This window comes from Salinifilum ghardaiensis, from assembly GCF_054491345.1.
Genome location: NZ_CM137101.1, coordinates 461,374 through 518,547, shown reverse-complemented (window position 1 = coordinate 518,547; position 57,174 = coordinate 461,374). Strand labels below are relative to the sequence as shown.

Below are 57,174 nucleotides of genomic sequence, written 5' to 3'. Positions count from 1 at the left end.
GTGAGGACCAACCGGTACCTCCGCCGGAACCCGCCGATCACCTGCATCGGGCTGAACACGACGTCGGCGCCGAGCCGGTGCAGCGTGCGGGACAGCCACAGCTCCCGCGGCGACAGCGGGCTGTGCACCCGCACGTGGGGAACGTGCTGCGGCAGCAGCCGCAGCTGGCGCTCGTCGCAGACGAGCATGGTCACCGGGTGCAGCCGGTGCAGCGCGGCGATGAGGTTGGCGCCGTAGCGGCTGATCCCGTCGGGCGTGTCGGTCCGGGTCCACCGGGCGTCGACGACGATGCGCGTCCCGCTCATGACGCCTCGCGGGGACGTTCGGTCGCGAGGAACCGCGCCGTGGCCCGGGCCGCGCGGTCGGGTGCCTCGTAGTGCACGAGGTGGCCGACGTTGCTGAGCACCACCAGCCGCGCGTCCTCGATGCGCGCCGCCGCGCCGCGCTGCCCGTCGAGCGGAGCGATGTCGTCGTCCTCCCCGGCCACGAGCAGCACGGGCACCCGCAGCGCCCCGGTGTGGTCGAGGACGGTGCTGCTGATCGAGGCCTGGTAGGTCTCACCGAGCACCGTCGGGCTGTGGAACCGGCTGAAGTACCGCAGGTGGTTGTCGTCGATGAACCGCCGCAGCTCGGGGTCCTTGCTCCGCGTCATCGCGCGGCTGGCGACGAGCACGGCGTAGCGGTTGCCCAGCCACGCCTTGCCCAGCCGCGCGGGCAGCACGCGCCCCAGCGCGTAGTAGCCGGAGGTCAGCGCCGACAGCACGCCCCGCGGTCCGCGCAGCGGCGGCGAGGTGATCGCGTTGACGAGCACGAGGCGGTGCACCCGTTCGGGGTGCCGGCCGGCCACGCACGCGGCGATGACCGAGCCGAAGGAGTGCCCGACCAGCACCGCGGAACGGCCGCCGAGGTGGTCGATCAGCGCGCGCACCATCTCGGCGTAGCCGGGAACGTCGTGCCGCGACTGCGGGAACGGCGTGGATTCGCCGTAACCGGGTAAGTCCGGGATGACCACGCGGCGCGGCCGGTCGTCGGCGGCGAGCAGTTCCGCGGCGAGCAGTTCGAGCCCCTCGTGGGTGCCGCGCAGCCCGTGCACCATCACCACGGTCTCCGCGTCGGGCCGGTGCGTCGCTCCGTAGCTGAAGTAGTGCACCCGCGAGCCGGCGAGGGTCACCCCGTGCCGTTGCGGTGCTCCCATCGATCAACTCGCCAATTCGCTGCGTGCTTCACCCGTCTCCGAACTGCCGGCGGGGTGCGCGGCCCACCGGTAGATCGACTCGAACCGGCCGAGCACGGTGTTGATGTCGTGCTGGCTCACGATCCGCTCGCTGGCCTCGCCCATCCGGTCGATGGTCGCGCGGTCGCCGAGCACCGACTCGATGGCGCGGGCGAGCGCGTGCACGTCCCGCGGCGGGTACAACCACCCGTTCACCCCGGGGTCGACCAGGTGCGGCAGCGCCATCGCGTTGGCCAGCACCACGGGTGTGCGCGCGGACATGGCCTCCATCGTGGCCAGGCTCTGCAGCTCGGCGATGCTCGGCATGCAGAACAGGTCGGCCCGCGCGTAGGCGTCGAGCAGTTCCTCGTCGTCGACGTAGCCGGCGAAGCGCACCCGGTCGGCGATGCCGAGCTCGGCGGCCAGGCGTTCGAGCACGGGCCGGTGCGCCCCGTCCCCGATGATCTCCAGGCGGGTGCGGTGCGACAGGCGCAGCACGGACATGGCGCGCAGCAGCTCGTCGATGTGCTTCTCGTCGTCGATGCGGCCGACGAACAGCACGGTGCGCGGGTCCGGGTCGGGCTCGCGGTGCCGGTGCTCCACGGCCCGCGAGCTGTAGCGCTGGACATCGATGCCGCAGGACAGCGGCATGCTCTCGGACTCGTAGCCGTTGTCGTGCAGCAGCTGCACGGCCCGCGGCGTCGGCGCGGTGACCAGCTGCGTCTTGCTGTAGTGCTTGACGAGCTGCCGCCACAGCAGCCGCCCGGCCACGCCGTGCAGCACCCGCGGCATGCGCAGGTAGCCGAAGATGTTCTCCGGCATGAAGTGGTTCGTCGCGACCAGGCCGATCCCGGCGCGGCGGGCCGCGTTGATCAGGCCGCGGCCGATGAAGAAGTGCGACTGCACGTGGACGACGTCCGGCCGGATCTCCTCCAGCAGCCGCGCCGCGTGCCGGGTGGCCCGCCAGGGCAGGCAGAACCGCACGGTGGGGTGGAACGGCGAGCCGTACGAGGGCACCCGGTGCACGGTCACGCCGTCCTCGACGCGCGTGTGCGCCTGCCGGTCGCCCGAGTGGCAGATCACGTGCACCTCGTGACCCCGGGCGAGGAGGCCCCGCGCGAGGCGGTAGCCGAAGTTGGCGGCGCCGCTGACGTCGGGCGGGTACATCACCGCACCCACCACGATCCGCAGGGGGCCGTCGGTCGTTTGCGCAGTCAAGGGATATTCCTCCGAGAACGGTCTGCCGATCCGGGTGGTACCGCGGCGCCGGCGGCCGCCACCGCTTCCCGAGCGGGCGCGCGGCGCTGGTTGTCGGGGTGGTACCGGGCGAGCGCGAAGACCCCGACGCAGGCCACGGCCGCGCAGGCCACCTGCCCGACCGTGGTGGGGAACGCGATCCGGTCGGCCTCGCCGAGCAGGCCGAGGCCCATGCCGACCGCGACGATCGGGTCGATCACGGTCAGGCAGGCCACGACGAGGTCCGGCGACCCGCTGGCGTACCCGTGCTGGACCAGCCATCCCCCCACGAGCATGGCAGCGGCGACGCCGAACAGCGGGACGACGGGGATGTTCGCCGGGTCGAGCGCACCGAGCTGCTGGGTGATGCCGCGCATGAGCAGCGAGACGTAGCCGTAGGCCGCGGCGCCGGCTGCGGCGAACAGCACGCACCGCGTCCGCGAGCGGCTCAGCACGGCCGCCATGGCCAACGCGAGGATGGTGACCGCGGCGATCTGGGTGGCGGCCAGCTGGTGGTGCGGGGCCACCGGGGTGGGCGCCGCGGTGCGCGCGGCGAGGACGACGAACAGCCCCACACCCACCATCGCGGCGGCCACGGAGAGCAGCACGCTCAGGTTGAGCTCGCGCGTGCGGGTCCCCTGCTCCCGCAGGGTGAGCAGCACGGTGATCGGCAGCGCGATCACCCCCAGCGGCTGCACGACGCTGAGCGGGGCGAACCCGAGCGCGGTCACGTGCAGCCCGGCGCCGAGCCCGAGCACGAGCAGGCCCCCCAGCCAGCGCGGTTCGCCGAACAGGCGCGCCTGGTCGCGCAGCGAGAACCGGGCCCCGCCGGTCATCGCGTGCACGGCGCGGTGCTGCATGCGCGCGCCCAGGGCGTAGCCGCAGGCGCCGAGCGCGCCGAGCAGGATCGCCACCGCCGTCATCGGCGATCACGTCCCCTCGGGCACCGCGGCAGGCCCGCCCTCGCCGGGCGGGGCCGGCGCCCGCGGGAGGCGGGGACGCCTCCTCCCCGCGGTTGCGCACCGCGATCGGATGTGCGCTCTGCGCAGCGGTCCGGAACGGGCCGGGGCCGCCGGTGCGGCGGACGGGGATGCGCGGGCGCGTGCACGTGCTCGACTGTAGAGGAGTCGACCTTCCCGCCGGCGGCCCGCACGACGAGTGCGGGCCCACGCAGCGCCGATGTTCACCCGAACGCGCTCATATACCCAGCGCAGCGGCGCCCCGGCAAGGCCAGTGGAACGAGTCACCCGCGCGGCGGGTGGGCCCGGCGCGCACGTGCGTGCGCCCTCGTGCGCACTTTCGGCGCCGTCCCCGCGCGACGGGGCGGGAGGCCGGGGGCGCGGGGATCCCGGCCCCGGGCCGCTCACGACGTCGCCGGGCCCGCCGCGCACGGCCCCGTCACGGGATGCGCAGCGTCTGCCCCACGTAGATCAGGTCCGGGTCGGAGATCCCGTTGAGCTGGGCGATCTCCCGCCAGTCCACGCCGAACTGCTCCCCGATCCCGGACAACGTGTCACCCGGCTGCACCACGTACGTGCGGTGCTGGGGCGGTTCCGGCGGCGGGGGCGGCGGAGCGGCGCCGGTCAGCGAGGCCAGGTCGACCATGCTCACGTTCAGGTCCGTGTTGCCCCCGATGCCGGGAACCTGCCCCTCGGAGGAGTGCTGGTGCAGCACCACCCGGTCGGTGTTGTACGCCGGTTCGCCCGGGGTGCGCCCGTAGTGCGCCACCCACAGGAACACCCCGCCGTCGACCCACGCGTCGGGGCCGAGCTTGTCGCTGAACCAGGACGAGGAGGCGTAGACGGTGATTTCGTGCCGCCCGACGCGGGAGCGCAAGGAGTCGATGAAGCCCTTGATCCAGGCCGCGAGGTCCCCGCCCTCGGTTTCCACGTCCAGGCACGGGGGGAGGTTGCCCTGCCCCGCCGAGTCCAGCCGCCCCAGTTGTTCGGCGAAGGTCGCCGCGTCGGCGTCCGGGCCGTTCGTGTCCGGCCGGGCGAAGTGGTACAGCCCGGTGACCATCCCCGCGCGCCGCGCACCGGCCAGTTGCGCGTCGAGGGTCGGGCTCACGTAGCCGACCCCTTCGGTGGCCTTGATGTAGGTGAACGCGTACCCGGCGCCGCGGACCGCGTTCCAGTCCGGTTCGCCCTGGTACCGCGCGACGTCGATCCCCGGAATGCGCTCGGCCATCGCTCGTACCCCCTCAGATGTGACGTGCCGTGATCACCGAACCTACCGGTGATCCCCGCCCCGGCACGTCGACCATCCGAGGCACAAGACGGCCCCGACGGGATGATCTCCGCGCGTCGCGCCCCACCGGGCACTCCCACCCCATCCGCGCACAGATGTGTCGCGCGCTCGCGCCGCTCCGCAGCAGGGGGCACAGTGGCTCCCCCACCGATCCGATCGCGGTGGGAGGCCCTCCGCGGACAACGCGGACCTTCGGATCACGGCGGACAAATGTGGTCCAACCGGGTGAGGGGCGCGATTTTCTCGCCGCGCTCGGCAACCCGGACGCGAGTCGCACGTCCCCCGGTGAGAGAACGGATGCGCACCCCGCCACATGGGGGAGTTTGAGAGGTGGTTCCGGTGAAACCGCGACTCAGGAAAGCGAGCGTGCGCCTGCTGCCCGCCACGGGTGCGGTCCTCGCGCTGGCGCTGAGCGGCTGCGGCACGGCCGCGGATTCGGACGGCGCGGCGGCCCCCGCACCGGCGCCCGAGGGCGCGCCCGTCACCGACGGCGCCGAGGGAGCACCCGGCAACACGGCACCCGACGACGCAGCACCCGGGGACGGTGGCGCGGACGGCTCCTCGACGACCGAGGGCCCCGGGGCGGGAACCGGCACAGCAACGCCCTCCTCGCCCGGAACGACGACCTCCGGCCCGACGAGCAGCGACGAGCAGGGGGTCGGGCGCTGCCACACCTCGATGCTGTCGGGAGAGCTGCGGCCGAGCGGGGCCGGCGCGGGCCAGCGCTACGCGGAGCTGACGCTGACCAACACCAGCGGGGAGACCTGCAACCTGTACGGCTACGGCGGGCTCGAGCTCGTCGGCGAGCACGGGCAGGCGCTGCCCACCCGGGTGGAGCGCACGGGCGACCCGGAGCCGCGGCTGATCACGCTGGCCCCGGACGAATCGGCGAGTTCCACGCTGCACTGGACCGTCGTGCCGACCGGGGACGAGCCGGTGCACGGCCCGTGCGCCCCGGACCCGACGCACGCGAACGTGATCCCGCCGGACGAGACGGACTCGCTGGTGGTGTCGTGGCCGGCCGGGCCCGTCTGCGGCCACGGGGAGATCGACGCGGGTGCCTACCGCTGAGCGGAGGAGTTCCTGCTGGCGGACGAGCCGCGGAGCGGCTTACCCGATGGGGTGAGGCGTGTCCCTTGCGCGGTTGCGGTCTTGCGCTCTCCCAGTGAGCGTGAAGTCCCAGCCACCAGGAGGGACTGCCGATGAAGGACGTCCAGCGCGCCCAGGACCTGATCGGCGTGGCCGTCTTCGACCGCGCGGGCAACCGCCTCGGCCGGGTCGCCAACGTCTACGTCGACGACGAGACGCTCCGGCCCGAGTGGATCACCGTGCGCAGCGGCGTGCTCGGCCTGCGCGAGACGTTCGTGCCGCTCGACGGCGCCACCACCGCGGAGGACCGCCTCGACGTGCCGTTCACGCGCGGGGACGTGCGCAACGCGCCGCGCGTGACCGCCGCGAGCGGCCACCTGTCCGATGCCGACGGCCGCGACCTGTTCGCGCACTACGGGCTGCTGCCGGAGTCGGCCGAGGAGGCCTGACGAGCCCGGCCGGTCACGCGGTGCGCGGGTGCGAGAATGCACGCACCATGGTTGATGCGGGAGTTCCCGGCTCCGGAGCGTCCGGGGCCGAATCGCCCGGCTCCGGGTCGCCCAGTTCCGAATCGCCCGGCTCCGGGCCGCACTGCGAGATCACGGCCGTCGTCGGCGCGGAGAGCGCGTCGGCGGCGGTGGACGCCTGCTCCGCGCTGGCGGAGCTGCTCTCCGGCGAGGTCGCCGGGGCGGTGGACTGCTCCGCGGAGGAGCCGGGCTGCTGGGCGGTGACGATCCGCCGCGCGGGCGCCGCGTCGTCCGGTGCGCAGCCGGCGGAGGTCACGCTCTCCGGCGCGGTGCGGCGCATGCTGCGCGCGCTCGGCGCGCCCCTCGCGCGCGGGCAGGTGCACTGCGCCCCGCCGACGGCCTGGGCCGTGCTGGAGCACCCGGAGCTGCTCGCCGAGCTCGTCCCGGGCGGTGAGCGCCTCCTGCTCGAAGCCCATTCGGATCCACTGTAGACGGGCCGGCGCCGGCGCGAGAACCGCCACCACGGCGGCCTTCCGCGCCGCAGCGGAGGCCGCCGCCACCGACGGGGAGGCCGACCGCCGTGCCGCACCGCCGAGATGCCCGGGCTGCTGAGACCGCCGGGGCGCCGAGACGCTAGGGTGCGATCACGAAGTTGATCGCACCCCGCCGCCGGTGCACGCGCGGCGCGGTCGCTGCGGTCGCGAATCCGAAGAATTTCGCGTTTTCGCGCGTCCCGGGAGGGCCGAAGAGCACATGGCAGGCGTGGAAGAGGTTCGCGCGGGCATCGCCCTGGCCAACCAGAAGGCCGCGGAAGCGGTCGCGGCCGTGCAGCAGGCCTCGCAGACCCTGGAAGAGGCGCAGCAAGCCCTCGCCGTGGCCACCCAGGGCACCGCGCAGGAGGACGTCCAGCACGCCTACGGCATGCTCGCCGAGGCGCAGCAGAACCTCACCGGTGCCACCGGCACGATCAACGCCGGCATCACCACCGCGGAGAGCTACGCGGGACGGCTGTGAACGGCGTCGGCGAGCTCGTCCGCGCGCTCATCTCGGTGGAGGAGCAACTGGCCCGGGTCGGGGCCGAGCTGGGCAGGGGGCGCACCGCGCTCGACGAGGCCGTCGCCGCCCTGGCGCGCATCGACCCGGACCACCCGGAGACCGCGGTGCCACCGGGACTGCACCGCGCGGACGACCAGATCGAACGCACCAGCCAGGCGGTCGAGCGGGTCCGCGAAACGATCGCCGCCTTCCGCTCCTCGCTGTAGTGCGGAACTCCGCAGCGCGGAACCCCCGCGCGCCCCTGCGGGGCGTCCGCCGCAGGGGGCGGGCGCTGCGGGAACGTGCCGGTCGCGCGAGAAGGCACGTTCCACGATCGTGGTAATTTGATCACTGCCCGTAACCCAGTGTCGAGGTGCTCCGTGCGCAAACGCGACGAGCGGCGCCGCCGCATCGAGCAGGCCTTCACGCGGCTGCGCGCGAGCGTGGCCACCGCGCTGGGCGCCGCCGAGCAGGAGCACGCGCGCCGCAGGCAGGACGTGGCCCGCGAGGAGTCGGCCCTGCGCATCGCCCAGCACGGCGTGGCAGCCGCCTACCGCGACCCGGGTGCCGCCAGCACCGGGCGCGGACCGGCCTTCGACGCGGCGCTGCGGGCCGCGCTGGAGGAGCGCGCCGAGATCTACCGCGACTGGCAGGCCGCGCCGCAGCAGCTGTCCGAGCTGGTGGCCTCCGCCGCCCCGGGCGCGGCCGGTGCGCCGTGGTCGGACTGGCTGGGCACGCCCGGCACGGCGGGGGCCACCGAACCACCCGAGCTGTGGCGCATCGGCACTGCCTCGGTGCCGGACTCGCCCGCGCCGGAGCCGTTCCCGGCCGCCGTGCCGCTGCTGGACGAGTCGCACCTGCGCGTCACGAGCACCGCGCAGACGCGGGAGACCGCGGAAGCGCTGGTGCAGAACCTCCTGCTGCGCGTGGTCGGCCACTTCCAACCGGGGCTGGTGCGCGTGCACGTCTGGGACATCGGCCAGTTCACCGGCACCCTGCCCGGCCTGTACCCGCTCACGCGGGCCGAGCTGCTCACCGCGCACGACCCGACGCGGCTGGACGAGATGCTCCAGGCGCTGTCCGACCAGATCCGCCGCATCCACACCTCCGCCCTGCTCGGCGGGCACACCTCGCTGCGCTCGCTGGCCGCCGAGACGGGTCACCGGCAGGAGCCGTGGCGGATCGCGGTGCTGTTCGGCACCGGCGAGCCGCTGCAGGAGGAGCAGCAGCGGCAACTGCAGCGCATCGCCCGCAACGGCCTGGCCTGCGGCATCCAGCTGATCACCGTGGACCTGCCGCTGACGGTGCACAGCCCGCTGGAGTCGGTCACCCTGCTGGAGTCGGACCGGGCGCGCAGCAGCACGACCGGTTCGGAAGCCGTGGTGCGCCCGGACGAGTCCCCGCCGCACGCGGAGGTGCTGCGCGCCTGCGACGCGATCGCCGAGGCGCACCTGGCCCGGCGCGCCCGGGTGCGCACGTTCGCCGACCTGGCACCGGAGCGGACGTGGGCGCAGGACTCGACGGCGGGCCTGTCCGCACCCGTGGGCTTCGACGCGGGCGAGCCGGTGCGCATCACCCTCGGCGACGCCAGCCCGCACATGCTCGTGGGCGGGCCGAGCGGTTCGGGCAAGACGAACTTCCTGTTCGGCATGCTCGGCAGCCTCGCCGCCCGCTACTCGCCCGACGAGCTGGAGCTGTACCTGCTGGACTTCAAGGAGGGCGTGTCGTTCGCCCAGTGCACGCCCGGGCGGCGCGAGCCCAGCTGGCTCCCGCACGCCCGCCTGGTCGGGGTGAACGTCAACACCGACCGCGAGTTCGGCCTGGCGCTGCTGCGGTTCCTCGCCGACGAGATGCGCCGCCGCGCGGACGCGGCCAAGGAGCACGAGGTCACCAAGCTGGAGGAGCTGCGCGCGGCCGATCCGCAGGGCCGGTGGCCGCGCATCGTCGCGGTCATCGACGAGTTCCAGTACCTCTTCGCCGGGCGCGACCACGTCTCGGCGCAGGCCACGAGCCTGCTGGAGGACGTGGCGCGGCGCGGCCGCTCGCAGGGCATCCACCTGGTGCTGGCCAGCCAGGACGTCTCCGGCATCGAGGCGTTCTGGGGCAAGCCGGCGATCTTCGAGCAGTTCATCCTGCGGGTGGCGCTGCCGAAGGCCCGGCGGGTGCTGGCCGAGCAGAACCACGCGGCGATGGAGCTGCCCCGCTGGCACGCGGTGGTCAACCACGAGTCGGGCGTGCGCTACGGCGACGAGCCCGCCCGCGTCCCGGACGCCACGGCCCGGGGCACGTTCGACCGGCTGCAGCGCGAGCTGTGGGAGCAGCGGCCTCCGGGCAGCACACCGCCGCGGCTGTTCGACGGGTCCGTGCTGCCGCGCCTGTCCGACGCGCTGCCGCAAGCTCCCGCCCAGGCGGGCGCAGAGGGCGCGCCGCGGGCGCTGCTGGGGCAGGTCATCGACGTCGCGGGCACGCCCGTGTCGGTCCCGCTGGACCGCTCGCCGGGCCGGCACGTCGCCGTGATCGGCTCCGCCCGGGTGGACGCGGTGAACGCGCTGGGCACCGCGGTCCTGTCGCTGGTGCGTGCGCACCGGCCGGGGCGGGCGCGGTTCACCTTCGGGTGCTTCCTCGACGACGCCGCCCCGCGGGTGCGCGCGCTGGCGGCGGCCGCGGCCGCGGCGGGCCACGAGGTGCGCACCGCGCACCTCGACGAGGCCGCGTCGACGGTCACCGAGCTGGCGCAGCAGCTGGACGAGCAGCCCAGCACCCAGCGGAGCAGCGCCGAGCAGCCCAGCACCCAGCGGAGCAGCGCCGACACCCACCCCGCCGACGCCCGCAGCGCCGACGCCCACTACGTGGTGCTGTTCGGGGTGGACGCGGCGCACACCGCGCTGGAGCGCAAGGACCAGACGATGACCAGCGGGATGGACCGGCTGCGCGCTCTCCTGCGGCACGGCCCGGAGGCCCGGGTGCACGTGCTCGGCTGGTGGCGCAGCGCCCAGCGCGTCAAGCACACCCTGGGCATGACCGGATCGGCGGACGACCTGGGCGCGTGGGTGGCGTTCGACGCCCACGGGCAGGAGCTGACCCAGTTCGCCGCGGGGCAGGTGGTCAACTGGGCGCCGCGGGCGCGGCGCGGTTTGTTCTTCGACCGCTCGGCGCACGCCCGGCCGGAGGTGGTGCTGCCGTTCGAGCTGGACGACCTGCTCGAGGAGGCGGCCGAACCGGGCGGCGCGTCCGGCAGCGCGGACGGGTCCGGCTCCCCGGAGGCGGACGACCCCGCAGGTGCAGCCGGCTCCCCGAAAGCGGACGGCGCCGCAGGGGCAGCCGGCTCCCCGGAAGCGGACGGCGCCTCGCCGGGGGCCGGCGCGGCCGGACCGGGCGACGCGGGTGCTGTGCTGGCGGACCGCGGCGCGGATGCCGACGGGCTCGCAGGAGGTGCGCGATGAACGGCGAGGTCCCCGCCGCGATCCGGTACAAGGAGCTGACCGCGCTGGCCGCGACGGCGGCGGAGCGGCTGCGGCGGCACGAGAACGCCCGCGCCGCGGAGCTGGAGGAGGCCGCGGCCGACGCGTCCCGCCGCATCGAGGAGGCCGATGCGCAGCTGGAGCAGGTGCGCGCGGACGCGCGCAAGCGCTGGAACGCCGCCCTGGAGGCGCTGTGGCACGAACGCTGGTTCCAGGTGGACGGCGGGATGCCCGAGCCGGACCCGCACGCCCCGCCGCAGTCCGCCGAGGAGTCGCGGCGGGCGGTGCAGGAGGCGCTGCTGGAGCTGCACGAGGCGACGGCGAAGCAGAAGCGGCGGTGGAAACGCGGCAAGACGTGAGCCGCGCTACACCGTTGCCGGGCCCGCTCGGTGCATGATCGGAGCATGTACCAGTTGTCCAGCTTCGAGGCGGTGCGCGCGGCCACCGACGAGCCCCTGCTGCGGTGGGCCGCCCAGGCGCTGACCCCGGACTACCCGCACGCGGCGGGGTCCGCGTGGCAGCACGGCGGCGCGGTCGCCGTGCACGCCCCGGACCTCAGCCGCAACGACCGGTTGGCCTGCACCGGGCCGCCCGACGACGTGGCGGAGCTGCTGTCGTCGGTCGTGCCCGACCTGCCGGGCGAGCGGCTGCGGCCGCTCGCGGCCACTCCCCTGGCGCACCAGGTCGCCACCCGGCTGGAGCTCGAGGTGCGCGCGACGTTCGGCTGGATGGATCTGGTCGCCGACGCGCCGGCGCAGGACGCGGGCGCAGCGCGGTGGTTGACCGCGGACGAGGAGGACGAGGTCACCGCCCTGCTGCAGACCGCGAACCCCCGTTCGTACCTGTTCCCGGGCGATCCGGGCGCGCGCCGGTGGGCCGGGATCCGCGACGAGGACGGCGTGCTGGTCGCCGCGGGCGCGGACTCGTGGCCCGCCCCGGACGTGCGCTTCCTCTCCGGTGTGGCGACGCACCCGGAGCGGCGCGGCCGCGGCCTGTCCACCGCGCTGTGCGCGTTCCTCACGCGGGAGCTCGCCCGCGAGGGGCGGGTGGCGCTGATGGTGGACGCGGACAACCCGGCGGCGCTGAAGGTCTACCGGCGGCTCGGCTTCGACTACCGCGCCGTGACGGCGCTGGCCGCGCCGGTGCGGTCGCGGCACCCCCAAGAGGTCGGGTGAGCTCGGAGGTGTGAGCCACGGTGGGGTGGTTTCCCGTGCGGCCGCCCCGCGGTGCGGGCGGCGATTCGGGTTGCGTCGCGCGGCCCGAGTGAACACCGTGCTGGCGTGATGCCCGCCACCCCGCTGCCCGCCGGTTCGCTGCGCGCCACGTCGTTGAACGCGGCGCGCCGGCGCCGGGAGGTCGTCGAGGCGGCCGAGGGCACGGCCGACGTGCTCGTCGTCGGCGGCGGCACGACCGGGGCCGCGTGCGCGTTGGACGCGGCCGCGCGCGGCCTGCGCGTCACCCTGGTGGAGCAGGGCGATCTGGCGTCCGGGGCCTCGGGGCTGCTCGGCGACACCGCCGACCCGTCCGAGGTGCTCTCGGCCGAGCCCGGACGGGGGTGGGCTCCGATCGGCGAGCCGCACCCGTGGCGGCTGCCGGCGGCCGCGGCGGTGCGGGCGGCCGCGCGCCGCTCCGCGGTGCACCCGCTGCGCGATCCGCTCGCGCACCCGCTGCGCGCGGTGGGGCGCGTGCTGCCGCTGACCGGGGAGGTCCCGCGGCACCGCGAGGCGTCGTGGGCGGCGCAGTTGCACGCCCGCGACGCGGTGCTGCGCGGCACCGGGCGCGCGGCGCTGCCCCGGTCGCGGCGGCTGTCGCGGGCGGGCGCGCTCGCGCTCGTGCCGGGGCTGCGCGCGGACGCGCGCGGGGGGCTGCTGTGGTTCGCCGCCCGCCCGGTCGACGAGACCCGCCTGGTGGTGGCGCTGGCCCGCACCGCCGCGGGTTTCGGCGCGCGCGTGCTCACCCGGGTGCGCGCCGAGCGGGTGCACCCCGGTGGCGCCGCGGCGGTGGACGTCTCCGCGGGTGGGGCGCTGCAGCTGCGGGCCCGCGCCGTGGTCAACGCTTCCGGCGGCTGGGTGTCCGAAGTGGACTCCACTGCGGCGGTTCCGCTGTTCCGGCGGCACGGCCTGCTCGTCGACGCGGAAGCGCTCGGCATCGCCGAAACAGGGCTGCTCGCACCGGTTTCCGGCGACGGCAGGTTCGTCTCCGCGGTGCCGTCGGCGGACGGCGGCGCGTGGCTGGAGCCGTGCGATTTCCCGCTCGCGGAGGAGCCGGCGCTGCCGGGGACGATCGACGCGGCGGTGGCGGCCCTGGCGGGGGTGCTGGCGCACCCGCCAGGGCGGGGCGCGGTGCTCGGCGCGGCCACCGCCCCGGTCGCCGGGTCTCCGGCCGGGCGCGCGGAGAGCGGGGCGTGGTGCGCCGAGTCCGGGGTGATCGCGGCGCCCGGCGGTGCGGCACCGGTGCGGGAGCGCGCCTCGGCGGCGATCGACCTGGCGGTGCGGCACGGCGAGCTGCACGCGGGTCCGTCGCGGACCGCCGCCGTGCCGCTGGTGGGCTCTGCCCCGCCGGCGTACCTCGCCGAGTCGGGCGCTTCGCCGCGCCTGCTCGCCAAGTACGGGGCCGAGGCGGCGCGGCTGGCCGCGCTGGCGGAGCTCGACCCGGACCTGGCCGATCCCGTCGCGCCGGGAGTGCCGGTGACGGCCGCCGAGGTCGTGTGGGCCGTGCGGCACGAGGGCGCACTGCGCAGCGACGACGTGCTGCGCCGCAGGGCGGGGTCCGGGCTGGGGCCCGACCAGCGCGAGCGCGCGCACCCGGCGGTCGAGGACCTGGTGCGGCGCGCGCGCGAGGGCGTCGACGGGTAGTAGTTGTGCACGTGCAGCGCCCCGGCAACGAGGTTGCAGATATGACCGCGAAGCAGCGTTGGTCCCGCGCGGTGGCCGGTGTGGTCCTCGCGGACTTCGCCGTCGTCCTCCTGGTGGTGGCGGGCCCGGTGGACAGCGCGGTCCGCCACCTCGTGGCCGATGCGACCAGCCTCGTGGGGGCCGCTGCCGCCGTCGCCGCTTTCGCCTGGACCGGGTGGCGCGCAGCGGGCGAGGAGCGGCGGTGGCGGTGGCTGATGGCCCTGGCGCTCTTCCTGTGGCTCCCGGCCCACGCCTCGTGGACGTGGTACCGCAGCGTGGACCCGAACCTGTTCCCGAACGCCGCGAACGCGCTCTACTTCGGGATGCCCCTCTTCGCCTTCTTCGCCCTGCTCCGCATGGTGAAGGGGGACCGCGCTGCGGCCCGGGAGCACGGGGTGGTGCCGTCGCGCGCGGTCGGCGTGCTCGACGGGCTCATCATCGTGGGCAGCCTGCTGGCCCTGAGCTGGGGGATCGCGCTCGAGGTCATCAGCAACCCCGGCAACGTCCGCGTGGATAGGCTGCTCGTGGTGGCTTCGTACACCGCGGCGGACCTGGTGCTGATCGCCGTGGCGATCCTGTTCGCGATGACCTTGCACAGCGTGCTGCGTCCCCCGTTGGCGTGGCTGGTGGCGGGCCTGCTCGCCATCGGGTTCTCCCACGTGTTCTACCTCTACGCGATCAGCAGCGCGATGCTGGCCCCGCCGCTGGCCGACGTGGGGTACGCGAGCGGGCCGGTGCTGTTCCTGGTGGCCGCGCTCGCCCCCGACCGCCGGTCCCTGCGGCGGACCCCGCGCGTACCGCTGCTGCTGCTGCCGTACGTCCCGCTGGCCGCGGTGTGCGCGTTCACGCTGTTCAACACCGTCTCGACGGGGAATCCGCCGGCCAGCGCGGTGTACTTCCTCGTCGGCATCGTGGCGCTGGTCGTGTTACGGGAGCTCGTGAGCCTGCGCCAGCTGTACATCGCCCAGCAGCAGCTGGCCTACCAGGCCACGCACGACCCGCTCACCGGCGTCTCCAACCGGGCCCTCCTGCTGTCCCAGCTGAACAGGGAACTGCCGCAGGAGCAGCCGCGGTCGCACGACCTCGCTCTGCTCTACGTCGACCTCGACCACTTCAAGGAGATCAACGACACCCTGGGGCACGGGGCCGGGGACGCCGTGCTGCGCACGGTCGCGGAGCGGCTCACCACCTGCGTCCGGAGCACGGACACGCTCGCGCGCATCGGCGGTGACGAGTTCGTCGTCCTCCTCAACCCGGCGCCCGCGAACCCGCAGGACTTCGCCCGGCGCATCCGGGACGCCTTCCGCGAGTCCGGCGACGTCGTCGACGACTCCTCGCGGGCGGTGGGAGTCAGCCTCGGGTACGTGCTGCTGAACGCCGAGGACACGCCGGACCAGGCGCTCACCCGGGCGGACGCGGCCATGTACCGGGCGAAGCACAGCGAGAGTGGCATCAGCATCGAGCAGCAGCGCCCCTGACGCCGCAGCGGCCGGGCCTGGTGCTCGCCCCCGCCGGTCCTCCGGCGGTCCACGTCGGCATCCCGCGTGCTGCGTTGCGGGCAGAAGTCGGCTCGCCACCCGATGGGCAGCGCCCGGGTGCGGCAGGTGGTGTCCCCGGTCTGGTGCAGTTCCTCGGCTGTGCGCTGTTCTGCGGCCCTGAGATGCAGCAAGCCGGGATCACCGCGGAGCAGACGCGGAACTCCGTCCGGGGGCCGACCGAGCCGGCCGATCCGCTGAGCCCGCCGCCGGCGGCGCAGAACCACACCACCGGTGCGGCCGTCCCGCCCGGCAGCGCTCCGGGTGCGAGGGCCGGGCCCGGCACGGCCGCCACGGGGTCTTCGACGGCCGCGCCGGGTACCGCAGCGTACCCGGGAACCTCCGCGTCGAGCACGGCGAACCCGGCGAGCGCACCCGGTGTGCCGCGCGCACCGCCGGGCAACCGGGGCCGCGTGGTGGTGCCGCTGTCCGAGGTCGCACAGGCCGGATCCGGCGAGTACGGCGGTGGTTCCGCTTCGGAGCACGATGGCCGAGTGGGATTCAGAAGCTACTGATTCGCACTGCTGTCGACTCGGCGGGTTCTCCCCTTCCCAGGTACTTCCCGAGAACGATGCCAGATCGAGGGACTGCCGATGAGTTCGTTGCCGCCGTTCGCATCCGGCGGGAAGGCCGGGACTTTCTCCGAGTAGCCGCCAGCACCACCCTTGCTGGACCCTCCCGATGACCGGAATTGCGAGGCACCGAGGAAACTCAGCGGTCCAGGGCACCGGACTTGAGCGAACGCAGGAAACCCGCCCACTGCGCGGAGCCCACCGCGATGTGGCCGGCCTCTCGGTTCTTCGTGTCCCGCACCGCAGCGCCACCGGGGACACGACCGACCTCGATGCAGGCGGTTTGTTGCGAGGAGTACCGGGACTTGCGCCAGTCGCGTGGCTGTGCGTGGTTCATGAGCTCTCCTCCATCTCGGCTGTCAACTTGTCCAGCAGTTCCGCGGATTCATCGGTCGGCAGCGCCGTTTCCCGCAGCCACCGCGCTGCTTCGCGGTGAACGTGCACGTCTCCGGGACTGCTGAGGAACGCGTCGGAGCTGAGCGTCTCGACGTGCACGACCGGGTCCGCCTTGTCGAACTCGAACAGCAGGAACTGCCCGACGTGCGCAGGTGTCCACGCACCACGCGCGCTGAGCAGGACGCGCAGGTCGACGTTCGGCCGCTCAGCGATGTCGGCGAGTTGTCGCAGCTGCTCGGCCATGACGCCGGGAAGGCCGATGGGTTCGCGGAGCGCCCACTCGCCGATGATCGCGGTCACGTGGGGTGCGTCCCGGCGGGTCAGCACCTCCCGTCGGCCGATGCGCATGGCGACGTGCGCTTCCACGTCGTCAGCGGCCACCCAGCCCGACATGACCGCGCGGGCGTAGTCCGCGGTCTGCATCGGCCCGGGGACCAGCATTGGCGCCACGTCGACGATGCTCGTCGCGGTGCGCTCCAGTTCGAGCAACGTCTTCAGGTCCGCGTCGACGTTGCTGCGACGCGGTTTTACCGAGTTCGCCGTCTCCGTGGCTTCCCTCGCCGATGTGGCCAGCCGTTCGCGCTCACCCTCCGGCAGGCCGTACGCGGTGAGCAGGGCGGTGATCGTTTCCGGAGCCGGGGTCTGGTCGCCGGTCTCGTACCGCGCGTACTTGGAGTGGTGACCGCCGAGTCGTTCAGCGACCTCGCGCACGGTGAGCCCCGCGTTCTCCCGGTGCTCGCGGAGCTCCGCTCCGAGGGCTCGGATGCGCGGGGATACCTTCCTGCTGCGGGCCATGCGCCAAGTCTAGGGACACGAGCAATTGTCGCGCCCCAAGATCACCTGCCGGTGTGATTGCCCCTGTCGTGCACGACAAATACTCTGTGCGGAACAGGCATGATCAACGCGACAGGCAGCGGACGCCGGAGAGGCAAGGTGATGTGTTCACGGGGTCGTTCCGACTCACCGCCGCGAACCGCTCGGAGGCGAACGCACGGGCACCACACGCACCCACGAGGTTCAGCGGTCGAACACGCCGGACTTGAGCGAACGTAAGAAGTTCGCCCACTGCGCCGACGCCACCGCGATGTGTCCAGCACCGCGGTTCTTCGTGTCCCGCACCGCAGAGCCGCCTGCGACACGGCCGACCTCGACGCAGTTCGTCTGGTACCCGCTGTAACTGGACTTGCGCCAGTTCCCGGGAGTCGTCACGACACGCCCTCCTTCTCCGTTGTCATACCGGCGATGAACTCCGCGGACTCCACCTCGGACAAGGAGACGGCGCGCAGTCGGTCCACGCCGTCCTGATACGCCCGCACATCGGAGGAATCCGTGACCGTCGCGCTGGCCCGGTAGTGCTCCAGGTGCACCACGGGTTGCGCCGCGTCCGACTCCAACAGCACGAACCGGCCTTCCGTCGCCGCGGTGTAGCCCGTGCCGAACGGGACCACCTGCACCACGACGTTCTCCTGCTCGTTCCACGCGAGCAGTTCCCGCAACTGCTCGTCCATGACATCCGCCGCGCACGGCGGATTGCGCAGCGCGGCCTCACCGATGAACGCGTGCAGCTGCGCCGGTCGGTTGCGCCGCGTCAGGACCTCGCGCCGACCGAGCCGGAACATCACGCGCTCCTCCGCTTCCCCGCGCGAGGCACCAGCACCGCTCATGATCGAGCGGGCGTAGTCGGCCGTCTGCAGCAGGCCGGGGATCAGCAGCGGCTCCACATCGATGATTCGCGTGGACGAGCGCTCGTACTCGGTCAGCACGGCGCGCTGGCGCTCGACGCCAGGGGACAGCCAGTGGGGATCGCTGACTTCTCGAGCGAGTTCGAGCAGCGAGGCGCGTGTCGACTCATCGGCGCCGAGAACGTTCAGCAGTGCCGCGACATCGTCCTCGCTCGGCGTGAGTTTGCCGTTCTCCCAGCGAGAGACGTGCGCATGCCCGCGCCCGATCTGCTGCGCCAGATAGTTGGTCGTCAGCCCCGCCTCTTTGCGGAGCCGCCGCAGTTCAGCACCGAGCTGTCGAGCGCGCGGCGTGTTCGCGGTGCTGACCATACGGAGATCGTACCGATCCCCGAAAGTGTGCTTAAGTGTCACACTTCTTCATGAATAGTCGCTATGTTCATGAACATTGCTTCTGTTCACTCATATTATGATCATCACGCGCTCCCAACGAGGAAGAGGTGATGTGCTGATGTGGCCGCTCCCGTTCACCTGGGTGCCTGCTGAGGGGCACCGGCACGCCAGTCGTGACGACGTGCCGCCGCCGGCGCGGGAGTTCCCGCCGGACATGTCGGTGACGACCCTGTGCGGTCGGCAGGTGGCCACCGCCACGGGCGAGGTGGCCTGGTTCTGGCCGACCTGCTTCGACTGCGACGAGCGCGCCCGCGCGCTCGTCGGGGTGGCCGCACGCGAGGAGCGCCGGCCCCGGCACAGCAGTGCCCGGCACAGCAGCGCCCACTACAGCAGTGCCCAGCCCCGCAGTTCCCACGACAGCAGCGCCCAGCGGAACGGTGCTGGGCAGCACGGCGCGCAGCCCGGGCAGGGCACGCAGTCCGGTTACGGCGCGCGGTCCGGCCGCGGGACGGGAGGTGGCGCATGAGCCGCCGCACGGCGATGGCGGTGCTGCTGCGCCGCGGGCAGTGGCTGCTGGACGAGACGGCCTTCGAGCTCGGCGGTGGGCGCTGCACGCCCGCCGAGTGCCGGGAGACCGCCCGCGCGCTGGCCGAGCTCGCCGCAGCGCTGGAGGAGTACTCCCGCGAGAGCACCACCCCCGACGAGGCGGCTGCCGCTCCGCTCGACGGGGACGCGGCCCCCGTCGAGGCGGACGCGGCCCGGCTCGGCACGGGCACCACCCCGGATGACCGGGCAGAATCCCGGCTCGCAGACCTCCCGTGCACAGACCGCTGGTTCGCAGATCCCCAGCTCGCAGCGCCCCGGTCGACAGGTCCCCAGGCGAGCCCGCCCGGGCAGCACCGCTCGACAGGACCCCAGACAAACCCGTCCGCGCAGCCCCGGTCGGCAGGCCCCCGGTCGGCAGGTTCCCAGGTGGGCGCTCACGCGCTCCCCGAGTCGCCGCGCACCCAGCAGCACCGGGGAGGTGCCGCGTGCTGACGACGTCCCTGCTGACCCCGCTGCTGGAACCGGCGCTGCACCTCGGAGTCGTGCTCGGAGCGGGCCTGTCCACGCTGCTGCGACTGACCCCCGTCCACCGCCTCCGCGGGCACAGCCCCCGCGCCCGCCACGCGCTGCGCACCGCGCGCAGGCACCAGCGCACCAGCGCGCACGCGCACGCCGGGGCACCTGCGGACCCGGGCAGGACCACCGGACCGCACCGGGCACGGCCGCACCGGGCACGGCCGCACCGGGCACGAACGCGCTGGGCACGAACGCGCTGGCCGCGGCGAGCACCGCCCGACCGCGGCCACCACCACGCCCACCGGCACCAGCCCCGCCCCGGCCGGAGGCAGCGCAACCGCCCCGGCCAACGGAGGCAGCGGAGCCGATCGGCGCAGGACGGGCGCGCCGGCACCGGAGCCGTCCACGGCCGCCGCACGCGCACCCCACCGGTGGCCGGCAGCGGCGGGACCGGCGCCACGCCGCGGAACCGCGCACCCGCCCGGCCGTCCGGGCAGGCACCCCGGCAACGCCACCGGGTCCTGGCCGCAGCTGCCCGTTCCGGCCGGACGCGCCGCGGGGCACGACAGCTGCGCACCCCCGGGAGCCAGCGCACCCCCGGGATCCCGGGCACGTCCGGGAACCAGCACGCCTCCGGGATGCCGGGAGCGTCCGGGAGTCAGCACGCCTCCGGGAGCCAGCGCACCCCCGGGAGCTTGGGCGCCTCCGGAATCCCGGCACTCCCCCGGCTCGCCGGACCCCGCCCGCACGGCTCCGGCTTCCCCGGCACCGCTCCCAGCGGCAGCAGCCGCGGGCCTGACCGCGGCCCCGCGCGCGGGCGCGTCCGCCCGCGCGCACCCGGCGATGCCGCTCGACCGCGCGCTGCTGGAACGCGTCCTCGCCGGCCTGCACCGCCTGTGACCCGCGCAACCACCGGCGACCACTGCACTCCCGGCGGCACCTGGAGGCGCAGTGGTCACCGGGGGAGCTCAGCCCCGCGCGGAGCTCCCCGCACGACCGGGCCGAACCGCTCAGTGAGCGCGCGGATCGGAACTGCTCGCGTGGCCCCGCGGAGTCGCCCCCGCCCGACCCGCGACGCCAGCCACCCCGCGCGCTCCCCGACTCAGAGCTTCGCGCGCAGCGAGTCCAGCTCCTCCGCGGTGAGCTCCACGTCCAGATCCCGCAGCACGGCCCCGATCCGCTCCGGCGGGACGGTCTCGCGGTCGGTGCCACCACCGGCCCGCTCGACGATGAGCTCGTCACCGACCAGGCGCCGGAGCTCGCCCTCCTCCAGCCGCATGACGACCGGCTTGCCGGTGAACGGCGAATTCGGGTGCGTCGCGGTGTAGTGGTGGGCCACCTCGTAGTCGACGGGACGGCTCGGCCGCACGTCGGAGGCGTGCAGCGGTTCCCAGCCCCGCTCCTGCCACTTCTGCAGCGTCCACACCCCGCCGTCCTCGACCAGCCGGTGCGGCCAGCCCGCCTGGTCGACGACGGCGCCGTCGCGCAGCGGCATCGGGTGCAGCAGTCCTGCGCCGAAGCCCACGTCCGCCAGGTGCTCCCGCCCCTCGACCGTCACGACCAGCAGCATGTGCGTGAGCGGCCCCGACTTGTGCGGCTGCACCCGCGCCATGCAGCGCCGCACCCCGAAACCCAGCCGCTCCAGCACGGCCGCGAAGAGCGAGGCGTGCTCGTAGCAGTAGCCGCCCCGGGCGCGCCCGACGAGCTTGGCGGCGACCGCCGGCAGGCCGATGCCCGGGTGCCGTTCGAGCACCACGTCGATGTTCTCGAACGGGATCGTGCGGACGTGCGCCTCGTGCAGGCTCCCCAGCGCCTCGACCGAGGGAGCCACCAGCGGGTGCCCGATGCGGTCGAGGTAGGCGTCCACGTCGACCGACGCGCTGCCCCACTCGTCAGCGCTGCCCCGTTCCTCGGCGGACTCCCCGCCCTCCGCGGGGTCCCGGCCATCGGAGGATTTCCGGCCGTCGGAGGCGTCCCGGTGCTGTGCCATCGCAGTCATGGCGCGGAGCGTGGCACTTCGAGCGCGCTCGAAGTCAACGATGCGGAACCGGCCGGCGGGGCACGCCGGCGCGGCCCCGGCCGGTGCGCGCCACCAGCTCGGCACCTTCGAAGCGGCCACCGCGCTCGCGGACGAGTTCCTCACCCCGCTGCTGCGGGGCGACGGGACGCACCGCTGGGACCCCGCGACCCGCCGCTGGGCGCAGTGGGCCCAACGGTCCCGCCGACCGCACCGCGCGGGCGCGTGCGGGGCCGACCGCGCGGGCACGTGGCGAACCGCTGCGGAGCCCCCGGGCGCAGCCCCGTCCGGACCGCCCGCCCGCACACGTGTGTCCGTGTCGGAACGCGGACGTTCCGGCACGGACGCGGAAGCGGCGGCCGCGGGCGCCGGGTGGTGCCCGCAGGAGCACCACCACCGCGCCCGGAGCGGCTCAGCGCTGGTCGATCGGCACGTAGGAGCGCTGGGGAGTGCCGGTGTACACCTGGCGCGGACGGCTGATCTTGCGCGCCGGGTCGTCCAGCATCTCCCGCCAGTGGGCGATCCAGCCCGGAAGGCGGCCGAGCGCGAACAGCACCGTGAAGAACTTCGTCGGGAAGCCCATCGCCTTGTAGATCAAGCCGGTGTAGAAGTCCACGTTCGGGTAGAGGTTCCGCTCGATGAAGTACTGGTCGGACAGCGCGCGCTCCTCCAGCCGCAGGGCGATGTCCAGCAGCGGGTCGTTGGCGTTGATCTTGCCCAGCACCTCGTCGGCGGTCTTCTTGATGATCGCCGCGCGCGGGTCGTAGTTCTTGTACACGCGGTGGCCGAAGCCCATCAGCTTCACACCGGGCTCCTTGTTCTTCACCCGGTTGACGAAGGAGTCCACGTCGCCGCCGTCCGCGTGGATGTTCTCCAGCATCTCCAGCACCGCGCTGTTCGCCCCGCCGTGCAGCGGACCGAACAGGGCGTTGATGCCGGCGGAGATGCTCGCGAACAGGTTCGCCTCGGACGACCCCACCATCCGCACGGTCGACGTGGAGCAGTTCTGCTCGTGGTCGGCGTGCAGGATGAACAGCAGATCCAGCGCCCGGGCCAGCGCGGGGTCCACCTGGTACTCCTCCGCGGGCAGCCCGAACGTCATCCGCAGGAAGTTCTGGACCAGCCCCAGCGAGTTGTCCGGGTACAGGAACGGCTGGCCCACGGACTTCTTGTACGCGTACGCGGCGATCGTCGGCAGCTTCGCGAGCAGCCGGACGGTGGACAGCTCCACCTGCTCGTTGTCGAACGGGTTGAGGCTGTCCTGGTAGAAGGTGGACAGCGCCGACACCGCCGAGGACAGCACCGGCATCGGGTGCGCGTCGCGCGGGAACCCGTCGAAGAACTGCTTGAGGTCCTCGTGCAGCAGGGTGTGCCGGTTGATCCGCTCGGCGAACCGCTCGTACTCCTGCTTGCTCGGCAGCTCACCGTAGATCAGCAGGTAGCTGACCTCGATGAAGTTCGACTTTCCGGCGAGTTCCTCGATCGGGTACCCGCGATAGCGAAGCACCCCGGCAGCACCGTCGATATAGGTGATGTCCGAAGTGCAAGCGGCCGTGTTGCCGAAGCCCGGATCCAGCGTCACCAAGCCGGTCTGGGACAACAACTGGCCGACATCGACGCCAGGCGCACCCTCGGTCGCCTGCTTCACCTGCATCTCGTGCTCGCCGCCACCGTAGTTCAGCGCGACGGTACGTTTGGCGGTCACGTCGTCGGGCATTCGGGAACCTCTCGCGCTCGTCGGGGTAGCCCGCTCGAGGGGCAGCACTGGCGCCGGCGACGGCCGGCGATGAGGCCACTCCGCCGTTCGTGCCGGTCGGGGGTGCCCGACCCGGGCAGCACCACCCCGTTGGGGTCCTGTCAGGTGTCACGCTAGACCCCGCGAGGCCCCTCGCGCAGCTACCACGTTTCGCCTTCGCGGCAGGTGGGACCACGATCACACCGCTTCGCGGGCCCTTCGCGGACCCGTGGCGCAGCGGGCCGCGCCGTCCGGAACCGCCCGCCGCGCCCGCCCTGACCACCCGGCGGCGGCGCGCGGAGCGGTCCCGCCGCTCGGAGCGGCCACCGGCGCACCGGTGGGTCGGGGAGCCGCCGCGCACCCGGCGCGCCCGCGTGACCACCGGTCCGCTCACCCGGCGGCGACCTCGCCCGCCCACGGTGGTTCGGCCCCCGGCCGGGAAATCGTCACCGCCGCCGCGCGCGCCGCGAAGGCCAGCGCCCGGCGCCACGCCTCCGGCGTCATCTCCCGCACGGAACGCCTCTCCAGGGCCGCGTTGCGGTGCAGCCACCCCAGCAGCGCCGCCTGGACCGTGTCCCCCGCGCCGATCGTGTCGACCACCTCGACCTCCTCGCTCGGAACGCGGGCGAGCTCCCCGTCCTCGGTGTGCGCGGACAGCCCGTCCCCGCCCCCGGTGAGCACGATCGCCGCCGGACCCGCCCGCCGCCACTCGGCCAGCGCGGTCTCCAGGTCGCGGTCGCCGGCGAGCCACTCGGCGTCCTCCACCGAGAGCTTCACCAGGTGCGTCACCTCCAGCCACGACTCGAACCGGGCCCGGTAGGCCTCCGGATCGGCGATGAGGCTCGCCCGGACGTTCGGGTCCAGCGCGATGAACCGGCCGCGCTCGGCCTCGGAGAACAGCACCGACTCGTAGACCGTGGCGCCCGGTTCCAGCACCATGCCGAGCGTGCCGAAGCACACCGCGGTGGTCTCCTCCGGCAGGTCGCGGGACTCGACGAACCGGGTCGCCGTGCCGTCGGTGTGGAAGCTGTAGCGCGCGGACCCGTCCTCGCCCAGCCCCACCACGGCCAGCGTCGTCGGCTCCACGCCGCGCTGCACCAGCTCGTCGCGGACCCCGGCGTCGCGGAGCCGCTCGAGGAGCTTGTCGCCGAACAGGTCGGTGGACAGGCGCGAGTAGAACGCCGTCGGCACGCCGAGCCGGCCGAGTGCCACGGCGACGTTGTACGGGCCGCCGCCGAGACGCGGGTGCAGCGGTCCGAGCTCGCCCTCCGTCGTGGACGCGTCGGGCACCAGGTCGACCAGTGCCTCGCCCCCGATAACGATCACGTTTCCTCCGTTCTGAGAGTCCGCGGATTGGCTGACGTAGTGGATCCGGCAGCGGAACCTCCGGCGAGGCCTCGCTCCGGGATCCCCGACATCGGGTAGCCACCTACTCCCAGCTGCCCCCGACCACCCTCCCCGGACAGCGGATGGAAGCAGCCCCTTCGGGGATGTCCTCGCGAGGCGACGCCGGAGAACCCGCGGCGGGTCGGCCCGCGCACGCGTTGAGGAAGCGGCTGCGCCGCTTGCCTGACGGACCGGCGCGGCCGAGCGGAATCCCCACCAATCCGCGCGCCCCTAAGTTCCTTGTTGATCTGCCGATTTGTAGATCACCTCTCTCACCGGAGCGGCTTGCCCGGCGGCCACTCCTCGGTCCTCAGCACGGGCGCAGGCCCCACCGGCCGGTCCAGCGCGCACCCGCGTCCAGCTCGACGAGGTCGGTGCCCGAGTTCAGCGCGTCCGGCGGGCAGGTCATCGGCTCCACCGCCACCGCACGCCCCCGGCCCGGGTAGTCCGGGGCGGTGTAGACCTGGACCCAGCCGAACGCGGGATCGGCCCACAGTCGCACGCCACACCCGTTCGGGGCAGTCAGAGTGTGCTCAACGAGACCCGTCGCCGGGTCGGGGCGCGCACCGCCGAACGCGGTGTCCAGCTCGACCCCCTCCAGGCGGCGCCCCCGCACCAGCTCGCGCTCCTGCTCGTCCAGCGGGCGCGGTTCCCCCGCGGGCAGCAGCCGCTCCGCGTCGACGGGCAGGCGCGTCCGCGCGGACAGGCGCAGCGTGCACTCGTCCGCGCCCGCTGCGCCCGCGCGCAGGAACGGGTGGACGCCGAGGCCGAGCGGGACGCCGCCGCGGCCCGCGTTGTCCACGGTGTGCGTCACCACCAGGCCGGACTCGTCCAGCGCGTAGCGCACCCAGGTGATCAGCGGCACCGGCCACCCCGGCTGCACCGGCACCGCGGTCCGCAGCACCACAGTGGACTCCTCGTGCAGCACCGGCGTCCACAGCACGTGCCGGACGAGGCCGTGGATCGCGTTGCGCCGCGCCGGTTCGGTCAGCGCGAGCTGCTGCGAGCTCCCGGCGCGGCTCCAGCGCCCGTCCGCGACGCGGTTCGGCCACGGCAGGAGCACCGCGCCGGAGCAGCTCGGCGGCGGCTCGTCCGCGCCGTGGCTCTCCACGTAGGACGCGCCGTCGACCTCGAAGGCGCGCAGCCCCGCGCCGAGGCCGGTGACCACGGCGCGCGCCGGACCGCGGGTGATCTCGTACTGCGGGCCGGTGGCGGGCAGGTAACCACCCGCGGGCGGCGGTTCCGCGCCGGTGGGCGGGCCGGTGGCGGGCGGATGCATTCCGGGCGGTTCCGCGCCCGCGGTCGGGTGCGCACCGGCGGGCTGCTGGTCCTCTCGTCGCTCCACGCGGCCACCCTACGAGGCGGCGCCGCTCCGGCCGGCCTCCTCGCCGCCCGACGTGCCGCGGCGCCCGCGACCGGTGAGAGCATGCGCACACCGATGCGATCGGTCACGGAACCCGCGTCCGGACGAGCCGACCGGGAAGCCGCGCACCGGGGGTTCCGGCGCCTCCTCGTCCCGAAACACCGCCGCAGGAACGGCAACGGCACCAGCCGGATCCGCCTCCGGTGCCGAACCGGCCCTGTGCAGCTGCTGCGCAGGACCGGGATACGGTCCTGCGCAACGGGCACCTCTCCCGCGCCGAGGGCGGGACCGTCACCGACGACGTGGCCCCGCAGGTCGTGCTCGACCCCGACCGCCTCGTCGTGGTGCGCACCACGACGAGCGACGTGCTGCACCACCTGCTCGAACTGACCGTCCACACAGCCGACCTGGCCGACATCGACAACGACGCGCATCCCGAACGGCTCGCGGGGAATCGTCCTCCCACCACCCTTCGCAGCACTGCGGAGCAGATCTCCGCGTTCCGGGAAAGCGCATCGACACCGACACCGTTCGCAGCGGTGGCGAGCCGGGCGGCGAAGGAGCACCCCCATGACCGATCCACCGGATCACGCCCGGAGACGCACCGACGCCCCGGTGTTGGCGATCAGCGGCGGCGCGCTCGTCGCGTTCGTGGTCGTGGCGCTGGCCGCGCCCGCCGCCACCGGCCGCGCGGTGACCGCCGCGTTCGAGTTCGCGGCGCGCTGGTTCGGTGCGCTGTGGCAAGTGCTGCTGCTGGCCACGTTCGTCCTCGCCGTCGTGCTGGCGTGCTCACGGCTCGGGCGGGTGCGCCTGGGCGCCGGAGAGCGCCCGGAGCACGGCCGGCTCCAGTGGATATCGATGATCATGTGCACCCTGCTCGCGGGCGGCGGGGTCTTCTTCGCCGCGGGTGAGCCGCTGCAGCACTTCGTCTCACCACCGCCGCACTACGGCGGGGTCCGGCCCGGCTCGCAGGACGCCGTCAGCGCCGCGCTGGCGCAGAGCTTCACGCACTGGGGGTTCCTGGCCTGGGCGATCCTCGGGTCGCTCGGCTCGATCGTGATGCTGCGGGGCGCGGAGCGCGGCATGCCGCTTCGCCCGCGAACCCTGCTCCACCCGCTGCTCGGCGAGCGCGTCTGCCACTCCCGGCTCGGGAAGGCGGTCGACATCACGTGCATCCTCGCCGTGGTGGCCGGAACGGTGGGGCCGATCGGTTTCCTCGGGCTCCAGGTCTCCTACGGCATGTCGCGGGTGTTCGGAACCCCCGACAGCTACCCGGTCCAGCTGGGCGTCATCATCGCGCTCACCGCGATCGCAGTGCTGTCGGTGATCAGCGGCATCAACCGCGGGATCCAGTTCCTCAGCCGCGTCAACATCTGGTTGGCCGCCGCGTTGATGGCCGCCTTCGTCGCGCTCGGGTCCGCGGGCTTCCTGGCGGAGGCCTTCCTGGGCGGGTTCGCCCAGTACGTGCGGGACTTCGTGCCGCTGGCGCTGCACCGGGGCGATCAGCAGTGGCTGGGATCGTGGACGGTGTTCTTCTTCGGGTGGTTCCTCGGCTACGGACCGCTCATGGCGATCTTCGTGGCGCGGATCTCCCGCGGCCGCACCTTGCGCGACCTCGTGATCAGCACCTCGATCGTGCCCCCGGTCGCGACCACGCTGTGGTTCACCGTCTTCGGCGGCACGGGCATCTTCTTCGAGCAACGCACCCCCGGCGTGCTCTCGGGACCGCTCAACTCCTCCGGCGTTCCCGCGGCGGTCATCTCGATCGCCGAGCAGCTCCCGCTCGGTCGCCTGCTGGCGGTCGGCGTGCTGCTGCTGACGATCACGTTCGTGGCGACCACGACCGATTCGATGTCCTACAGCATCGCTTCCGCGAGCACGAACGACGGCGAACCCACCACCGCGGTCCGCGCGTTCTGGGCCGCGATGATGGGATCAGCGGCGGCCGTCCTGCTCCTCGTCGGCGAGGGCGGGATCACCGCGCTGCAGCAGTTCATCGTCGTCACGGCGGTACCGGTCGGATTCATCATGCTGCCCACCCTCTGGACGGCCCCGCGCGTGGCCAGGCGCATGGCGATCGAGCAGGGAATCCTCCCCTCGCGCACCCGGAACCCACCGGGCGCGGAGCGGCCCGGTGCAGCGCACGCCGCCGAGGGTGAAGCCGCGGAACGCCAGCAGCACGGCACGAGCGCCGCCCAGCACGCCGAGTCGCCCCGGGGGTGACCCGCGGGACGCCCGGAACGCGGGGCGGTCGGGCCGGGGGACGCCGGCGGACCGGTTCGATACCGGCCACCGCGCGCCGGCGCAGCAGGTCCCGGCTGGCCCCGCCGCCCGCGGCGGCGGGGCGCTGGGAGAGGGCCCTACGCCCCGGGCCCCGCCGTCTCGGCGTCCTCGTGCCCGCCACCGCCGGTGAGGTGGTTGACCAGCCAGAACACCACCCCGACCGCCAGCAGGGCCAGCACGACCACGTATTCCTCGGCCGGCCTGCCGGACAGCGGGCTGGCGAAGAACGCGCAGGTGATCGCGCCGAGCACCGGAACCCACGTGGGCGCGCGGAAGTGCTCGTGCCGCACCGGATCGCGCCGCAGCACGAGCACCGCGACGTTGACGACGGCGAAGACGACGAGCAGCAGCAGCGAGGTGGTGCTGCCGAGGGCCTCGATGTCCAGACCGCTGACCAGCAGCACGCCCAGCGCGCTGGTGAACACGATCGCCACCCACGGGGTGCGCCGTCCGGCGTGCACCCGGCCGAAGAACCGCGGGACGACCCGCTCCTCGGCCATGCCGTAGACGAGGCGGCTGGCCATCATCATGTTGATCAGCGCGCTGTTGCTCAGCGCGAACAGGGCGATGACGGAGAACAGCACCGGTGGGAACCACGGCGCCGCGGCCTGCACCACCAGCAGCAGCGGCCCGTCGGAGGCCGCGAGCTCACCGGTCGGCACGAGCGTCGACGTGATCAGCGCGATGAGCGTGTAGATCACGGCGACGAGGCCCATGCCCCACAGCACCGCGCGGGGGTACGTCCGCTGCGGGTTCCGCGTCTCCTCGGCCATGTTGGCGGTGTCCTCGAAGCCGATCATGGCGAAGAACGCCAGGGCCGTCGCCGAGGTGACCGCCAGCAGCGGCGCGGTGCCGGACTTGAACTCGACCAGGCGGCCGGGGTCCGCGGTGAGCTCGGGGTTGGTGCTGCCGCCGAAGATCGCGATCGCACCGGTGACGATCACCACCGCCAGCCCGAGCAGGACCACGGACGTGAGCACGACGTTCAGCTTCGTCGACTCCGCCACGCCGCGGAAGTTGATCAGCCCGAGGACGACGAGGAACGCGATCGCCACCACCGTCGTCGGCGCCCCGCCCGCGATCTCCTCCAGGTAGTCGCCGCCGAACGCCTGCGCCGCCGAGGAGGCCGAGGTGATGCCCGAGCTCATCACCGCGAACGCGACGAGGAACGTCACGAAGTGCACGCCGAACGCCCGGTGGACGTAGAGCGGGGCGCCGCCGGCCTTCGGGTACTTGCCGATGAGCTCGAGGTAGCTGAACGCCGTCAGGAACGCCACGACGAAGGCCACCAGGAACGGGATCCACAGGGCACCGCCCACCTTGCCCGCGATCTTGCCGGTGAGCGCGTAGATCGTGGTCCCGATGATGTCGCCGACCACGAAGAACAGCAGCAGCCGCGTCCCGATGACCTTCTTCAGCCCCGGCCCGTCGCCGGGCCCCTCCCGCACCGTCGCCTCATCCGCCATGACCGGGGAGTGTGCGCCCTCGCACCCGGTGCTGTCGCCTCGGACAAGCGGGTGATCGCGAACCGCTGCGCGTCACGGGGCGAGGCGCTCGACGACCCACCGCTCGTCGTCGCGGCGGAAGCACAGCCGGTCGTGCATCCGGTTCGGCCGGCCCTGCCAGAACTCGACGACCTCCGGGCGGAGGATCCACCCGCCCCAGTGCGGCGGCACGGGAACCCGCTCGGCATCGGAGAAGCGCCGCTCGGTCTGGCTCAGCGAGGACTCCAGCGCCTCCCGACCGCCGACCACGCGCGACTGCGGCGAGGCCCAGGCGCCGAGCTGGGAACCGCGCGGGCGCTCCGACCAGTACCGGGACACCTCCTCGGAGGAGAGCTTCTCCACACCGCCGCGCACGTTGACCTGCCGCTGCATCGACAGCCACGGGAACGTCACCGCCGCCGCGCGGGTGGCGCTGAGGTCGTGGCTCTTGGCCGAGGTGTAGTTGGTGAAGAACGAGATGCCGCGCTCGTCGATGCCCTTGCACAGCACGGTGCGGGAGGACGGCACCCCGTCCGGTGTCGCGGTGGCCAGCACCATCGCGTTGGGCTCGACCACGTCGGCGGCGGTCGCCTCGTCGAACCAGCGCTGCAGCTGCTCGTGCCACGTGTCGGCGAGCGCGGACTCGTCGAACTCGGCGGAGTCGTAGAACACCCGCATCGACGGCAACGCGACGTTGGCCTCCGACATTCTCCCCTCCTCCTGCTGGACCGCACGCCCTCGGCGTGCCCGCACTGCGCCGTGGACCGCCCGCGACGCCGCAGCGGCCGCCCCGGGCCCGGGGCGGCCGCGTGCAGCGCACGGTACGAGTCACTCGTGGCCGGCGCGAACCGAAGTCGCGCCGGCCACCCGCTCGACCGTAGACGCCGCGCGCGGCGCGGCCGAATCGGCGGCGGTCCCCACATCGATTCCGCAAACGATGCAGTGACCTTTCCCACACACGTCCGGGTGGACATTCCCGGCGAATCCCGCCGGCCGCGGCGAGCGTCCGGGAGCCTCATCACATCGCCGCTGCACTGGGGATACGCTGAAAGTGCGACGGGCAGTGTTTGGTGAACGGGACGTAACGCAGTAAGTTGCCGCACGGCTGGCCGCGGCAGCGCGGCGCCCGCTGCGTCCAACTGAGCACCGGCGCGCCGCGACATCCACGACGGGCTGACGCCCGGGACGCGCTGCGGTAGAGCCGCGAACCCGGCAACGGCGCCGGTGACATGACCACCGCGCGGACACCACCGCGCGAACCGACGAATCGGAGGCGCCGGCATGACCCAGGCCGAAACCGCGGACCCGACGACGCTGCGACTGCCCGAGGAGCTCAAGCCCCGCGACGGCCGCTTCGGCTGCGGCCCGTCCAAGGTGCGCGAGGAGCAGCTCACCCGACTCGCCGACGCCGGCGCCTCGGTGATGGGGACCTCCCACCGGCAGAAACCGGTCAAGGACCTGGTCGCACGCGTCCGGCAGGGGCTCCGCGAGCTGTTCTCGCTGCCCGAGGGCTACGAGGTGCTGACCGGCGTCGGGGGCACCACCGCGTTCTGGGACGCCGCGACGCTCGGCCTCATCCGCGAACGCTCCCTGCACCTCGAGTACGGCGAGTTCACCTCGAAGTTCGCCAAGGCGGCCAGGACCCCGTTCCTGGCCGAACCGAAGGTCGTCTCCGCCGAGCCCGGTGACGCCCCCACCCCGGTCGCCGACCCCGAGGCCGACCTCATCGCCTGGGCGCACAACGAGACCTCCACCGGTGTGATGCTGCCCCCGAGCCGCCCGGCGGGCTCGGAGCACGCCCTCATCGCCGTGGACGCCACCTCCGGCGCCGGCGGTCTGGCGTTCGACCCGCGCGACGTGGACGTGTACTACTTCGCGCCGCAGAAGTGCTTCGCCTCCGACGGCGGCCTGTGGCTGGCCGCGGTGAGCCCGGCCGCGCAGGAGCGGATCACCGAGATCGGCGAGTCCGACCGGTGGATCCCCGAGTTCCTGTCGCTGACCACTGCGCTGGACAACTCCCGCAAGGAGCAGACCTACAACACCCCCGCCGTGGCCACGCTGTTCCTGCTCGCCGAGCAGATCGAGTGGATGAACGCCCAGGGCGGGCTGGACTGGTGCACCAAGCGCACCGCCGAGTCCTCGCAGCGGCTGTACTCCTGGGCCGAGTCCACCTCCTGGACCACGCCGTTCGTCAGCGACCCGACCAAGCGCTCGCAGGTCGTCTGCACCGTCGACTTCGACGAGTCGGTGGACGCGGCGGCGGTGGCCAAGGCGCTGCGCGCCAACGGCATCGTGGACACCGAGCCGTACCGCAAGCTGGGACGCAACCAGCTGCGCATCGGCACGTTCCCGGCGATCGAGCCGGACGATGTGACCGCCCTTACCCGCAGCATCGACTGGATCGTCGAGCGGCTCAGCTGAAACTCCTGGTCAGCGGGACAACGCAGTTCCTCCCGGTGCGCTGGGCACGCCCGCCGGGAGGAACTGAGCAGTTCCGCGCGTTCGCCAACCCGGCCTGGTTGGGGCAAGATCGGACGTGTCAGATCGTGGCGCCACGCCCGGCGCGCCGCCCCGTCAAGACGGCGCGCCGGGGTAGGGTCACAGACTGGTGACAGGTAGGCGACGGGAGCCGATATGCACGTCCGGGAACGGGCGGACCGTCACGCCCGTGACCGCTGAGCCGGCAGGCAGCGCGCTCAGCGGCCGCGGCGGGCGGAACGTCCGCGACGCCGTCGCCGCACACCGGCGCCGGGGGCGCCCGGGGTGACGGCTCCGTCGTGACACCGCGGTGCGTCGTCCCGCGTGAACCCGGGGCGGGGTGTCCCGCACGACACAGGAGGCTGGCATATGCGGGCGCTGCGAGTGGTCGGGCTCGACGAAGACGGCGAATCCGTCATCTGCGAGGACCCGGACAACGGCGAGCGGTTCACCGTGCCCGCCGACGAACGCCTGCGGGCCGCGGCCCGGGGCGATCTGACGCGACTCGGTCAGGTGCAGATCGAGCTGGAGGCGCAGATCCGCCCGCGGGAGATCCAAGCGCGCATCCGCTCCGGCGCGACGACGCGGCAGGTCGCCGAGGACGCGGGCATCTCGGAGGCGCGGGTCGAGCGCTACGCCCACCCGGTGCTGCTGGAGCGCGCGCAGATCGCCGAGCTCGCCCAGCGGGGCCACCCGGTGCGCGAGGACGGTCCCGACGTGCAGACGCTCGGCGAGGTCGTCGCGCACACCTTCGGCATGCGCGGGCACGACTACAACGACGCGACCTGGGACGCCTGGCGCGGCGAGGACAACAAGTGGGTCGTCCGCCTCGAGTGGTCGGCCGGCAAGTCCGAGAACGCCGCGCACTGGGTGTTCCACCCCGGGGCGCAGGGCGGCACCGTGGCGGCGTTGGACGACCACGCGGCCGACCTGCTCGACCCCTCCCCCAACCGCCCGCTGCGCACCGTGCGGCCGGTGACGGAGCTGGCCCGCGAGGCGCTCGAACTCGATCCGCAGGAGTCCACGCAGCTGGTCACCGAGGAGGCCGGGAGCGAGGAGGCCGCGTCCGAGGACGCGGAGCCCGCCGAGGCCCCCGGCGTCACCACGCCCGCCGTGCCGCCGGTGCCCGGGCTGGGCACCGCGCGGGCCGCCGGTCCGGCCGCGGCCGCGGCCGCGGCCGAGCCGACGAGCGAGTCGGGCGGGGCCGAGGCCTACCGGCGCGCCGCGCCCATGGCGTGGGACCGGCCCGGGGAGCGCAGCGCACCGGCGGAGACCGCGGCTGCGGTGCCGGAGGAGGACGGGTCCGCCGAGCCGGACGAGCCCGAGGAGGCCCCGGCGGAGCAGGCCGAGGCCGAGGCCGAATCCTCCGACGCGCCGGGCCGCAAGAGCCACCCGATGGTGCCCTCCTGGGAGGACGTGCTCCTCGGCGTCCGCTCGCACCGCTGAGGCGCGGGTCGGCCGGCGCAGCGGGGCGGGTGGACGGTGCCGGTCACCCGCCCAGCAGGCTCAGCAGCAGGGCCGCCCACGCGGCGAGCACACCGCCGCCCGTGCCCCAGGCGACCCACCGCCAGGTGGGGACTCCGCTGCCGACCCACACCGACGGCGCGAAGCCGGCGGCGACGGCGAGGTTGACGATGACGGCGAGCGCCGCGCTCACGTCGGCCAGCCCGCGGGAGACGACGACGAGGACGACGGTGACGATCGCGCCGAGCACGAGGCTGACGAACAGCCCCGGCCCCCACGGCACGGGCTCCCCCGCGGGCTGCTGCGCGGACGTCTCCGGACCGGCGCGCAGCACCCGGCCGGACAGCGGGTCGGCGCAGTCCACCTCGGCGCCGAGTTCGGCGGCCACGCGCGCGGCGAGCGCGCGGGAGCGGTCGGTGAGCACGGCGGCAGCGGCCTCGTCGGTGGCGGGCTCACCGGTCGCCACGCCGGTGGTCATCTCGCGCTCCGCCGCCGCGCCGGTGGCGGACGCGTCCTGACGGCCGGGCCCACCGGGGCCCGCGGCGGTCCCGCCGAGGTCGGCGACCACCTCCGCCCACTCGCGGAGCGCGCGGACCACGGACCCGGACAGCGGCAGCGCGGACGGGTCGTACTCGCGCCCGGCGCGGCGCAGCACCGCGCCCCGCTCGTCCGCGGCCAGTTCCCAGCCCGCTGTTCGGCTGCTCATCCCGGTGCACGCTCCTGAACGCTGCGTCCTGCCGCCAACCTTAGAGAGTCCGCGGATTGGCTGTTGAGGGCGGGTGGATGGGGGTAGCTGGGAGGAACCTCCGGCGGCACCTCGCTCCGGGATCCCCGACATCGGGTAGCCACCTGCTCCCAGCAACCCCCGACCTCCCGGGCCGGACGGCGGAGACCGGGTGGCCGCCGTCAAGCCGGGTCCGGGTTCATCGCGTGGAACGCGATGGCGCCCGCGGTGGCGACGTTGAGCGAGTCCACCGCGCTGGAGATGGGGATGCGCACGCGCACGTCCGCGGCCGCCATCGCCCCCTCCGTCAACCCGGGTCCTTCCGAGCCGAGCAGCACGGCGGCCGGTCCGGCGTCGAGCCCGGCCTGCGCGAGCGGCACCGCGTCCGCAGCCGGGGTGAGGGCGGCGAGGCGGAACCCGGCTCCGCGGAGCAGGGCGAGGTCGTCCGGCCAGCTCTCCAGCCGGGCGAAGGGCACGCGCAGCACGTGGCCCATGGACACGCGCACGCCGCGCCGGTAGAGGGGGTCGGGGCAGCCCGCGCCGAGCAGCACCCCGTCGAGGCCGAGGGCGGCGGCGTTGCGGAACAGCACGCCGAGGTTCTCGTGGTCGCCGACGCCTTCGAACACGGCCAGGCGGCGCGCCGCGGAGACGAGCGCGCGCGGCTCCGGGGCGGGTGCGCGGTCGGCGACGGCGAGCACGCCGCGGTTGAGGTGGAAGCCGACGACCTGCGCCATGACGTCGGCGGTGGCGGCGTAGATCGGGGCGTCCACCTCGTCGAGCACTGTGGACAGTTCGTCGATGCGCCGCTGCACGCCGAACACGGCCCGCACCGGGTACGGCGAGTCGACCAGGCGTTGCACCACCACGACCCCCTCGGCGATGACGAGCCCGCGCCCGCCGGGCCGGTCCGGCCTGCGGTCCGCGCGGGAGAGGTCGCGGAAGTCGTCCACGCGGGAGTCCGCGGGATCGGTGATCTCGACACTGTGCGCCACGCGGCCATTTTCCCGCACCGCGCGCGGACCTCGCGCACCAGTGGTGCACGGCCGAACGGCCCTGCGCGCACCGCCGTGCGGAGCAGCGATGAGGTAGCTCACACGGCGCCGCGGAAATACCTGGCATAACAACGGCGCCCGTGGTGTTGTGGGTGGTTGCGGCCATTGGTTTCACCAAGCAACCGATCCGGCGAGGAGCGACATGGTGACGAGCGAGCGGGAAGCGGTCGACAACTCGCGGCTGTCCCGCAAGGTGCGGTTCGCGCTGATCCTGGGCGGGTTAACGGCTTTCGGCCCGTTGTCGATCGACATGTACCTGCCGGCCCTGCCGAGCCTCACCACGGAGCTGCAAGCGACCGACGCGCAGGGCCAGCTGACCCTGACGACGGTGCTGATCGGACTCGCGCTCGGGCAGCTGCTCGCCGGGTCGATCAGCGATGCCGTGGGGCGGCGCAAACCACTGCTGATCGGCCTGGCCGTCTACATCGCCGCGTCCGTGCTGTGCGCGCTGTCCGGCTCGGTGTACGCGCTGGCCCTCCTGCGGTTCCTGCAGGGCCTGGGTGCCGCTGCGGGCATGGTGATCGCCCGCGCGGCCGTGCGCGACCTCTACGGCGGCGTGGAGGCCGCCCGCTTCTTCTCCTCGCTGATGCTGGTCACCGGACTCGCCCCGATCCTCGCGCCGGTCATCGGCGGCCAGGTGCTGGCGCACACCACCTGGCGCGGGGTGTTCGTCGTGCTCACCGCGCTGGGCACGCTGCTGTTCGTGATCGCGGGAACCCTGCTGCCGGAGACGAAACCGCCGGAATGGCGCCAGCCCGCCCACTTCGGCGCCACCTTCCGCACGATCGGTTCGCTGCTGCGCCGCGGTTCCTTCTTCGGCAACGCGCTGACCGGCGGGTTGGGCATGGCCGCGATGTTCGCCTACGTCTCCGGCTCGTCGTACGTGCTGCAGGACATCTACGGCATGTCGCCGCAGACCTACAGCCTCGTGTTCGGGATGAACGCGATCGGGCTCGTGCTCGCCGGGCAGGTCAACGCGCGCCTGGTCGGGCGGATCGCCAACGAGAAGCAGCTGCTGCTGGCCGCGCTGGTGGCCGCCTCGATCGCCGGGGCGGCGCTGGTGAGCGCCGCGCTGCTGGGCGCGCCGCTGAGCGTGCTGCTGCCGGCCCTGTTCGTGATGATCGCCAGCCTGGGCTTCGTCATGCCGAACACGACGATGCTGGCGCTGGGCGAGCACCGCGAGGTGTCGGGCACGGCCTCGGCGCTGCTGGGCGTGTGCCAGTTCCTCGTGGGCGCGCTGGCGGCCCCGCTGGTCGGCCTGGGCGGGACGGACACCGCGGTGCCGATGGTGACGGTGATGTTCGCCGTGGTGCTGGCGGCGACGGTGATGTTCCTGGTGTTCGGCCGCGCCGCCCAGTCGCAGACGCCGGTGACCCGCCGCTCGCGCGAGCCCGCCGAGCAGGAGCAGGAGCAGGTCTCCAGCGGGAGCTGACCGCCCCGCTCGCCGGGCCCGCCGCCCCGTTCGCCGGGCGGGGCACCTCCGCGGCGGCACCTCCGAGCACGCCGCGGCGGGCAGACCCGGTTGAGCGCGTCCCCGCCCGCCGGGCGGGCCACCCGAGCTTGCCCGCGCGGGGCCTTCGGCCCCCGGCGCATCGCCTCCGCCCGCTCGACGAGCTGGGCGGCGGGACGCCCGGCGCTTCGCCGCGGGGCGCGGGAACCCGCGCGCAGAACACCCCGGCGAAGTCCTGCTGCGCGCTGACCGTGCGCGCGCGGCGGAGTCAGCGCTGCGCCGTCCGGATTCCCGGCACACCACCGTTTTGGCCGCTGTCAGCCCGGGTACGCGTATGCCACCGTGAACTTCCAGCGCTGCGCGCTGCCCGCCAACACGACCCACGGGGAGACGGCATGGGACGCGACGTGCGGCAGCAGACGTTCACCTCCATCGATCGGCAACGCTACCGGGACAAGATGCACCGGGGGCTCGACGCGCTGGCGCGGATGCTCGCCGACGGCACCTTCTCCTTCCCGCACCAGCAGATGGGCGTCGAGGTGGAGTTGAGCCTCGTCGACGACGAGATGGCCCCCTCGATGACGAACGACACCGTGCTGGAGAAGATCGCGGACCCGTCGTTCACCACGGAACTCGGCCAGCAGACCATGGAGTTCAACGTTCCTCCCCAGGTGCTGGCGGGGGACAGCGCGCACGAGCTGGAGCGCACGCTGCGGGCGTCGCTGTCCGAGGCCGGCAGCGGGGCGCGGGACGCGGGCGCCACGATCGTCATGATCGGCACGCTGCCGACGTTGGCGCGGTCGCACTTCGACCCGCACTGGTTGTCGCGCGCCTCCCGGTACTCGCTGCTCAACCAGCAGATCCTGCAGGCCAGGGGCGAGGAGATGCTGCTGGACGTGGAGGGCACCCCGCTCGGCGAGCAGGGCGGCGAGCGGTTGCGCTCCTACTCCAGTTCGATCCTGCCGGAGTCGGCGTGCACCTCGGTGCAGCTGCACCTGCAGGTCGCGCCGGAGGACTTCGCCGCGCACTGGAACGCGGCGCAGTGCCTGGCCGGGGTGCAGGTCGCGATCGGCGCGAACTCCCCCTTCCTGCTCGGCAAGGCGCTGTGGCAGGAGACGCGGGTGCCGCTGTTCCAGCAGGCCACCGACACCCGCCCCGAGGAGCTGAAGAACCAGGGGGTGCGCCCGCGGGTGTGGTTCGGCGAGCGCTGGATCACGTCGATCTTCGACCTGTTCGAGGAGAACGTGCGCTACTTCCCGGCGCTCGTGCCGGAGCCCGAGCACGAGGACCCGCTGGCCGCGCTCGACGCGGGGCGCGCGCCGGCGCTGGCCGAGCTGCGGCTGCACAACGGGACGGTGTGGCGGTGGAACCGGCCGGTGTACGACCTGGTGGACGGGGTTCCGCACCTGCGCGTGGAGAACCGCGTGCTGCCCGCCGGTCCGTCCGTCATCGACATCGTCGCGAACGCGGCGTTCTTCTACGGGGTGCAGCGCGCGCTCACCGAGCAAGACCGGCCACTGTGGACCGAGCTGTCCTTCGCCGCGGCCGCGGAGAACTTCTACGGCGGCGCGCGGCACGGGATGGACGCCTCGCTGTACTGGCCGCGGGTCGGCTGGGTCTCGCCCGACGAGCTCGTGCTGCGGGTGCTGCTGCCGCTGGCGCACGAGGGCCTGCGCGACTGCGGCGTGTCGGACGAGTGCCGGCAGCGGTACCTGGACGTGATCGAGCAGCGCTGCGTGCAGCGGCAGAACGGGGCCTCCTGGCAGCGCGACACGGTGGCCGCGCTGGAGTCCCGCGGTCGCGGCCGGCACCAGGCCCTGGTGGACATGCTGCACCGCTACGTGGAGTGCGCCGAGGGCGGCGAACCGGTGCACACCTGGCCACTACCGGCTCCCCGGTGAACACTTCCCGCGAAATGCACGCACCCCACCGGAAGGAGCGGGTCGCCGCGGGCGTGCCGGGGAGGGGACGGGGGCGAGGGGCGAACGGGGGTCAGGGGCGGGGCAGTGCGCCGTCGACGCGCAGGCTCGGGGTGCCGCCGGAGCGCTCCACGCGCCCCCGCACGCCGAACACCTCGGCCAGCAGCGTCTCGCCCAGCACCTCCCCCGGCTGCCCGGTGGCCGCGACGCGCCCCTCGGACAGCACCACGAGCCGGTCGCAGAACTCCACCGCCTGCCGCAGGTCGTGCAGCGTCAGCAGCACCGCCATGCCCTCCGCGGCCAGCCGCCGCAGCAGTTCGAGCACCGCGTACTGGTGCCGCAGGTCGAGGTGGTTGGTCGGCTCGTCCAGCACGAGCACGCGGGGGCGCTGGGCCAGGGCGCGCGCGATCGCCACCCGTTGCCGCTCACCGCCGGAGAGGGTGCGCACGTCCCGGTCCGCCTGCTCGTCCAGCTCGGTCGTGCGCAGGGCCTGCTCGACGACGCCGCGGTCGCCCCCGCCCATCCGCTCCAGCAGCCCGAGGTGCGCGACCCTGCCCTGCGCGACCACCTCGCGCACCGAGAACGCCGCCCGGTCCTGCGGTTCCTGCGTGGTGGCGGCGAGGGTGCGCGCGTGCTCCCGCCGCGGCACCGCGGTCACGTCCCGGCCCGCGACCTCGACCACCCCCGCCGCGGGTTCCACCGCCCGGTACAGGGTCCGCAGCAGGCTCGTCTTGCCGCTGCCGTTCGGCCCGACGAGCCCGAGCACCTCCCCGGCAGCGACATCGAGGTCCACATCGGACACGACGCTGCGGCCGCCGAGGTCCACCCGGGCACCGCGCACGCGCACGCTCATCCGCTCCTCCGGTGGCTCCGCAGCATCAGCAGGAACAGCGGACCGCCGACCAGGGCGGTCAGCACACCCACGGGCAGTTCCGCCGGCGCGAACAGCACCCGGGCGGCGAGATCGGCCAGCACCAGGAACACCGCCCCCAGCAGCGCCGAAACCCCCAGCATGGCACGGGCTTCCGAACCGACCAGGAACGTCGCCGCGTGCGGCACGAGCAGCCCGACGAACGCGATCCCGCCGGCCACGGCGACCGAGGCCCCGCCGAGCAGGGAGATCCCGATCAGCGCCAGCACCCGGAACCGCCGCGCGTTCAGCCCCAGCGCCGCGGCCCCGTCGTCACCGGCGTGCAGCAGGTTCATCCACCGCCCGGACAGCAGCGCCGCGCACAGCGCCACCCCGAGCACGGCGGCCGGGGCGCCGAGCAGTTCCCACCGGGCCGCGCCGAGCCCGCCGGCGGACCAGAACATGACCTGCTTGGCCTCCTCCCCCGTGGCCGCCAGGTACAGCACCAGCGAGGTCAGCGCTCCCGCCACCTGGCCCGCGGCCAGCCCGCCGAGCACGAGAGCGGTCACCGACCCGGAGCGGCCCGCCACCACGAGCACCGCGCTCAGCGCGGCCAGCCCGCCGAGGAACGCGGCCACCGGCTGGGTGGCCGCGCCCAGCGCTCCCGAGCCGATCCCGAGCACGGTCACCAGGGCGATGCCGAACCCGCCGCCCTGGGAGATGCCCAGCAGGTACGGATCGGCCATCGGGTTGGCGGTGACCAGTTGCGCGATGCCGCCGGCGAGGGCGAGGGAGGCGCCGACGACGGCGCCGGTGACCACCCGGGGCAGGCGGGAGTTCCACACGATCGCCTCGCGCACCGCCGAGGCGTCCGCGTCGACACCGGGCACGAGCGGATCGGCGAGGACGTGCCACACCTGCGCCAGCGGCAGGTGCACCGAGCCGAGCGAGACCGCCAGTGCCGCGCCGGCGAACAGCGCGCACGCGAGTCCGATGTGGACGAACAGGGCGCGGCGGCGGATCATGGCGCCCCGTGCAGGTCGGCGGCGAGCCGCTCCACCGCGCCCGGGAAGCGGATGCCCTCGGTCAACTCCACCAGCGGGATGGTGCTGAACCGACCTGCGCGCGCGGCCGGGGTGCGCCCGACCAGCGGATGCCCGGACAGGTAGGCGCGCTTGCCCTCGACGGGCTCGGCGAGGTAGTCGACCAGCACGATCGCGTCCGGCTTCCGCGCGGCCACCTGCTCCCAGCTGACGTCGGCGAAGGCCTGCGGGACGTCGGCGAAGACGTTGCGCCCACCGGCCCGGCGCACCGCGTCGTTGCCGACGCCGTGCCCGCCCAGCGTCATGGGCGCCTGCTCGCCCGAGTCGTAGACGAACACGTCGACCGGCTCCTCGTCGGCGACGCGGCGCTGCACCGCCTGCACCCGCCCGCGGATGTCCGCGGCGAGGCGCGCGGCGCCGTCCTCCAGGTCGAGCACCCGGCCGAACATGCGGATGTCGTCGAGCAGCGCGCCCATCCCGGCCGGGCGCTGCACGCAGGACTCGCTGAGCAGCAGGGTGGGGATGCCGAGCTCCTCCAGCGCGTCGCGGCCGCGCCCCTCGGTCTCGTCGAAGGCGCTGGCGTATCCGCCGACCACCAGGTCCGGCTCGATCTGCAGGATCCGCTCCGCGGAGGGGTACTTCGGGGCGACCACGGGGACCTGCGCGTACTCCGCGGCGATCTCCGGGGGCGGCGCGCGGTCGTCCGGGAAGGCCGTGCCCACGATGCGGTCGCCGAGCCCGAGGGCGAGGAGGATCTCCGTGGCGTGCTGGTTGAGGCTGAGCACGCGCTGCGGGGGTTCGTCGAAGACCTCCGCGCGGCCGCAGTTGTCGACCCGCTCGCCGCCGCGGGAGGCGGCCTCCTCGGCGGGCGCGCCACAGGCGGTGGCCAGCAGTCCGACGGTCAGCAGGGCGAGCAGGGCGCGCATCGTACCTTCCGGGGCGGCGGTGCGGCCCGGGCGAACCCGGCCTGCGGCGGAGTGCGCCGCGCCCGGGCTCCGACCGCGGACCGCGACGGTCGTGGGAGCCGTCCGCCCCGGCGGGCATTCGGGCTCGCCGCGCCGCGCGCGGCACACCGTTGCGGGTCAGCGCCGGGTTCGCACCGGACTTCCCCCGCCGAGCGGACCACGCCGATCCTGCCGAAGAGGGATGCGCCGGTCAACGGGCCCGAACCACCCCCGGATCAGCATTTACCCAGCGCAGCGCGGGAACAACCGGCAGTTCCGAGATCGCCGGGTGAGAGCAACACCTCGTTTGGCACGATGTAGTTGCCATCTTTTTGCAACAGCGCCATGATGGCGACAGTCGATTGGAGGACTCCATGCCGCAGTACGTCCTGCCGGATCTGGACTACGACTACGCCGCGCTGGAGCCGGCGATCTCGGGCGAGATCAACGAACTGCACCACAGCAAGCACCACGCGACCTACGTCAAGGGCGCCAACGACACGATCGAGCGCATCCAGGAAGCGCGTGAGCAGGGGGACTACTCCTCCATCGTCGGCCTGGAGACGACGCTGGCGTTCAACCTCGCGGGCCACTCCCTGCACAAGATCTGGTGGAAGATCCTCAGCCCGGACGGCGGGGACAAGCCCACCGGCGATCTCGCCGACGCCATCGACGAGCACTTCGGCTCCTTCGACCAGTTCCGCGCCCAGATGGAGGCCGTCTCCACGACCATCCAGGGCAACGGCTGGGGCATGCTCGCCTGGGACCCGGTCGGCCAGCGGCTCATCACCCAGCAGCTGAAGGACCACCACTCGAACCTGGTGATCACGACGACGCCGCTGCTCGTGTTCGACGTGTGGGAGCACGCCTACTACCTGCAGTACCGCAACGTGAAGGCGGACTACATCAAGCACCTGTGGAACGTCGTCAACTGGGAGGAGGTCGCCCGCCGCTTCGCCGACGCGCGCGCCGGCTACAACGGCCTGCGGCTGCCCGAGTGATCGCTGGTGATCGCGGAGCCCGTTCTGGACCCCGCGCACGGCGGAGGGGGCAGCAGAACGGGATCCCGCGGATCGGCTGGCGGCGGATCCGGCAGCGGAACCTCCGGCGAGACCTCGCTCCGGGGTCCCCGACACCGGGCAGCCACGCGCGATCACCGAGCGCACGAGCCCGGCGGTGAGTGCTCCGACAAGCCCACCGTCGTGACCGGGGCCGGTTCCTCCCCAGGAGCCGGCCCCGGTTCCGCTGCGGCCCCCGCCCGAGCGCGACGGCCGCCCGGCAGTGCTTCGTCACGTCGGAACGTCCGCCGCAGCAGCGGGTCCTCGCACGCGGAGCAACCCGCGGAAGCCTGCGCAACGCCCCCGAACGCGACCGATCCCCGGCCCCGGCGCGAACACCGGGACCGGGGATCGACCAGTTCCCGAACTGACTGCCGCTCCCACCACGAAGCGGACATGTATTAGGTTAGCCTAACCTGCCGACTTTGGCAATGGGGTGCGCGCGATCCGCATCAGCGCGATCCAGCCGAGGAGCGCGCAGACCAGCGTGACCAGCCCGCCCAGCAGGATCGGCGAGCGCGCACCGAGCACCTCCTGCAACCACCCCGAGGTCAGCCCGCCGAGCGGCTTGCCACCGAGGAACAGCAGCATGTACAGGCCCATCACCCGGCCGCGCACCTCCGGCTCCACCCCCAGCTGCACGGTGGCGTTCGCGCTCGTGGTGAACAGCAGCAGCGCCACGCCCAACGGCACCAGCGCGACCGCGAACGTCGCGTAGGTCGGCATCAGCGCAGCTGTGGTCTCCAGCGCGCCGAAGGCCACCGCCGCGACGACCAGCGTGCGCAGCCGCGGCCCCTCGCCGCGCCGCGCGGCCGCGGTCGCGCCGGCCAGGGTGCCGACGGCGAGCATCGTGACCAGCAACCCGTAGGAGTCGGCGTCGCGGTCGAACAGGTTCCGCGCGATGACGGCGAAGGAGTTCTCGAAGTTCATCCCGAACGTGCCGACGCAGAACACCAGCGCCAGCACGACGAGGAGGTCGGGCCGGCGCCGCACGTAGCGCAACCCGGCCCGCACGCGACCCCGCTCGGCCGGGGCCGGCGGTGTCCGGCGCAGCTCGGCGGGGGTCATCAGCAGCAGGCCGCCGACGACCGCGGCCGAGCTGATCCCGTTCGCGAGGAACACCCAGCCGGTGCCGACGACGGTGATGAGCACGCCCGCCAGGGCCGGACCGACCACGCGCGCGAGGTTGAACGTCATCGAGTTCAGCGCGACCGCGTTGGCGAGCTGCTCCCGCCCCACCATCTCCACGACGAAGGACTGCCGCACCGGCGTGTCCACCGCGGCGAAGCACCCGAGCAGCCCCGCCAGCGCGTAGACGTGCCACAGCTCGGCCGCGCCGCCGAGGTCGAGCAGGCCGAGCAGCACCCCGCACAGCCCCATGGCGCTCTGCGTGGCCACGAGCAGGCTGCGCTTGTCGAAGCGGTCGGCGATGCCGCCGGCCCACAGCGTCAGCACCAGGGTGGGCAGGAACTGCAGCGCCACGGCCACGCCGAGCGCGGCCGGGCTGCCGCCGGAGAGCTCCAGCACGAGCCAGTCCTGCGCGGCCCGCTGCATCCACGTGCCGGTCAGCGAGACGACCTGGCCCGCGGCGTAGTAGCGGTAGTTGCGCTCCCGCAGCGAGCGGAACACGCCGCCGCGGGAAGCGGGCGCGTCCTCCCCCTCGCGCGGGGTCGAGGAGCAGGCGCTCAACTCCCGGCGATGCGGTTGATGATCCCGGTCGCCTGCATCAGGACCTCCCGCTCCTCGTCGGTGAGCTCGGCGAGCCGCGAGTCCAGCCAGCGCTCGCGCACGGTGACCTCCTCGTCGGCGCGGGCGTGCCCGGCCTCGGTGACCTCGACGATGGCCTGGCGGCCGTCGCTGGGGTGGGCGCGGCGCATGACGAGCCCCAGGTCCTCGAGCGCGGCGATGACGCGGGTCATGGACGGCGGTTGCACGCCTTCTTTGGCGGCCAGCTCCCCGGGCGTCATGGCCCCGCCCTTGACGAGGGCGAACAGGGCCGACAACTGGGAGAGGGTGATGGTGGAGTCGGCGCTCTGCGCACGCAGCCGCCTGTTCAGGCGGACCGTGGACAGGCGGAGGCGACTCGCGAGGGTCTGCTCGCGCTGGGCGGTCTCGGACACGTCGTTAGTCTACCAAACCATATGTCGGAAACGGGCGTTTTGATCGCAGGATTGTCGCACCACAGCGGATCCCGCCTCCGGAGGAGCGTGCCACGCGCCACACCCGGCGGCGCGCCGCCCCGCTCACGCGCCCAACGCGCTGCTGACCGGTTCGGCCACGAAGTACAGCACGAACGCCGCCGAGACCACCCACATCAGCGGGTGCACCTCGCGCGGCCGGCCCGCGGCGACGCGCAGCAGCACGTAGCTGACGAACCCGGCTCCGATGCCGTTGGCGATCGAGTAGGTGAACGGCATGACCGCGATCGTCAGGAACGCCGGCAGCGCGATGGTGAAGTCGCCCAGGTCGATCTGGCGGATCTGCGCGATCATCATCGCACCCACCACGACCAGCGCCGGGGCAGCCGCCTCCACCGGGATCACCTCGTACAGCGGCGTGAAGAACATGGCGACCAGGAACAGCAGGCCGGTGACCACGTTCGCCAACCCGGTGCGGGCCCCGTCGGCGATGCCCGAGGCGGATTCGACGAAGACCGAGTTCGAGCTCGCCGAACCGGCGCCGCCCGCGACCGCGCCGACGCCCTCGACGGCCAGGGCCTTGCCGATGCCGGGCAGCTTGCCGCTCTCATCGGCCAGCCCGGCCTCCTTCCCGAGGCCGGTCATGGTGCCCATCGCGTCGAAGAAGTTCGCGCACACCAGGGTGAACACGAGCATCGCCGCGGCCAGCGCGGGCAGCCGGGTCCACGCGCCGAACGAGATGTCGCCCAGCAGCGACAGGTCCGGCATGCCGATGACCTGCTCCGGCAGCTCCGGGGCACCGAGGCTCCACCCGTACGGGTTGGCGCCGCTGGCCGCCCCCGCGTGCGCGATCGCCTCCACCCCGATGGACAGCGCGGTGGTGACCAGCACGCCGATGAGGATCCCGCCGCGCACCTTGCGCGCCACGAGCACGCCGGTGAGCACCAGGCCGAAGACGAACAGCGCCGTCGGCCAGGACGCGATCGACCCGCCGATGCCCAGCTGCACCGGCACGTCCGTGCCCGCCGCGTCCGGGATGCGGCGGACGAAGCCCGCGTCCACCAGGCCGACGAAGGTGATGAAGAAGCCGATGCCGACCGCGATCGCCGTCTTCAGCTCGGTCGGGATCGCGTTGAACACGGCGGTGCGGAACCCCGTGGCCACCAGCAGGAGGATGACGATCCCGTCGACCACGACCAGGCCCATCGCCTCCGGCCAGGTCACCTGGCTGGCGATGCTCGTGGCCAGCAGCGTGTTGATCCCCAGCCCCGCGGCGAAGGCGAACGGGTAGTTCGCGATCACCCCGAACAGCAGGGTCATCACCCCCGCCACCAGCGCCGTGGCCGCCGCGACCTGCGGCACCGGCAGGATGTTGCCGAGCACGTCGGTGTTCGCGCCCGGGTCCTCCGCCGAGTGGCTGCCGAGGATGAGCGGGTTGAGCACGATGATGTAGGCGACGGCGACGAACGTGACGAGCCCGCCGCGCATCTCCCGCGCGATGCTGGAACCGCGTTCGGAGACCCGGAAGTAGCGGTCCAGACGCGACGTGCCGGACGTTCCAGTCGTACTCAACGGTCACCTTTCCCATCGGTGTGCGTTCGGCGGCCCCGCGCAGCGCACGAGCCGGCGGCGCGCCGAGGAGCGGCCAGCGGAACCGGGCGGTAAGCATCGCAAACGGCTGATCGCGACACGCGCCACACCCCGGACGTCCGCGAAGGCACCGCCCCGCCCGGAGTAACCTGCGGGTGTGGCGGAACAGCGCGCAGCACCCACCCCGGCGGCGACGGGGCAGGACCACCGGAAGGCCCCCCGGCTGCCGCAGCGGCTCGTCGACCCGCGGCCGATCGTGCTGATCGGGACGGTCGTGTGGCTGGCCGGGGTGGTCTACTTCGCGCTGCTCGGCTGGTCCGAGGGGAGCCTCGGCGTGCCGTTCTGGACCTGCCTCGTCGGGACCGCGCTCGGCGGTGTCGGCTACACCATCTTCCGCTGGCAGCGCTCCGCGGCGAACCGCGGGGTCCGCGGCGCGTGGCAGGGGCTCACCGGTCTCGACGACTAGGGGAGTCCGCGGATCGGCCGTTGAGGGCGGGTGGATGGGGGTAGCTGGGAGGAACCTCCCGCGGCGGGGCGCTCCGCGCACGTGGCGATGAAGCGGCTGCGCCGCCCGCCTGACGGGCCGGCGCGGTCGAGCACGTGACCGCCAATCCGCGCGGCCCCCAGTAGTAGTTTGTTATGTCACTGACGCCTGCCGTTGCGGGGTAGTCGCGATGGCCTTCCTTTCGACGCGGCAGTGTCGAAGCGCCACCTGAGCAACCGGACCATCGGCGGTGCCCGCCGGCCGGGCGGAACCCGCGCCGCACCCGGACCGGGCGCGCTAACCTGGGACGGCCCGAGAACCCGGGGCGTGCCCGACGACCGGGACGCACCCGGCACCCGAGACACGCGGAGCAGCGGTGGCAGCGCAACTCGACCTCGACGTCCTGGAATTCGCCGTGCTCACCGGCAGGGCGGGGAGCACGCGGATCCCCACCGTCGCCGCCTACAACCGGCAGGACCCGCCGAACGTCGACACCGGCGACATCACCGCCGAGCTCCGCGCCGCCGAGCAGCGCTGCCGCGAACGGGGCCTGCTCCGGCCGGGCGGCCGCGTCGAGGACGGCGCGTTCGAACTGCTGCGCTCCTACCGCGAGTGCGGTGTCGAGTACGACCTGCGGTTCACCGCCCAGCAGGGCGACGAGCTGCGCGCCTGCGTCTCGGAGACCAGCACCGGCGGCACCCGCACCGTCGTCCGGCGCGGACGCGTCACCGTCCACCCCGTCCGCCCCGGCGATGCCGTTCCGGCCCTCATCTCGCTGCTGCCGCAGCACCCGGCGATGCGCATCCGCCCGATCCAGCTGAACCTGCAGAAGGTGCGCTCCGCGCACGAGGAGGTCACCCGGCAGGGGGCCGCGGAGGATCCGCGGGCCGTGGAGCACGGGCTGCGCCGCCACGGCGTCAACCTCGTCGACTACCGCAAGGCCGTGCGCCTGCTGGACACCCCGAAGCTCGGAGCGGGCGAACTCGGCGCGACCGTGTTCGGCTGGGAACGGCGCGAGGTGCGCGGCGACCAGACACTGCGCATCCTCGACCTGGAACAGGGCCGCGTCGCCGTGTACAACGGCAGCGGCCAACGGCTCGTCGCGGGCTGCGACGCGGGCACGGTCAAGCGGGTGCTCGGCGACATCGTCGCCGAGGTCCGCGAGGAGAACGCCTGGTGACCGGCTCGTGCCGAGCGGCGCGCCGAGCCGGACGAACCGACGCGCAGACGAGGAGCGCACCGAGGTGACCGATCCGGTTCCCGACATCGAGCTCAACGACGGCGCGCTGATCCCGCAGCTGGGGTTCGGCGTGTACCAGATCGACCCGGCCGAGACCGCTCAGGCGGTGACCACCGCCCTGCAGGCCGGGTACCGGCACGTGGACACGGCGGCGGCCTACCGCAACGAGCGGCAGGTCGGCGAGGCCGTCCGCGCGGCGGGCGGGTCCGTCCACGTCACGACCAAGTACCTCAACCCCACCGAGGACCACGGCGCCCGGGACGCGGCGGAGGCCTTCGGGCGCAGCTTCGAGCGGCTCGGGCTCGACCACGTCGACCTGTACCTCGTCCACTTCCCCGTCGAGGCCGGCGGAGGCTACACCGCCTCGTGGCGCGCGCTGTCCGAACTGCGCGGCGACGGGCGGCTGCGGTCGATCGGCGTCTCCAACTTCACCCCCGAGCAGCTCGGCCGGGTCGTCGACGAGACCGGGGTGACGCCCGCGATCAACCAGGTCGAACTGCACCCGTACTTCCAGCAGGCCGAGCTGCGCCGGGAGCACGTCGCGCGCGGCATCACCACGCAGGCGTGGGGGCCGCTCGGCCAGGGCGCGGTGCTGGACGACCCGGTGCTGGGCGAGATCGCCGAGGCGCACGGCAAGACGGTGAGCCAGGTGGTGCTGCGCTGGCACCTGCAGCTGGGCGTCGTCGTCATCCCCAAGTCGGTCACGCCGAGCCGCATCCGGGAGAACTTCGACGTGTTCGACTTCCGCCTCGGCGAGGACGAGATGCGGGCGATCGAGCAGCTCGACCGGCCGGACGGCCGCGTCGGCCCCGATCCGCACACCTTCGTGTTCCCGAAGGAGCGCATCGACGAGGAGTGAACCGCGGCACCGGGCTGCTGCTCCCAGCGCCCGGCCGCAGCTGCCGCGGACGAACTCGGCCGCCGGGCGGTCGGGGTTCACGTGCTGCCGTCGAGCTCCTCGTGCACGACGCGGCGTGCGATGGCTTCGACGTCCTCGGCGCTGACGGGCGCACCACCGCCGGTCCGGCCCCGCGAGCGCCGCGGGCGCTCGGCCCGTCCACCCGGGGAGCACGTGCGCGGTGATCCACCCCGCGGCGCGCGGCAACACCCCGCCGGGCTCACCGCAGCAGGGTGGGGGCTTCCGGATCGGCGAGCAGGGCGGCGAGGGCGAAGCGCTCGTGCCAGCACCCGGCGACCCAGCTCAACGCGCGGGCCAGTCCGTCGGCCGTCCGCTCCGCGTGCACCCGGTCGCGGTCGTCCACCCACCAGTGCACGCGCCAGTCCCGCTCGGAGCCGCGCACGGTCAACTTGTCGTGCAGCAGCACCTCCCCCTCCGGGACGGCCAGCCCGAGCAGCTCGCAAGCCGCCTCGACCCGCGCCACCTCGCGCCACACCTGCGGGGAGCCCTCACCGACGACGGCGTGCCCGTCCTCCTCCGAGGCCAGCGGCAGGTCGAGCAGCTCCGCCAGCGCGTCCGCGTCGAAGCGGTCCGGGCTGCCGCCGGCCACCACCAGCGGGGGCTCCAGCACGCCCGTCATCCACGGCTCGTCGAGCACCACCGCCCGCTGCGCCGGCGCCGTCGCCCCGGACACCGAGCGCACCGCCTCCGGCGGGGTGAGCTCCTCCGGCTCGACCGCACCGCGCGCGACCGCGTCCGCCAGCGCCTGGTGCGCGCGCAGGCCCGTGCCCGCGCGCACGGTGCGCTCGGGGTCGCCGAGGCGCTGCAGCAGGTCCGCCGCATCGGCGGTGTCGACCACCCGCAGCCGGGTGCGCACCCCGGCCAGGCGCAGCTGCTCCGCGCTCAGCCCCACGTCCGGGACCGGGTCGTACAGCCCGGTCAGCTCGGTGGCCTCCGGCAGCCGCCAGAAGCGCGGCGCGCGCCCGCCGAGCACCGCGTAGCGCGCGATCCACCAGGCCGCGTGGTTGTTCGGTTCGCGCAGCGCGTGCGCGGTCTCCGGGGAGGAGGTGAGCAGGCGCAACGCACGCGGCCAGGCGTCCGCGGCGACCAGGTCCAGGTCGCGGATGCCGACGAACCGCGCCGGCGGCCACGTCTCCGCGCTGGCCGAGCACTGCCGCCACCACTCGCCGCTGTCGGGGAAGTCCTCGTCCGGTTCGGTCGGCTCCTCCTCGACGTGCACCGAGAACGTGTCCAGCACACCGATCGAGCGCAGCAGCTCCCGCGGCCACTCGGCGGCGACGTCCGCGTCGAGCACGCCCAGCGCCGCCTCCGGCCCGACCACGTCCGCGTCGAGCACCGGCAGCAGCTCCGCGTCCGGCAGCAGCAGCTCGTCCGCGCGGCGGAACTCGCCGTCCCGGTCGGGCAGGGCCAGCGCCCCCATCCACGGGCGCTCCCGCGCCAGCGAGGCCAGCCGCAGCACGGCCTGGGCCAGCGGTGCGGTGTCCACACCGGAGCGGGCGTCGGCGACGCTGCTCTCCACCGCGTCCACGAGCGCGGGCGCGTCGAGCAGTTCCGCCGAGTCCACGGAACTCGCGCCGAGGCGCGTCAGCAGCGGGTGCACCGCGTCGACGTGGGCGATCCGCAGCCCGGAGATGTCCAATTCGGACAGCAGTCGGGCGATCTCCGGATCGTCGTGGTCGGCCAGCAGCACGTCCCGCACGCCGCGCACGGTGCGCCCGTCGATGAGCGGCACCGGCAGCGAGGCGAGGTCCTCCCGCGCGTGCGGATCGGTGCGCTCCACCGGTTCGAGCGCGGCGTAGAGGCCGTACCACCAGGTGGGCTCGCGCTGCAGGTCGGACACGGCGGCGACGACGTCGCCCGCGGTCAGGCGCGGCACTTCGACGGCGTGCAGGGCGCGGCGGTGCCGCGCCTCGGAGAAGTCGGCGCGCAGCAGGCCGTCGAGCACGCCGCGCAGCGCCTCCACCAGCTCCTCGGAGGGCGTGTCCAGCACCTTCGCCCGGCAAGGCGCGACGGCGGCGCCGCCGGCGGTGACGAGCCAGTCGGTCACCCGCAACCGGTCCCACACCGCCTGCCGCAGCCGGTCATCCACATCGGACAGCGGGAAGTCGGGCAGCGGGACGAGCGCGGGGCGCTGCTCCGGGGCGAGCTTCCGCAGCAGCTCCGGGTAGCACTCGGCGGCGTGCGCGAGCACCGCGTTCGCCGCGGTGGAGCTGACCACGCGGCGCCGGTCCGCCTCCAGCGGCACGGAGGCCAGCAGCCGCGCGGGCAGCGACAGGCGCTCCTCGGTCGGGGTGGGCGCGTGCAGCACGTCGGTGGACAGCGGCAGCACCGCGCCGCCGTCGTCCACGGGAACGGCCCAGCACACGCGCCACCGCGCGGCGTGCCGCGCCTCCGCACCGAGCTCGGACACGGCGGACTCGGAGTGCGCACCGGACTCGCGGTGCACCAACCAGCGGTCGGCGCCCTCCGGCCCGTGCACCACGACGCCGTCGGCACCGACGTCCTCGCGGTGCCACACCCGCTCGCCGCAGCGGACCTCCCGCAGGGCGGGCAGCGCCAGCAGCAGGTCGGCGACCTGCTCGACCAGGGCCGTCCGCAGCTCCTCGACGTCCACATCGGACCGCAGGGGCAGGCGCACCTCGGTGGCGAACCCCTCGGGCGGGCGCTCGTCAGCGGGCCAGGCCAGCCGCAGCACCGGAACGGCGCCCTGCCTGCGCTGCAGCTCCTCGTCCGGGCCGGGCAGCCGCGCGGCCTCGGCCCGCGTGCGCTCGGCGGAGAACGCGACACCACCCGTGGTGGAGACCACGGCGGGCTCGTCGGAGACCGACAGCACCGCGGCGAAACCCACCCCGAACCGGCCGATCTCGGTGCCGGTGCGCTTGGCCGAGGCGCGCAGCGAAGCGAGCGCTGCCACGCCGTCGGCCGTCAGCGGGACGCCGGTGTTGGCCACCCGCAGCAGGCCCTGCTCGAACTCGACGCGCAGCGCACCCGGGCGCTCCGCGGCGGCGGCCGCGTCGGCGGCGTTCTGCGCGAGCTCGACGAACAGCCGCTCCCGGTACCCGCCGAGGCGCAGGTCCTCCTCGGCGTTGGCGTCCTCGCGGAAGCGCGTCGGGGAGGACTCCCAGGCCTCCAGCACGGCCCGCCGCAGACCGGCCGTGTCGAACGGGTCGGTCCCGTCGGCGGACCCGCCGGAGCTCACCCGTCCTCCGGGTCCCGCGATTCGAAGTCCAACGTGGTGTCGTCGTAGACGACCTCGGCCACCGGCACCGAGGAGGAGGTGTCCACCTCCGCCTCGGAGTGCGCCCCGCAGCCGTACTCCACGTGCACCACTTGCCCGTCGGCCGGTGCCGACCCGTTGGCGCAGACGCCGAAGGCCGCGCCCATCGAGCCGGCGAGCTTGACGAAGAACCCGCAGGTGGCGCAGGTCCCCGGCGCCAAGCGGGCCATCTCCGCCTCCGGGCCGCGCTCGCCCCGCCACCGCTCGGCGGCGAAGGTGCGGCCCTCGGGGCTGAGCACCCGGCTGCGGCCGAGGCCGACCTCGTCGATGAGGGCCTGCTCCTCCGGGTCCTCGCCGGCCAGGTAGCCCGGGGACAACCGCGGGTCGTCGTCCGGGGTCGGCAGCAGGTCGCCCGCGCCGAAGTCCTCCGGCCGCACCCGCTCGCTCCACGGCACCCAGTCCGGCGCGACCAGGGCGTCCGGACCGGGCAGCAGGACGACCTCGCTGACGGTGACGGGTTCGCCGGGTCCGGCGCTCGCCACGGTCACGGCCCAACGCCAGCCCACGTAACCCGGGTAGTGCGCCTCGAAGTAGTGCGTGGCGGAGTGGGCGTCCTCGGTGCGCGCCCCGACGTGCTCGCCCACCGGGTTCGTCCCGTCCGCGGCCTGGGTCAGCACGGGGGACCGGATCGCGCCGTCCGCCGGGCGGGCCTCGTCGACGGCCGCCGCCCGGGCAACCTCGACCGCGGCGGTGAGCTCCGCGCTCGACTCCGGCTGCCCGCCGTCCGCGTTCGGGGTCACCGCATCTGGACTGGTCATCGGAGCAGGCATAGGGGTCACGGCACCGATTGTGCCCCATCGGCAGCGTTCCACCGCGTGCGTCCCCACCGTCCCGTGTGACGCGGCGGGCTCCTGTGCCAGGCTGCTGCCATGCGGTCGGCGCTCGTGCGAACCATGTTGCTGGCGTGCTGCCTGCTCCCCGCGGCGTGCACGACGCACGTACCACCGCAGGACGACAGCCACCGTGAGGACGAGCAAACCGATCAGGGCGTGCGGCACACGCAAAGCGTCCCACGCCTCCGAGCGGAAGTGACCGCCACGCTCCCGCACGACCGCTCCTCGTTCACCCAAGGTCTGGAACTCCACGACGGGACCCTCTACGAGAGCACCGGTACCTACGGCGGCTCCGCGCTGCGGGCGCTCGACCCGGCGACCGGGCGCGTGCGCTCCGAGAGGCGGTTGCCCGCGGACCTGTTCGGCGAGGGGATGACCGTCGTCGACGACCGTATCTGGCAGCTGACCTGGCAGGAAGAGGTCGCCCTCGTGCGCTCGGCCGACACCCTGGATGAGCTGCGACGGGTCCCCTACGACGGCGAGGGCTGGGGGCTGTGCTCCGACGGCCGCAGGCTCATCTCCAGCGACGGCAGCGCGCAGCTGGACTTTCACGATCCAGCGACGTACGAGCCGCGCGGGAGCGTGCGCGTGCACCTGGACGGGCGCGCGGTCACGCAGATCAACGAGCTGGAGTGCGTGGGCGACCAGGTGTGGGCCAACCTCTGGCACAGCGACCACCTCGTGCGCATCGACCCGGGCACCGGCGCCGTCACGGCCGTCGTCGACGCCACCGGCCTGCTCACGCGGGCCGAACGCGCCCGGGCCGACGTGCTCAACGGGATCGCGAAGGTCCCCGGCACCGACGAGTACCTGCTCACCGGCAAGAACTGGCCGCACCTGTTCCGGGTCCGGTTCGTGCCCGAGTAGTCCGCGCGGCGGCCGGCTCCCGGGACCTCCCGCGGACGGCCCGGCGGACGCGCCGCGCCGTCCCTGATCCGGACGGCCCGCGCCGCATAGCTTAGGCTCGACGACCGTGCATCGCGGATGGAAACCACTGCTGGCGACCGCCGTCGTCGTCCTGGCCGCCGGGTGCGGAGCACCCGGGAAACCCGAGGTCACCTTCTACTCGCACGGCGAGTCGGTCGCTGCGGCGCCGACGCAGCACTGCGAGCCGCGGGGCGGGGACTGCTCCTCCGACCCGGAGGCGGCCGAGCAGCTGCGCGTCCCACCGGGCGAGCCGGTGCAGATCTCCGTGCCCCAGGAGGTGGCGGAGGCGCCGTGGCAGGTCGCGTTCGTCTACCGCGGCACCGACGGCGCGGAGGTGGACCAGCGCTCCCCGGTGTTCGCCCCCGGTGAGCGGCACGCCTACACCCTGCGCCTGCCTCCCGGCGCGGCGCAGCTGGAGCACGTGGAGGTGCAGCGCTACTCCGCCGTCCTCGCCCCGGGAGCCGAGGGCGGCGTGAACTTCGTCATCGGCGGGGCCTGGGTGGTCGACGCCACCCGGTGAGCGCTCCGGCAGCACCGGCCGCGGCCCGACCGGCCGGGCAGTGCTCGGCGGGCGCTCGCGAGGCTTCCCGGCCGCCGGCGGGGAGACCGCCCGGCAGCCCCGCGAGCCCGGCAGCCCAGCGGGCCCGCAGCAGCCCAGCGGGCCGGGAACTCCAGCGAGCCCGGCAGCCCCAGCGGGCGGGAGGCCCGCACCGGGGTCAGTCGGTGCCGCCCGGGTCGAGCTCCCGCGCCACGGCGCGGACGACCTCGCCGACGCGCTTGGCCGACTTCTTGTCCGGGTACTTGCCGCGCTGCAGGTCGGGCAGCACGCGGGCCTCGAGCAGCTTGATCATGTCCTCGACCATGCCGTGCAGCTCATCGGCGGGACGACGGCGCGCCTCCACCACCGACGGCGGCGGGTCCTGCAGCTCCACCCGCAGCGCCTGCGGGCCGCGGCGCCCCTGGGCCATGTCGAAGCTGACGCGCTGCCCGGTTTTGAGCGTGTCCACTCCGGACGGCAGCGCCGAGGTACGCACGTACACGTCCTCCCCGCCGTCCTGGGTCAGGAAGCCGAAGCCCTTGTCCGCGTCGAACCACTTGACCCTGCCGGTCGGCACTGTCCTCACCGTTCCCTGTCGCCTGCCCCCGGCCACGGCCCGGGTGCTCGAGTGTCGTCTTCCTGGTCTGCGCGCCGTGCCGGCCACCGCCGCGGCGACCCGCCCGGCACGAACGAAAGCGCCCCGTGACGCCGCTCGATACGGGCGCGCCGGGACGCGTCACTCCAAGCCTACCCCGCGACCGAGGCACCTCCCCAGCCTCACCGACCGGCCGATTCGTCCCGCCCGGAACGCGGCGGGCCGCAGCGGCGTCGGCGGCTACCCGCCGCGCACCTCCTCACCCGCGGCAACGCCGCCGGCCTGGCCGGCCACCGAGGCCAGCCACGGCGCGAAGGCGGCGAGGTCGTCGAAGACCACGTCGGCGCCGTGCTCGGCGAGCTCCGCGGCGGAGTGCGGCCCGGTGGCCACGGCGACGGCCAGCGCACCGGCGGCCCGGGCGCCCTCGACGTCACCCGGGTGATCACCCACGTAGACGGCGGCGCCCTCCGCGCGCAGGACCTCGCCCTTGGCCGCGGCGAAGACGTCCCCGGCGAGCCGGTCGACCTCCCACCCCAGGTGGTCCAGGTGCCGCTGCGCGTTCGACGTCCACTTGCCGGTGACCACGAGCACGCGGCCGCCGAGCGCGCGCACCTGCGCCACGGCCGCGGCGGCGCCGGGCATCGGGTCGGTCACGGCGACGACGGTCTCCGGGTAGATCTCGCGGTAGTGCCGGGCCAGGTCGTCGACGAGCGCCTCGTCGACGCCGTGGTCGCGCAGCATCCGCTCGCTGGGCGGGCCGAGGTTGTCGGCGAAGTAGCGCCCGTCGAGGGGGACGCCGCGCTCCTCGCCCACCCGGTCGTAGGCGCGGCGGATGCCGCGGCGCGGGTCGATGAGCGTCATGTCGAGGTCGAAGCCGACGGTCGGGCGGGCGGGTATCGGGGCGGCGCGCACCCGACCGAGCCTAGTGAGTCCGCGGATCGGCCGGCGCAGTGGATCCGGCAGCACCGGCGCACCGCGACCACGACGGGGTCACCGATGTTGACGCGAAACTGATCCGTGCCGAAAATCGTTGCACACGTCACCCACGCACCGGGTTGGAGTCCGCCATGAGCGCCACGCACCCCGCGCACCGCGAAGGTTTCCACTCCCTGGCCGCCGGCGGGCTCAACTGGGACTCGCTGCCGCTGCGCCTGTTCGGCAAGGGCAACGCGAAGTTCTGGAACCCGGCCGACATCGACTTCAGCCAGGACGCCGAGGACCTGGCCGCGCTCACCGAGGAGGAGCGGCAGAGCGTGGCCGGGCTGTGCGCGCAGTTCATCGCCGGCGAGGAGGCCGTCACCCAGGACCTGCAGCCGTTCATGGCCGCGATGGCCGCCGAGGGCCGCTTCGGCGACGAGATGTACCTGAGCCAGTTCTGCTTCGAGGAGGCCAAGCACACGCAGGTCTTCCGGCTGTGGATGGACGCGGTCGGGCTGACCGAGGACATGCACCCGCTCGTCGCGGAGAACCCCGGGTACCGCGCGATCTTCTACGAGGAGCTTCCGGAGGCGCTGCACGCCCTGCACCACGACCCGAGCCCGCGCAACCAGGTCCGCGCCTCGGTGACCTACAACCACGTGGTCGAGGGGACGCTGGCGCTGACCGGGTACTACTCGTGGAACAAGATCTGCCGCAGCCGCGGCATCCTGCCCGGGATGCAGGAGGTCATCCGCCGCATCGGGGATGACGAGCGCCGCCACATGGCCTGGGGGACGTTCACCTGCCGCCGGCACGTGGCCGCCGACGACGCGATGTGGGACCACATCCAGGAGGAGATGGACCGGCTGCTGCAGCACGCCGTCACCCAGATCCAGTGGCGGCCCGACGACGCCCCCGCCGAACCTCCGTTCGCCCTGGACAACGACGAGCTCGTCAACTACGCCTCCGACCGCGCCGGGCGCCGCCTCGGCGCGATCTCCAGCGCGCGCGGCATGCCGCTGGCACGCATCGACGTGGACGCCGCGCCGGAGCGGTTGGAGGAGCAGTTCGGCGCGGAGGACGCCGCCGAACTCGCCAAGCTGGACTAGCCGCCGAGCCGGACCAGCCGATGAGCGCTCCGGCGACGCGGGGCCGGCCGAGCTCCGCCTCGCGGCACGCTGTCAAG

The 57,174-nt window shown here is 73.9% G+C and carries 51 protein-coding genes (1 of these 51 only partly in view); 23 read left to right on the top strand and 28 right to left on the bottom strand.

The features are described 5' to 3' along the window. The 5 genes from ACVGV0_RS02325 to ACVGV0_RS02305 all read right to left on the bottom strand — a co-directional run. On the bottom strand, positions 1–305 hold the start of the coding sequence (locus ACVGV0_RS02325) for a glycosyltransferase family 4 protein (RefSeq protein ID WP_459158199.1). It extends 970 nt beyond the left edge of the window; 305 of the gene's 1,275 nt are visible here — the first part of the coding sequence; its start codon is at positions 303–305; the stop codon falls past the left edge of the window. Next, on the bottom strand, positions 302–1,195 hold the full coding sequence (locus ACVGV0_RS02320) for an alpha/beta fold hydrolase (protein ID WP_459158198.1): 894 nt from the start codon (positions 1,193–1,195) through the stop codon (positions 302–304). Before ACVGV0_RS02320 ends, ACVGV0_RS02325 begins: the two co-directional genes overlap by 4 nt. Before the next feature lie 3 nt (positions 1,196–1,198). Next, the gene (locus ACVGV0_RS02315; protein ID WP_459158197.1) at positions 1,199–2,431 is read right to left on the bottom strand and encodes a glycosyltransferase; all 1,233 of its coding nucleotides are present in this window, start codon (positions 2,429–2,431) and stop codon (positions 1,199–1,201) included. Then, positions 2,428–3,372, bottom strand: coding sequence for a DMT family transporter (locus ACVGV0_RS02310; protein ID WP_459158196.1), 945 nt, complete (start codon positions 3,370–3,372; stop codon positions 2,428–2,430). The genes ACVGV0_RS02315 and ACVGV0_RS02310 overlap by 4 nt, the downstream gene beginning before the upstream one ends. 475 nt (positions 3,373–3,847) lie before the next feature. Further along, positions 3,848–4,636 (bottom strand): GH25 family lysozyme, encoded by a 789-nt coding sequence (locus ACVGV0_RS02305; RefSeq protein WP_459158195.1) that lies wholly within the window; start codon positions 4,634–4,636, stop codon positions 3,848–3,850. A 399-nt stretch (positions 4,637–5,035) separates the two neighbouring features. Between ACVGV0_RS02305 and ACVGV0_RS02300 the strand changes: the two genes are divergently transcribed. The 10 genes from ACVGV0_RS02300 (at position 5,036) to ACVGV0_RS02255 (ending at position 15,120) form a co-directional block, all read left to right on the top strand. Beyond that, positions 5,036–5,767, top strand: coding sequence for a DUF4232 domain-containing protein (locus tag ACVGV0_RS02300; RefSeq protein ID WP_459158194.1), 732 nt, complete (start codon positions 5,036–5,038; stop codon positions 5,765–5,767). A 131-nt stretch (positions 5,768–5,898) separates the two neighbouring features. Next, positions 5,899–6,234, top strand: coding sequence for a PRC-barrel domain-containing protein (locus ACVGV0_RS02295; protein ID WP_459158193.1), 336 nt, complete (start codon positions 5,899–5,901; stop codon positions 6,232–6,234). A gap of 47 nt (positions 6,235–6,281) precedes the next feature. Next, on the top strand, positions 6,282–6,743 hold the full coding sequence (locus ACVGV0_RS02290; RefSeq protein ID WP_459158192.1) for a hypothetical protein: 462 nt from the start codon (positions 6,282–6,284) through the stop codon (positions 6,741–6,743). Positions 6,744–7,005: 262 nt separating this feature from the next. Further along, complete coding sequence (locus tag ACVGV0_RS02285; RefSeq protein WP_459158191.1) at positions 7,006–7,266, top strand: hypothetical protein; 261 nt, start codon at positions 7,006–7,008, stop codon at positions 7,264–7,266. Beyond that, positions 7,263–7,514 carry a hypothetical protein gene (locus ACVGV0_RS02280; protein ID WP_459158190.1) on the top strand — a complete coding sequence of 84 codons (252 nt, stop codon included), beginning with the start codon at positions 7,263–7,265 and terminating at the stop codon, positions 7,512–7,514. Before ACVGV0_RS02285 ends, ACVGV0_RS02280 begins: the two co-directional genes overlap by 4 nt. A 153-nt stretch (positions 7,515–7,667) precedes the next feature. After that, positions 7,668–10,730 carry an FtsK/SpoIIIE domain-containing protein gene (locus ACVGV0_RS02275; RefSeq protein ID WP_459158189.1) on the top strand — a complete coding sequence of 1,021 codons (3,063 nt, stop codon included), beginning with the start codon at positions 7,668–7,670 and terminating at the stop codon, positions 10,728–10,730. Then, positions 10,727–11,107, top strand: coding sequence for a hypothetical protein (locus tag ACVGV0_RS02270; RefSeq protein ID WP_459158188.1), 381 nt, complete (start codon positions 10,727–10,729; stop codon positions 11,105–11,107). The genes ACVGV0_RS02275 and ACVGV0_RS02270 overlap by 4 nt, the downstream gene beginning before the upstream one ends. A 45-nt stretch (positions 11,108–11,152) precedes the next feature. Then, on the top strand, positions 11,153–11,923 hold the full coding sequence (locus ACVGV0_RS02265) for a GNAT family N-acetyltransferase (protein WP_459158187.1): 771 nt from the start codon (positions 11,153–11,155) through the stop codon (positions 11,921–11,923). Positions 11,924–12,031: 108 nt separating this feature from the next. Next, positions 12,032–13,603: an FAD-dependent oxidoreductase gene (locus tag ACVGV0_RS02260; RefSeq protein WP_459159896.1), complete on the top strand. Its 1,572-nt coding sequence runs from the start codon at positions 12,032–12,034 to the stop codon at positions 13,601–13,603. A gap of 41 nt (positions 13,604–13,644) precedes the next feature. After that, positions 13,645–15,120, top strand: coding sequence for a diguanylate cyclase domain-containing protein (locus ACVGV0_RS02255; protein ID WP_459158186.1), 1,476 nt, complete (start codon positions 13,645–13,647; stop codon positions 15,118–15,120). Positions 15,121–15,888: 768 nt separating this feature from the next. On the opposite strand, the gene ACVGV0_RS02250 is transcribed toward ACVGV0_RS02255, so the two are convergent. From ACVGV0_RS02250 to ACVGV0_RS02235, 4 genes are all read right to left on the bottom strand, one after another. Then, a complete protein-coding gene (locus tag ACVGV0_RS02250; protein WP_459158185.1) occupies positions 15,889–16,086 on the bottom strand; it encodes a DUF397 domain-containing protein in 198 nt (65 codons plus the stop codon). Next, complete coding sequence (locus tag ACVGV0_RS02245; protein ID WP_459158184.1) at positions 16,083–16,940, bottom strand: helix-turn-helix domain-containing protein; 858 nt, start codon at positions 16,938–16,940, stop codon at positions 16,083–16,085. Before ACVGV0_RS02245 ends, ACVGV0_RS02250 begins: the two co-directional genes overlap by 4 nt. A gap of 222 nt (positions 16,941–17,162) precedes the next feature. Further along, entirely contained in the window at positions 17,163–17,354 is a 192-nt protein-coding gene (locus tag ACVGV0_RS02240; protein WP_459158183.1) for a DUF397 domain-containing protein, read from the bottom strand. Then, the gene (locus ACVGV0_RS02235; protein ID WP_459158182.1) at positions 17,351–18,196 is read right to left on the bottom strand and encodes a helix-turn-helix domain-containing protein; all 846 of its coding nucleotides are present in this window, start codon (positions 18,194–18,196) and stop codon (positions 17,351–17,353) included. The genes ACVGV0_RS02240 and ACVGV0_RS02235 overlap by 4 nt, the downstream gene beginning before the upstream one ends. 139 nt (positions 18,197–18,335) lie before the next feature. On the opposite strand from ACVGV0_RS02235, the gene ACVGV0_RS02230 reads away from it, so the two are divergent. Beyond that, positions 18,336–18,743 (top strand): zinc finger protein, encoded by a 408-nt coding sequence (locus tag ACVGV0_RS02230; protein ID WP_459159895.1) that lies wholly within the window; start codon positions 18,336–18,338, stop codon positions 18,741–18,743. Between the two features lie 454 nt (positions 18,744–19,197). Here the strand turns inward: ACVGV0_RS02230 and ACVGV0_RS02225 are convergent, their stop codons facing one another. The 5 genes from ACVGV0_RS02225 to ACVGV0_RS02205 form a co-directional block, all read right to left on the bottom strand. Further along, positions 19,198–19,434: a hypothetical protein gene (locus tag ACVGV0_RS02225; protein WP_459158181.1), complete on the bottom strand. Its 237-nt coding sequence runs from the start codon at positions 19,432–19,434 to the stop codon at positions 19,198–19,200. 947 nt (positions 19,435–20,381) lie between these two features. Continuing rightward, positions 20,382–21,278 (bottom strand): arylamine N-acetyltransferase family protein, encoded by an 897-nt coding sequence (locus ACVGV0_RS02220; protein ID WP_459158180.1) that lies wholly within the window; start codon positions 21,276–21,278, stop codon positions 20,382–20,384. Between the two features lie 430 nt (positions 21,279–21,708). Then, a complete protein-coding gene (locus ACVGV0_RS02215) occupies positions 21,709–23,013 on the bottom strand; it encodes a citrate synthase (protein WP_459158179.1) in 1,305 nt (434 codons plus the stop codon). A 408-nt stretch (positions 23,014–23,421) separates the two neighbouring features. Continuing rightward, positions 23,422–24,357, bottom strand: a complete 936-nt coding sequence (locus ACVGV0_RS02210; RefSeq protein WP_459158178.1) for a carbohydrate kinase family protein — start codon at positions 24,355–24,357, stop codon at positions 23,422–23,424. Positions 24,358–24,727: 370 nt separating this feature from the next. Next, positions 24,728–25,762 carry an aldose 1-epimerase family protein gene (locus ACVGV0_RS02205; protein WP_459158177.1) on the bottom strand — a complete coding sequence of 345 codons (1,035 nt, stop codon included), beginning with the start codon at positions 25,760–25,762 and terminating at the stop codon, positions 24,728–24,730. A gap of 588 nt (positions 25,763–26,350) precedes the next feature. On the opposite strand from ACVGV0_RS02205, the gene ACVGV0_RS02200 reads away from it, so the two are divergent. After that, entirely contained in the window at positions 26,351–28,003 is a 1,653-nt protein-coding gene (locus tag ACVGV0_RS02200) for a BCCT family transporter (protein ID WP_459158176.1), read from the top strand. A 137-nt stretch (positions 28,004–28,140) separates the two neighbouring features. Here the strand turns inward: ACVGV0_RS02200 and ACVGV0_RS02195 are convergent, their stop codons facing one another. Together ACVGV0_RS02195 and pdxH are read right to left on the bottom strand one after the other, a co-directional pair. Next, positions 28,141–29,529 carry an APC family permease gene (locus ACVGV0_RS02195; RefSeq protein WP_459158175.1) on the bottom strand — a complete coding sequence of 463 codons (1,389 nt, stop codon included), beginning with the start codon at positions 29,527–29,529 and terminating at the stop codon, positions 28,141–28,143. Between the two features lie 72 nt (positions 29,530–29,601). Further along, on the bottom strand, positions 29,602–30,255 hold the full coding sequence (gene pdxH, locus ACVGV0_RS02190; RefSeq protein ID WP_459158174.1) for a pyridoxamine 5'-phosphate oxidase: 654 nt from the start codon (positions 30,253–30,255) through the stop codon (positions 29,602–29,604). 573 nt (positions 30,256–30,828) lie between these two features. Between pdxH and serC the strand changes: the two genes are divergently transcribed. Next, positions 30,829–31,968, top strand: a complete 1,140-nt coding sequence (serC, locus tag ACVGV0_RS02185) for a phosphoserine transaminase (protein WP_459158173.1) — start codon at positions 30,829–30,831, stop codon at positions 31,966–31,968. Between the two features lie 426 nt (positions 31,969–32,394). Then, the gene (gene sepH, locus ACVGV0_RS02180) at positions 32,395–33,471 is read left to right on the top strand and encodes a septation protein SepH (protein WP_459158172.1); all 1,077 of its coding nucleotides are present in this window, start codon (positions 32,395–32,397) and stop codon (positions 33,469–33,471) included. 43 nt (positions 33,472–33,514) lie between these two features. On the opposite strand, the gene ACVGV0_RS02175 is transcribed toward sepH, so the two are convergent. Next, positions 33,515–34,195 carry a DUF2537 domain-containing protein gene (locus tag ACVGV0_RS02175; RefSeq protein ID WP_459158171.1) on the bottom strand — a complete coding sequence of 227 codons (681 nt, stop codon included), beginning with the start codon at positions 34,193–34,195 and terminating at the stop codon, positions 33,515–33,517. Positions 34,196–34,395: 200 nt separating this feature from the next. Then, on the bottom strand, positions 34,396–35,205 hold the full coding sequence (locus ACVGV0_RS02170; protein WP_459158170.1) for a TrmH family RNA methyltransferase: 810 nt from the start codon (positions 35,203–35,205) through the stop codon (positions 34,396–34,398). Between the two features lie 202 nt (positions 35,206–35,407). Between ACVGV0_RS02170 and ACVGV0_RS02165 the strand changes: the two genes are divergently transcribed. Both ACVGV0_RS02165 and ACVGV0_RS02160 read left to right on the top strand, forming a co-directional pair. Next, positions 35,408–36,697: a multidrug effflux MFS transporter gene (locus ACVGV0_RS02165; RefSeq protein ID WP_459158169.1), complete on the top strand. Its 1,290-nt coding sequence runs from the start codon at positions 35,408–35,410 to the stop codon at positions 36,695–36,697. A 413-nt stretch (positions 36,698–37,110) separates the two neighbouring features. Continuing rightward, on the top strand, positions 37,111–38,616 hold the full coding sequence (locus tag ACVGV0_RS02160; protein WP_459158168.1) for a glutamate-cysteine ligase family protein: 1,506 nt from the start codon (positions 37,111–37,113) through the stop codon (positions 38,614–38,616). 91 nt (positions 38,617–38,707) lie between these two features. Here ACVGV0_RS02160 and ACVGV0_RS02155 read toward each other — a convergent pair whose 3' ends face one another. From ACVGV0_RS02155 to ACVGV0_RS02145, 3 genes are read right to left on the bottom strand one after another with little or no spacing between them, the layout of a single operon-like run. Beyond that, positions 38,708–39,487, bottom strand: coding sequence for an ABC transporter ATP-binding protein (locus ACVGV0_RS02155; RefSeq protein ID WP_459158167.1), 780 nt, complete (start codon positions 39,485–39,487; stop codon positions 38,708–38,710). After that, a complete protein-coding gene (locus ACVGV0_RS02150; RefSeq protein WP_459158166.1) occupies positions 39,484–40,509 on the bottom strand; it encodes a FecCD family ABC transporter permease in 1,026 nt (341 codons plus the stop codon). The genes ACVGV0_RS02155 and ACVGV0_RS02150 overlap by 4 nt, the downstream gene beginning before the upstream one ends. Continuing rightward, positions 40,506–41,453, bottom strand: coding sequence for an ABC transporter substrate-binding protein (locus ACVGV0_RS02145; protein ID WP_459158165.1), 948 nt, complete (start codon positions 41,451–41,453; stop codon positions 40,506–40,508). The genes ACVGV0_RS02150 and ACVGV0_RS02145 overlap by 4 nt, the downstream gene beginning before the upstream one ends. A 392-nt stretch (positions 41,454–41,845) precedes the next feature. On the opposite strand from ACVGV0_RS02145, the gene ACVGV0_RS02140 reads away from it, so the two are divergent. Next, complete coding sequence (locus tag ACVGV0_RS02140) at positions 41,846–42,472, top strand: superoxide dismutase (RefSeq protein WP_459158164.1); 627 nt, start codon at positions 41,846–41,848, stop codon at positions 42,470–42,472. A gap of 468 nt (positions 42,473–42,940) precedes the next feature. On the opposite strand, the gene ACVGV0_RS02135 is transcribed toward ACVGV0_RS02140, so the two are convergent. The 3 genes from ACVGV0_RS02135 to ACVGV0_RS02125 all read right to left on the bottom strand — a co-directional run bounded on the left by ACVGV0_RS02135 (position 42,941) and on the right by ACVGV0_RS02125 (position 46,239). Then, entirely contained in the window at positions 42,941–44,218 is a 1,278-nt protein-coding gene (locus tag ACVGV0_RS02135) for an MFS transporter (protein WP_459158163.1), read from the bottom strand. Further along, a complete protein-coding gene (locus tag ACVGV0_RS02130) occupies positions 44,215–44,649 on the bottom strand; it encodes a MarR family winged helix-turn-helix transcriptional regulator (protein WP_459158162.1) in 435 nt (144 codons plus the stop codon). Before ACVGV0_RS02130 ends, ACVGV0_RS02135 begins: the two co-directional genes overlap by 4 nt. Before the next feature lie 123 nt (positions 44,650–44,772). Then, positions 44,773–46,239: an NCS2 family permease gene (locus ACVGV0_RS02125; RefSeq protein WP_459158161.1), complete on the bottom strand. Its 1,467-nt coding sequence runs from the start codon at positions 46,237–46,239 to the stop codon at positions 44,773–44,775. 175 nt (positions 46,240–46,414) lie between these two features. On the opposite strand from ACVGV0_RS02125, the gene ACVGV0_RS02120 reads away from it, so the two are divergent. From ACVGV0_RS02120 to ACVGV0_RS02110, 3 genes are all read left to right on the top strand, one after another. After that, complete coding sequence (locus ACVGV0_RS02120) at positions 46,415–46,723, top strand: DUF2530 domain-containing protein (protein WP_459158160.1); 309 nt, start codon at positions 46,415–46,417, stop codon at positions 46,721–46,723. Positions 46,724–47,117: 394 nt separating this feature from the next. Next, entirely contained in the window at positions 47,118–47,921 is an 804-nt protein-coding gene (locus ACVGV0_RS02115; protein WP_459158159.1) for an ESX secretion-associated protein EspG, read from the top strand. A 64-nt stretch (positions 47,922–47,985) separates the two neighbouring features. Beyond that, a complete protein-coding gene (locus tag ACVGV0_RS02110) occupies positions 47,986–48,840 on the top strand; it encodes an aldo/keto reductase (RefSeq protein ID WP_459158158.1) in 855 nt (284 codons plus the stop codon). A 259-nt stretch (positions 48,841–49,099) separates the two neighbouring features. Here the strand turns inward: ACVGV0_RS02110 and ACVGV0_RS02105 are convergent, their stop codons facing one another. Continuing rightward, positions 49,100–52,099 carry a sacsin N-terminal ATP-binding-like domain-containing protein gene (locus ACVGV0_RS02105; protein ID WP_459158157.1) on the bottom strand — a complete coding sequence of 1,000 codons (3,000 nt, stop codon included), beginning with the start codon at positions 52,097–52,099 and terminating at the stop codon, positions 49,100–49,102. Then, entirely contained in the window at positions 52,096–52,935 is an 840-nt protein-coding gene (locus ACVGV0_RS02100; RefSeq protein WP_459158156.1) for a DUF3027 domain-containing protein, read from the bottom strand. Before ACVGV0_RS02100 ends, ACVGV0_RS02105 begins: the two co-directional genes overlap by 4 nt. Positions 52,936–53,205: 270 nt before the next feature. Between ACVGV0_RS02100 and ACVGV0_RS02095 the strand changes: the two genes are divergently transcribed. Further along, the gene (locus tag ACVGV0_RS02095; RefSeq protein WP_459158155.1) at positions 53,206–53,877 is read left to right on the top strand and encodes a glutaminyl-peptide cyclotransferase; all 672 of its coding nucleotides are present in this window, start codon (positions 53,206–53,208) and stop codon (positions 53,875–53,877) included. A 106-nt stretch (positions 53,878–53,983) separates the two neighbouring features. After that, positions 53,984–54,457: a DUF2771 family protein gene (locus tag ACVGV0_RS02090; protein ID WP_459158154.1), complete on the top strand. Its 474-nt coding sequence runs from the start codon at positions 53,984–53,986 to the stop codon at positions 54,455–54,457. 196 nt (positions 54,458–54,653) lie between these two features. Here ACVGV0_RS02090 and ACVGV0_RS02085 read toward each other — a convergent pair whose 3' ends face one another. Beyond that, positions 54,654–55,052: a cold-shock protein gene (locus ACVGV0_RS02085; RefSeq protein WP_459158153.1), complete on the bottom strand. Its 399-nt coding sequence runs from the start codon at positions 55,050–55,052 to the stop codon at positions 54,654–54,656. A 258-nt stretch (positions 55,053–55,310) separates the two neighbouring features. Next, entirely contained in the window at positions 55,311–55,982 is a 672-nt protein-coding gene (locus tag ACVGV0_RS02080; RefSeq protein WP_459158152.1) for an HAD family hydrolase, read from the bottom strand. A 155-nt stretch (positions 55,983–56,137) separates the two neighbouring features. On the opposite strand from ACVGV0_RS02080, the gene ACVGV0_RS02075 reads away from it, so the two are divergent. Continuing rightward, complete coding sequence (locus ACVGV0_RS02075; RefSeq protein ID WP_459158151.1) at positions 56,138–57,097, top strand: R2-like ligand-binding oxidase; 960 nt, start codon at positions 56,138–56,140, stop codon at positions 57,095–57,097. Positions 57,098–57,174 lie beyond the last annotated feature (77 nt).

What these genes read in the sequence shown, in the direction of transcription:
- ACVGV0_RS02320 (WP_459158198.1), bottom strand. Translation starts at nt 1,195, where the DNA reads ATGGGAGCACCGCAACGGCACGGGGTGACCCTCGCCGGCTCGCGGGTG.
- ACVGV0_RS02310 (WP_459158196.1), bottom strand. Translation starts at nt 3,372, where the DNA reads ATGACGGCGGTGGCGATCCTGCTCGGCGCGCTCGGCGCCTGCGGCTAC.
- ACVGV0_RS02305 (WP_459158195.1), bottom strand. Translation starts at nt 4,636, where the DNA reads ATGGCCGAGCGCATTCCGGGGATCGACGTCGCGCGGTACCAGGGCGAA.
- ACVGV0_RS02295 (WP_459158193.1), top strand. Translation starts at nt 5,899, where the DNA reads ATGAAGGACGTCCAGCGCGCCCAGGACCTGATCGGCGTGGCCGTCTTC.
- ACVGV0_RS02290 (WP_459158192.1), top strand. Translation starts at nt 6,282, where the DNA reads ATGGTTGATGCGGGAGTTCCCGGCTCCGGAGCGTCCGGGGCCGAATCG.
- ACVGV0_RS02285 (WP_459158191.1), top strand. Translation starts at nt 7,006, where the DNA reads ATGGCAGGCGTGGAAGAGGTTCGCGCGGGCATCGCCCTGGCCAACCAG.
- ACVGV0_RS02270 (WP_459158188.1), top strand. Translation starts at nt 10,727, where the DNA reads ATGAACGGCGAGGTCCCCGCCGCGATCCGGTACAAGGAGCTGACCGCG.
- ACVGV0_RS02265 (WP_459158187.1), top strand. Translation starts at nt 11,153, where the DNA reads ATGTACCAGTTGTCCAGCTTCGAGGCGGTGCGCGCGGCCACCGACGAG.
- ACVGV0_RS02260 (WP_459159896.1), top strand. Translation starts at nt 12,032, where the DNA reads ATGCCCGCCACCCCGCTGCCCGCCGGTTCGCTGCGCGCCACGTCGTTG.
- ACVGV0_RS02255 (WP_459158186.1), top strand. Translation starts at nt 13,645, where the DNA reads ATGACCGCGAAGCAGCGTTGGTCCCGCGCGGTGGCCGGTGTGGTCCTC.
- ACVGV0_RS02250 (WP_459158185.1), bottom strand. Translation starts at nt 16,086, where the DNA reads ATGAACCACGCACAGCCACGCGACTGGCGCAAGTCCCGGTACTCCTCG.
- ACVGV0_RS02245 (WP_459158184.1), bottom strand. Translation starts at nt 16,940, where the DNA reads ATGGCCCGCAGCAGGAAGGTATCCCCGCGCATCCGAGCCCTCGGAGCG.
- ACVGV0_RS02235 (WP_459158182.1), bottom strand. Translation starts at nt 18,196, where the DNA reads ATGGTCAGCACCGCGAACACGCCGCGCGCTCGACAGCTCGGTGCTGAA.
- ACVGV0_RS02230 (WP_459159895.1), top strand. Translation starts at nt 18,336, where the DNA reads ATGTGGCCGCTCCCGTTCACCTGGGTGCCTGCTGAGGGGCACCGGCAC.
- ACVGV0_RS02220 (WP_459158180.1), bottom strand. Translation starts at nt 21,278, where the DNA reads ATGACTGCGATGGCACAGCACCGGGACGCCTCCGACGGCCGGAAATCC.
- ACVGV0_RS02215 (WP_459158179.1), bottom strand. Translation starts at nt 23,013, where the DNA reads ATGCCCGACGACGTGACCGCCAAACGTACCGTCGCGCTGAACTACGGT.
- ACVGV0_RS02200 (WP_459158176.1), top strand. Translation starts at nt 26,351, where the DNA reads ATGACCGATCCACCGGATCACGCCCGGAGACGCACCGACGCCCCGGTG.
- ACVGV0_RS02195 (WP_459158175.1), bottom strand. Translation starts at nt 29,529, where the DNA reads ATGGCGGATGAGGCGACGGTGCGGGAGGGGCCCGGCGACGGGCCGGGG.
- pdxH (WP_459158174.1), bottom strand. Translation starts at nt 30,255, where the DNA reads ATGTCGGAGGCCAACGTCGCGTTGCCGTCGATGCGGGTGTTCTACGAC.
- serC (WP_459158173.1), top strand. Translation starts at nt 30,829, where the DNA reads ATGACCCAGGCCGAAACCGCGGACCCGACGACGCTGCGACTGCCCGAG.
- sepH (WP_459158172.1), top strand. Translation starts at nt 32,395, where the DNA reads ATGCGGGCGCTGCGAGTGGTCGGGCTCGACGAAGACGGCGAATCCGTC.
- ACVGV0_RS02175 (WP_459158171.1), bottom strand. Translation starts at nt 34,195, where the DNA reads ATGAGCAGCCGAACAGCGGGCTGGGAACTGGCCGCGGACGAGCGGGGC.
- ACVGV0_RS02165 (WP_459158169.1), top strand. Translation starts at nt 35,408, where the DNA reads ATGGTGACGAGCGAGCGGGAAGCGGTCGACAACTCGCGGCTGTCCCGC.
- ACVGV0_RS02160 (WP_459158168.1), top strand. Translation starts at nt 37,111, where the DNA reads ATGGGACGCGACGTGCGGCAGCAGACGTTCACCTCCATCGATCGGCAA.
- ACVGV0_RS02155 (WP_459158167.1), bottom strand. Translation starts at nt 39,487, where the DNA reads ATGAGCGTGCGCGTGCGCGGTGCCCGGGTGGACCTCGGCGGCCGCAGC.
- ACVGV0_RS02150 (WP_459158166.1), bottom strand. Translation starts at nt 40,509, where the DNA reads ATGATCCGCCGCCGCGCCCTGTTCGTCCACATCGGACTCGCGTGCGCG.
- ACVGV0_RS02145 (WP_459158165.1), bottom strand. Translation starts at nt 41,453, where the DNA reads ATGCGCGCCCTGCTCGCCCTGCTGACCGTCGGACTGCTGGCCACCGCC.
- ACVGV0_RS02140 (WP_459158164.1), top strand. Translation starts at nt 41,846, where the DNA reads ATGCCGCAGTACGTCCTGCCGGATCTGGACTACGACTACGCCGCGCTG.
- ACVGV0_RS02100 (WP_459158156.1), bottom strand. Translation starts at nt 52,935, where the DNA reads ATGACCAGTCCAGATGCGGTGACCCCGAACGCGGACGGCGGGCAGCCG.
- ACVGV0_RS02075 (WP_459158151.1), top strand. Translation starts at nt 56,138, where the DNA reads ATGAGCGCCACGCACCCCGCGCACCGCGAAGGTTTCCACTCCCTGGCC.